Annotated in this window: 59 protein-coding genes (1 of these 59 cut by a window edge); 33 read left to right on the forward strand and 26 right to left on the reverse strand. The window is 72.8% G+C overall.

From position 1 onward, the window contains the following. Window positions 1-52: 52 nt before the first annotated feature. From VF825_RS02080 to VF825_RS02090, 3 genes are read right to left on the reverse strand one after another with little or no spacing between them, the layout of a single operon-like run. Window positions 53-721 (reverse strand): zf-HC2 domain-containing protein, encoded by a 669-nt coding sequence (locus tag VF825_RS02080; protein WP_331109631.1) that lies wholly within the window; start codon window positions 719-721, stop codon window positions 53-55. Further along, the gene (locus VF825_RS02085) at window positions 718-1230 is read right to left on the reverse strand and encodes a sigma-70 family RNA polymerase sigma factor (protein ID WP_331109633.1); all 513 of its coding nucleotides are present in this window, start codon (window positions 1228-1230) and stop codon (window positions 718-720) included. The genes VF825_RS02080 and VF825_RS02085 overlap by 4 nt, the downstream gene beginning before the upstream one ends. Before the next feature lie 50 nt (window positions 1231-1280). Further along, window positions 1281-2279, reverse strand: a complete 999-nt coding sequence (locus tag VF825_RS02090; RefSeq protein WP_331109635.1) for a zinc-dependent alcohol dehydrogenase family protein — start codon at window positions 2277-2279, stop codon at window positions 1281-1283. 157 nt (window positions 2280-2436) lie between these two features. Here VF825_RS02090 and VF825_RS02095 point away from each other — a divergent pair, with 157 nt between their 5' ends. Together VF825_RS02095 and VF825_RS02100 are read left to right on the forward strand one after the other, a co-directional pair. Continuing rightward, a complete protein-coding gene (locus VF825_RS02095) occupies window positions 2437-4815 on the forward strand; it encodes a phosphoketolase family protein (protein WP_331109637.1) in 2379 nt (792 codons plus the stop codon). Continuing rightward, window positions 4812-5900: an acetate/propionate family kinase gene (locus tag VF825_RS02100; RefSeq protein WP_331109639.1), complete on the forward strand. Its 1089-nt coding sequence runs from the start codon at window positions 4812-4814 to the stop codon at window positions 5898-5900. Before VF825_RS02095 ends, VF825_RS02100 begins: the two co-directional genes overlap by 4 nt. Before the next feature lie 4 nt (window positions 5901-5904). Here the strand turns inward: VF825_RS02100 and VF825_RS02105 are convergent, their stop codons facing one another. Together VF825_RS02105 and trxA are read right to left on the reverse strand one after the other, a co-directional pair. Then, window positions 5905-6525: a class I SAM-dependent methyltransferase gene (locus VF825_RS02105; RefSeq protein ID WP_331109641.1), complete on the reverse strand. Its 621-nt coding sequence runs from the start codon at window positions 6523-6525 to the stop codon at window positions 5905-5907. A gap of 13 nt (window positions 6526-6538) precedes the next feature. Continuing rightward, on the reverse strand, window positions 6539-6916 hold the full coding sequence (gene trxA, locus VF825_RS02110; RefSeq protein ID WP_331109643.1) for a thioredoxin: 378 nt from the start codon (window positions 6914-6916) through the stop codon (window positions 6539-6541). A 111-nt stretch (window positions 6917-7027) separates the two neighbouring features. Here trxA and VF825_RS02115 point away from each other — a divergent pair, with 111 nt between their 5' ends. The 6 genes from VF825_RS02115 (at window position 7028) to VF825_RS02140 (ending at window position 14679) form a co-directional block, all read left to right on the forward strand. Next, a complete protein-coding gene (locus tag VF825_RS02115) occupies window positions 7028-7570 on the forward strand; it encodes a hypothetical protein (protein WP_331109645.1) in 543 nt (180 codons plus the stop codon). 117 nt (window positions 7571-7687) lie between these two features. Next, window positions 7688-9085 (forward strand): amino acid permease, encoded by a 1398-nt coding sequence (locus VF825_RS02120; RefSeq protein WP_331109647.1) that lies wholly within the window; start codon window positions 7688-7690, stop codon window positions 9083-9085. 17 nt (window positions 9086-9102) lie between these two features. After that, a complete protein-coding gene (locus VF825_RS02125; RefSeq protein WP_331109648.1) occupies window positions 9103-10569 on the forward strand; it encodes an NAD-dependent malic enzyme in 1467 nt (488 codons plus the stop codon). Between the two features lie 232 nt (window positions 10570-10801). Further along, complete coding sequence (locus VF825_RS02130) at window positions 10802-12127, forward strand: hypothetical protein (protein WP_331109650.1); 1326 nt, start codon at window positions 10802-10804, stop codon at window positions 12125-12127. A gap of 251 nt (window positions 12128-12378) precedes the next feature. Then, window positions 12379-14043, forward strand: a complete 1665-nt coding sequence (locus VF825_RS02135) for a DEAD/DEAH box helicase (RefSeq protein ID WP_331109652.1) — start codon at window positions 12379-12381, stop codon at window positions 14041-14043. A 66-nt stretch (window positions 14044-14109) separates the two neighbouring features. Beyond that, the gene (locus VF825_RS02140; RefSeq protein WP_331109654.1) at window positions 14110-14679 is read left to right on the forward strand and encodes a YqgE/AlgH family protein; all 570 of its coding nucleotides are present in this window, start codon (window positions 14110-14112) and stop codon (window positions 14677-14679) included. Between the two features lie 20 nt (window positions 14680-14699). On the opposite strand, the gene VF825_RS02145 is transcribed toward VF825_RS02140, so the two are convergent. Both VF825_RS02145 and VF825_RS02150 read right to left on the reverse strand, forming a co-directional pair. Continuing rightward, window positions 14700-15182, reverse strand: a complete 483-nt coding sequence (locus tag VF825_RS02145; protein ID WP_331109656.1) for an FMN-binding protein — start codon at window positions 15180-15182, stop codon at window positions 14700-14702. Next, window positions 15179-16642: a ferredoxin reductase family protein gene (locus VF825_RS02150; protein WP_331109658.1), complete on the reverse strand. Its 1464-nt coding sequence runs from the start codon at window positions 16640-16642 to the stop codon at window positions 15179-15181. Before VF825_RS02150 ends, VF825_RS02145 begins: the two co-directional genes overlap by 4 nt. A 99-nt stretch (window positions 16643-16741) precedes the next feature. Here VF825_RS02150 and VF825_RS02155 point away from each other — a divergent pair, with 99 nt between their 5' ends. The 3 genes from VF825_RS02155 (at window position 16742) to VF825_RS02165 (ending at window position 19570) form a co-directional block, all read left to right on the forward strand. After that, window positions 16742-17047, forward strand: a complete 306-nt coding sequence (locus VF825_RS02155; RefSeq protein WP_331109660.1) for a DUF3039 domain-containing protein — start codon at window positions 16742-16744, stop codon at window positions 17045-17047. An 87-nt stretch (window positions 17048-17134) separates the two neighbouring features. Beyond that, window positions 17135-18883 (forward strand): DEAD/DEAH box helicase, encoded by a 1749-nt coding sequence (locus VF825_RS02160; RefSeq protein ID WP_331109662.1) that lies wholly within the window; start codon window positions 17135-17137, stop codon window positions 18881-18883. Window positions 18884-18904: 21 nt separating this feature from the next. Next, window positions 18905-19570 carry an IclR family transcriptional regulator gene (locus tag VF825_RS02165; protein ID WP_331109664.1) on the forward strand — a complete coding sequence of 222 codons (666 nt, stop codon included), beginning with the start codon at window positions 18905-18907 and terminating at the stop codon, window positions 19568-19570. Here the strand turns inward: VF825_RS02165 and VF825_RS02170 are convergent. Beyond that, window positions 19544-20038, reverse strand: a complete 495-nt coding sequence (locus VF825_RS02170) for an Lrp/AsnC family transcriptional regulator (protein ID WP_331109666.1) — start codon at window positions 20036-20038, stop codon at window positions 19544-19546. The genes VF825_RS02165 and VF825_RS02170 overlap by 27 nt on opposite strands. 108 nt (window positions 20039-20146) lie before the next feature. On the opposite strand from VF825_RS02170, the gene hppD reads away from it, so the two are divergent. Continuing rightward, window positions 20147-21352: a 4-hydroxyphenylpyruvate dioxygenase gene (gene hppD, locus VF825_RS02175; RefSeq protein ID WP_331109668.1), complete on the forward strand. Its 1206-nt coding sequence runs from the start codon at window positions 20147-20149 to the stop codon at window positions 21350-21352. 102 nt (window positions 21353-21454) lie between these two features. Beyond that, complete coding sequence (locus VF825_RS02180) at window positions 21455-21802, forward strand: hypothetical protein (RefSeq protein ID WP_331109670.1); 348 nt, start codon at window positions 21455-21457, stop codon at window positions 21800-21802. A 66-nt stretch (window positions 21803-21868) separates the two neighbouring features. Here VF825_RS02180 and VF825_RS02185 read toward each other — a convergent pair whose 3' ends face one another. Beyond that, the gene (locus VF825_RS02185; RefSeq protein WP_331109672.1) at window positions 21869-23386 is read right to left on the reverse strand and encodes an APC family permease; all 1518 of its coding nucleotides are present in this window, start codon (window positions 23384-23386) and stop codon (window positions 21869-21871) included. A 96-nt stretch (window positions 23387-23482) separates the two neighbouring features. Between VF825_RS02185 and VF825_RS02190 the strand changes: the two genes are divergently transcribed. Next, a complete protein-coding gene (locus tag VF825_RS02190) occupies window positions 23483-24286 on the forward strand; it encodes an RDD family protein (RefSeq protein ID WP_331109674.1) in 804 nt (267 codons plus the stop codon). A gap of 6 nt (window positions 24287-24292) precedes the next feature. Beyond that, the gene (locus VF825_RS02195) at window positions 24293-25078 is read left to right on the forward strand and encodes a class I SAM-dependent methyltransferase (protein ID WP_331109676.1); all 786 of its coding nucleotides are present in this window, start codon (window positions 24293-24295) and stop codon (window positions 25076-25078) included. A 30-nt stretch (window positions 25079-25108) separates the two neighbouring features. Here VF825_RS02195 and fahA read toward each other — a convergent pair whose 3' ends face one another. Beyond that, window positions 25109-26335, reverse strand: a complete 1227-nt coding sequence (fahA, locus tag VF825_RS02200; RefSeq protein ID WP_331109678.1) for a fumarylacetoacetase — start codon at window positions 26333-26335, stop codon at window positions 25109-25111. Continuing rightward, on the reverse strand, window positions 26332-27225 hold the full coding sequence (locus VF825_RS02205; protein WP_331109680.1) for a hypothetical protein: 894 nt from the start codon (window positions 27223-27225) through the stop codon (window positions 26332-26334). Before VF825_RS02205 ends, fahA begins: the two co-directional genes overlap by 4 nt. Before the next feature lie 88 nt (window positions 27226-27313). On the opposite strand from VF825_RS02205, the gene VF825_RS02210 reads away from it, so the two are divergent. The 3 genes from VF825_RS02210 to VF825_RS02220 all read left to right on the forward strand — a co-directional run bounded on the left by VF825_RS02210 (window position 27314) and on the right by VF825_RS02220 (window position 32028). Beyond that, window positions 27314-28606 carry a homogentisate 1,2-dioxygenase gene (locus VF825_RS02210; RefSeq protein ID WP_331109682.1) on the forward strand — a complete coding sequence of 431 codons (1293 nt, stop codon included), beginning with the start codon at window positions 27314-27316 and terminating at the stop codon, window positions 28604-28606. 164 nt (window positions 28607-28770) lie between these two features. Then, window positions 28771-30681, forward strand: coding sequence for a bifunctional metallophosphatase/5'-nucleotidase (locus VF825_RS02215; protein WP_331109684.1), 1911 nt, complete (start codon window positions 28771-28773; stop codon window positions 30679-30681). 117 nt (window positions 30682-30798) lie between these two features. Further along, window positions 30799-32028, forward strand: a complete 1230-nt coding sequence (locus VF825_RS02220; RefSeq protein ID WP_331109686.1) for an acetyl-CoA hydrolase/transferase family protein — start codon at window positions 30799-30801, stop codon at window positions 32026-32028. Between the two features lie 13 nt (window positions 32029-32041). On the opposite strand, the gene VF825_RS02225 is transcribed toward VF825_RS02220, so the two are convergent. The 3 genes from VF825_RS02225 to VF825_RS02235 form a co-directional block, all read right to left on the reverse strand. After that, window positions 32042-32389, reverse strand: coding sequence for a YrdB family protein (locus tag VF825_RS02225; RefSeq protein ID WP_331109688.1), 348 nt, complete (start codon window positions 32387-32389; stop codon window positions 32042-32044). After that, a complete protein-coding gene (locus VF825_RS02230; RefSeq protein WP_331109690.1) occupies window positions 32386-33009 on the reverse strand; it encodes an isochorismatase family protein in 624 nt (207 codons plus the stop codon). Before VF825_RS02230 ends, VF825_RS02225 begins: the two co-directional genes overlap by 4 nt. A 110-nt stretch (window positions 33010-33119) precedes the next feature. Further along, a complete protein-coding gene (locus tag VF825_RS02235) occupies window positions 33120-34409 on the reverse strand; it encodes a nicotinate phosphoribosyltransferase (protein ID WP_331109692.1) in 1290 nt (429 codons plus the stop codon). A gap of 24 nt (window positions 34410-34433) precedes the next feature. On the opposite strand from VF825_RS02235, the gene clpS reads away from it, so the two are divergent. Continuing rightward, window positions 34434-34724 carry an ATP-dependent Clp protease adapter ClpS gene (gene clpS / locus VF825_RS02240; protein ID WP_141787540.1) on the forward strand — a complete coding sequence of 97 codons (291 nt, stop codon included), beginning with the start codon at window positions 34434-34436 and terminating at the stop codon, window positions 34722-34724. Further along, the gene (locus VF825_RS02245; RefSeq protein WP_331109695.1) at window positions 34725-35309 is read left to right on the forward strand and encodes a DUF2017 domain-containing protein; all 585 of its coding nucleotides are present in this window, start codon (window positions 34725-34727) and stop codon (window positions 35307-35309) included. Here the strand turns inward: VF825_RS02245 and VF825_RS02250 are convergent. Continuing rightward, window positions 35266-36051, reverse strand: coding sequence for a helix-turn-helix domain-containing protein (locus tag VF825_RS02250; protein WP_331109697.1), 786 nt, complete (start codon window positions 36049-36051; stop codon window positions 35266-35268). The two genes, VF825_RS02245 and VF825_RS02250, sit on opposite strands and share 44 nt — an antisense overlap. A gap of 154 nt (window positions 36052-36205) precedes the next feature. On the opposite strand from VF825_RS02250, the gene VF825_RS02255 reads away from it, so the two are divergent. Continuing rightward, complete coding sequence (locus VF825_RS02255; protein WP_331109699.1) at window positions 36206-37024, forward strand: class I SAM-dependent methyltransferase; 819 nt, start codon at window positions 36206-36208, stop codon at window positions 37022-37024. Window positions 37025-37063: 39 nt separating this feature from the next. On the opposite strand, the gene VF825_RS02260 is transcribed toward VF825_RS02255, so the two are convergent. After that, entirely contained in the window at window positions 37064-37870 is an 807-nt protein-coding gene (locus tag VF825_RS02260) for a type IV toxin-antitoxin system AbiEi family antitoxin domain-containing protein (protein ID WP_331109701.1), read from the reverse strand. 216 nt (window positions 37871-38086) lie between these two features. Here VF825_RS02260 and murI point away from each other — a divergent pair, with 216 nt between their 5' ends. The 6 genes from murI to VF825_RS02290 are packed head-to-tail and all read left to right on the forward strand — an operon-like array spanning window position 38087 to window position 43072. Next, window positions 38087-38890 (forward strand): glutamate racemase, encoded by an 804-nt coding sequence (murI, locus tag VF825_RS02265; protein WP_331109703.1) that lies wholly within the window; start codon window positions 38087-38089, stop codon window positions 38888-38890. Then, window positions 38890-39657, forward strand: a complete 768-nt coding sequence (locus tag VF825_RS02270) for an MBL fold metallo-hydrolase (protein ID WP_331109705.1) — start codon at window positions 38890-38892, stop codon at window positions 39655-39657. Before murI ends, VF825_RS02270 begins: the two co-directional genes overlap by 1 nt. 24 nt (window positions 39658-39681) lie before the next feature. Continuing rightward, complete coding sequence (gene rph / locus VF825_RS02275) at window positions 39682-40416, forward strand: ribonuclease PH (protein WP_331109707.1); 735 nt, start codon at window positions 39682-39684, stop codon at window positions 40414-40416. After that, complete coding sequence (gene rdgB / locus VF825_RS02280; RefSeq protein WP_331109710.1) at window positions 40413-41039, forward strand: RdgB/HAM1 family non-canonical purine NTP pyrophosphatase; 627 nt, start codon at window positions 40413-40415, stop codon at window positions 41037-41039. The genes rph and rdgB overlap by 4 nt, the downstream gene beginning before the upstream one ends. Window positions 41040-41095: 56 nt before the next feature. Then, window positions 41096-42625 carry a molybdopterin-dependent oxidoreductase gene (locus VF825_RS02285; protein ID WP_331109712.1) on the forward strand — a complete coding sequence of 510 codons (1530 nt, stop codon included), beginning with the start codon at window positions 41096-41098 and terminating at the stop codon, window positions 42623-42625. A gap of 60 nt (window positions 42626-42685) precedes the next feature. Then, window positions 42686-43072 (forward strand): nuclear transport factor 2 family protein, encoded by a 387-nt coding sequence (locus VF825_RS02290; RefSeq protein WP_331109714.1) that lies wholly within the window; start codon window positions 42686-42688, stop codon window positions 43070-43072. Window positions 43073-43202: 130 nt separating this feature from the next. Here VF825_RS02290 and VF825_RS02295 read toward each other — a convergent pair whose 3' ends face one another. The 3 genes from VF825_RS02295 to arfB (VF825_RS02305) are packed head-to-tail and all read right to left on the reverse strand — an operon-like array spanning window position 43203 to window position 44861. Then, a complete protein-coding gene (locus tag VF825_RS02295) occupies window positions 43203-43820 on the reverse strand; it encodes an HdeD family acid-resistance protein (RefSeq protein WP_331109717.1) in 618 nt (205 codons plus the stop codon). A gap of 41 nt (window positions 43821-43861) precedes the next feature. Next, window positions 43862-44335 (reverse strand): alternative ribosome rescue aminoacyl-tRNA hydrolase ArfB, encoded by a 474-nt coding sequence (gene arfB / locus VF825_RS02300; RefSeq protein WP_331109719.1) that lies wholly within the window; start codon window positions 44333-44335, stop codon window positions 43862-43864. Window positions 44336-44393: 58 nt separating this feature from the next. Next, window positions 44394-44861, reverse strand: a complete 468-nt coding sequence (arfB, locus tag VF825_RS02305) for an alternative ribosome rescue aminoacyl-tRNA hydrolase ArfB (protein ID WP_331109721.1) — start codon at window positions 44859-44861, stop codon at window positions 44394-44396. Window positions 44862-44998: 137 nt separating this feature from the next. On the opposite strand from arfB (VF825_RS02305), the gene VF825_RS02310 reads away from it, so the two are divergent. Then, the gene (locus VF825_RS02310) at window positions 44999-45679 is read left to right on the forward strand and encodes an HAD family hydrolase (RefSeq protein ID WP_331109723.1); all 681 of its coding nucleotides are present in this window, start codon (window positions 44999-45001) and stop codon (window positions 45677-45679) included. A 319-nt stretch (window positions 45680-45998) separates the two neighbouring features. Continuing rightward, window positions 45999-46949, forward strand: coding sequence for a TIGR03557 family F420-dependent LLM class oxidoreductase (locus tag VF825_RS02315; RefSeq protein ID WP_331109725.1), 951 nt, complete (start codon window positions 45999-46001; stop codon window positions 46947-46949). A 34-nt stretch (window positions 46950-46983) separates the two neighbouring features. Here the strand turns inward: VF825_RS02315 and VF825_RS02320 are convergent, their stop codons facing one another. The 3 genes from VF825_RS02320 to VF825_RS02330 all read right to left on the reverse strand — a co-directional run bounded on the left by VF825_RS02320 (window position 46984) and on the right by VF825_RS02330 (window position 48853). Beyond that, complete coding sequence (locus VF825_RS02320; RefSeq protein WP_331109727.1) at window positions 46984-47772, reverse strand: sigma-70 family RNA polymerase sigma factor; 789 nt, start codon at window positions 47770-47772, stop codon at window positions 46984-46986. Window positions 47773-47865: 93 nt separating this feature from the next. Continuing rightward, window positions 47866-48411: a PRC-barrel domain-containing protein gene (locus VF825_RS02325; RefSeq protein ID WP_331109729.1), complete on the reverse strand. Its 546-nt coding sequence runs from the start codon at window positions 48409-48411 to the stop codon at window positions 47866-47868. Window positions 48412-48484: 73 nt separating this feature from the next. After that, window positions 48485-48853, reverse strand: coding sequence for a hypothetical protein (locus tag VF825_RS02330; protein WP_331109731.1), 369 nt, complete (start codon window positions 48851-48853; stop codon window positions 48485-48487). A gap of 142 nt (window positions 48854-48995) precedes the next feature. Here VF825_RS02330 and VF825_RS02335 point away from each other — a divergent pair, with 142 nt between their 5' ends. From VF825_RS02335 to VF825_RS02345, 3 genes are all read left to right on the forward strand, one after another. Next, window positions 48996-49265: a DUF7218 family protein gene (locus VF825_RS02335; RefSeq protein ID WP_331109733.1), complete on the forward strand. Its 270-nt coding sequence runs from the start codon at window positions 48996-48998 to the stop codon at window positions 49263-49265. 61 nt (window positions 49266-49326) lie between these two features. Further along, the gene (locus VF825_RS02340; RefSeq protein ID WP_331109735.1) at window positions 49327-49500 is read left to right on the forward strand and encodes a CsbD family protein; all 174 of its coding nucleotides are present in this window, start codon (window positions 49327-49329) and stop codon (window positions 49498-49500) included. A 198-nt stretch (window positions 49501-49698) separates the two neighbouring features. Further along, window positions 49699-50943 carry a cytochrome P450 gene (locus tag VF825_RS02345; protein ID WP_331109737.1) on the forward strand — a complete coding sequence of 415 codons (1245 nt, stop codon included), beginning with the start codon at window positions 49699-49701 and terminating at the stop codon, window positions 50941-50943. Window positions 50944-51009: 66 nt separating this feature from the next. Here the strand turns inward: VF825_RS02345 and selB are convergent, their stop codons facing one another. Together selB and selA are read right to left on the reverse strand one after the other, a co-directional pair. Then, window positions 51010-52785, reverse strand: coding sequence for a selenocysteine-specific translation elongation factor (selB, locus tag VF825_RS02350; RefSeq protein WP_331109739.1), 1776 nt, complete (start codon window positions 52783-52785; stop codon window positions 51010-51012). Next, window positions 52785-54068: an L-seryl-tRNA(Sec) selenium transferase gene (selA, locus tag VF825_RS02355; RefSeq protein WP_331109741.1), complete on the reverse strand. Its 1284-nt coding sequence runs from the start codon at window positions 54066-54068 to the stop codon at window positions 52785-52787. Before selA ends, selB begins: the two co-directional genes overlap by 1 nt. A gap of 266 nt (window positions 54069-54334) precedes the next feature. Between selA and VF825_RS02360 the strand changes: the two genes are divergently transcribed. Beyond that, window positions 54335-54784 (forward strand): HIT family protein, encoded by a 450-nt coding sequence (locus VF825_RS02360; RefSeq protein ID WP_331109743.1) that lies wholly within the window; start codon window positions 54335-54337, stop codon window positions 54782-54784. A gap of 44 nt (window positions 54785-54828) precedes the next feature. Here the strand turns inward: VF825_RS02360 and VF825_RS02365 are convergent, their stop codons facing one another. Both VF825_RS02365 and VF825_RS02370 read right to left on the reverse strand, forming a co-directional pair. Continuing rightward, window positions 54829-55011: a hypothetical protein gene (locus VF825_RS02365; protein WP_331109745.1), complete on the reverse strand. Its 183-nt coding sequence runs from the start codon at window positions 55009-55011 to the stop codon at window positions 54829-54831. Between the two features lie 47 nt (window positions 55012-55058). Continuing rightward, the gene (locus VF825_RS02370; RefSeq protein ID WP_331109747.1) for an IS3 family transposase occupies window positions 55059-55561 on the reverse strand (it continues 723 nt past the right edge of the window). Within the gene, window positions 55059-55561 belong to an annotated coding region that runs on past the window's edge; the region does not span the whole gene.

A 55561-nucleotide genomic window follows, 5' to 3' on the forward strand; every position in this document is an offset into this window, starting at 1 on the left:
CGGCGAGCGGGTACCCCGCCGGTCTCAGGGCGCCAGGATCAGGACGGCAGGGTCAGGACGCCAGGGTCAGGACCGGGGTGCCCGCGGCGGTGCGGACCTCCACCCGGGCGATGTCGGACGACCGGGTGGCGCTGGCCGCGGTGACCTGCGAGACCTTTCCGGGCACCGCCGCCCAGGTGGCCACCTGCTCCGCGTGCCCCGTGCGGTCGACCACGACCAGGGCGTAGGAGGCGTTGGTGTTGCCGTAGTAGCGGGTGTCGTAGGTGCAGGTCAGCTCGATCCGGGTGCCCCAGGGGACCCCGACGAGGCGCGCGCTCGCATGCAGCGGGGTCACCGTGACCTGGCTCATCGCGGTCCCGACCGGCGCCGGCGTGGTGGAGGGGGTCCCGACCTGCGCCACACCGCCGGCGACGGCCACGGCCAGCAGTGCGGCAGCCGCCGCGGCTCCGGCACCGCCCAGCACCCAGCGCCGGCGGAGCCGGTCCCGGCGCACCTCCCGGGCCAGCCGGGGCAGCAGCGTCGCCGGGACCTCGGGCGGCGTGCTCTCGACCTCCTCGCGGGGCACCCGGGCGAGCAGGCCCGGCATACCGGCGAGCTCGCGCACCGCGCGGGCGCAGTCGTCGCACGAGGCCAGGTGGGACTCGTAGTCGCGGCGGTCCTCCGGGGACAGGGCCCCGAGCACGTAGGCGGCGTCGTACTCGGCGTAGGCGTCGGTGCTCACGAGGTCACCCCCATCTCCTGCAGGGCCAGGCGCAGGGCGCGCAGAGCGTAGTGCGTGCGGGACTTCACGGTGCCCTCGGGCACCTCGAGGATGCGTGCCGCCTCGGCCACCGACCGGCCACGGTAGTAGCACTCGAGGAGCACGGCACGGTGCTCCGGCGAGAGCCGCGCCAGGGCGTCGGCGACCAGCCACGACTGCAGCAGCTGGTCGGTGCGGTCGGAGGTGGGCACCTCGGGCGGCTCGTCGACTGCGAGCTCGTGGCGGTTGCGGGCCGAGCGCCACTCGTCCACGACGATGTGCCGCGCGACGGTGAAGAGCCAGGCGCGGGCCGAGCCGCCGGACTGGTCGAGCACCTGCGGCGAGCGCCACGCCCGCAGCAGGGTCTCCTGGACGATGTCCTCGGCCCGGGCGCGGTCCCCGCCGGTCAGGCGCAGGCAGAAACCCCACAGGGCGCCCGCGTGCTCCGCATGCAGGGCCTGCATCAGCTGGTCCGGGGTCTCGCTCACCACACCTCCCACCGCCACCACGAGAGGGATGCCCCCATGGTTCACCCGGGAGGTCAGGGGTGCAGCACCGCCGCGCCGTCGAACGCCCCCGAGGCCAGGTCACGCAGGGCGCCGTCGGCCCACGCCAGCGGGTAGGAGTGGGTCGTGGCCCGCACCCCCAGGCGGGCGGCCAGGGTCAGCAGCTCCTCGCCGTCGGCGCGGGTGTTGGCGGTGACGCTGCGCAGTCGCCGCTCCTCGAACAGCTCGCGGTCGTAGTTGAGCGAGGGGATGTCCGACATCCAGATGCCGGCCACCGCGGCGGTGCCCCCGCGGTCGAGGGCCCGCAGCGCCACCGGCACCAGCTCGCCGCTGGGGGCGAAGAGGATCGCACCGTCGAGCTTCTCCGGCGGCTCGTCGGTCGGGCCGCCCACGGAGTCGGCGCCCAGCGCCAGCGCCAGGCGACGGTTGCGGTCGCCGCGGGTCAGCACGTGCACCCGGATGCCCTGTTTGAGCGCGATCTGCGCGGTGAGGTGGGCGCTGCCACCGAAGCCGTAGACCCCGAGCGCGCCCCCGGGCCGGACCGCGGCGGCCTTGAGCGCCCGGAAGCCGATGATCCCGGCGCAGAGCAACGGCGCGGCCTGGTCGTCGCTGATGCCGTCCGGCAGCGCGTAGGCGAACCGTTCGTCGACAAGGCACTGCTCGGCGTAGCCACCGTCGACGTCCCACCCGGTGAACGTCGGCGACAGGCACAGGTTCTCCTCGCCACGCCGGCAGAAGCGGCAGGTCCCGTCGGTGCCCCCGAGCCAGGCGACCCCGACCCGGTCGCCCAGGGCGAAGCGGCCGCTCCCGGGCCCGAGCTGGTCGACGACCCCCACCACCTCGTGCCCCGGGATGACGCCGTGCCGCCGCGGGGTCAGGTCGCCCTCGGCCAGGTGCAGGTCGGTGCGGCACACCCCGCAGCACAGGACCCGCACCCTGACCTGTCCCGGCGCCGGCACGGGCGCCTCGCGCTCGACCTCCCGCAGTGGCCCGGTCGCGATGGGGCCCGGCTGGTCCACGATCCACGCCTTCACGTCACGAAGCGTCGCGGGCCCTGCCGGGTCAGGTCGGGCCGAAGGTCCCCTTGGGCGCACCGAAGGCCCCGGTGCGCGCGAACCGGTTGCGCCGTGGCGACGGGTCGGCGAGCGTGGTCGGACGTACGCCGTGCACCACCGACGAGGGGAACCACCCGTGGCGCTCGACCCGGACCTGCAAGCCGTAGACCTGTGGTGGCGCGCCGCGAACTACTGCGCCGTCGGCCAGATCTACCTGCTGGACAACCCGCTGCTGCGCGAGCCGTTGCGCCCCGAGCACGTCAAACCCCGGCTGCTGGGGCACTGGGGCACCAGCCCCGGGCTGAACCTGGTCTACGCCCACCTCAACCGGCTCATCCGCGAGCGCGACCTCGACGCGATCTTCGTCGCCGGCCCCGGGCACGGTGGGCCCGCGGTGGTGGCCAACACGTGGCTGGAGGGCACCTACAGCGAGGTCTACCCGCGGGTCGGGCAGGACGAGGAGGGGCTGCGCCGGCTGTTCCGCCAGTTCAGCTTCCCCGGCGGCATCCCCAGCCACGTGGCACCGGAGACCCCGGGCTCGATCCACGAGGGCGGTGAGCTCGGCTACTCCCTGGCCCACGCGTTCGGTGCCGCGTTCGACAACCCCGGCCTGCTGGTCGCCTGCGTCGTCGGCGACGGTGAGGCCGAGACCGGCGCGCTGGCGGCGAGCTGGCACTCCACTGCGTTCCTCAACCCACTGACCGACGGGTCGGTCCTGCCCGTGCTGCACCTCAACGGCTACAAGATCGCCGGGCCGACGGTGCTCGCCCGCATCCCCGAGGACCAGCTGCGCCGCCTGCTCGAGGGCGCCGGCTGGGAGCCGCGGTTCGTCACCGGCGACGACCCCGAGCAGGTCCACGTGGCCCTCGCCGAGGCGCTGGAGGAGTGCGTCGACATCATCGCCGCCATCGGTGACCGGGCCCGCTCGGCCGGTCCCGACGAGCCGGTCGAGCGGCCCACCTGGCCGATGGTGGTGCTGCGCACGCCCAAGGGGTGGACCGGCCCGCGCGAGGTGGACGGGGTGCGGGTTGAGGGCACTTTCCGCGCGCACCAGGTGCCCCTGTCCGCGGTGCGCACCAACCCCGAGCACCTGGCGATGCTGGAGGAGTGGCTGCGCTCCTACCGGCCCGAGGAGCTGTTCGACGAGGACGGCGCCCCGGTCGACGCGCTCTGGCGGGCGGCTCCCCGCGGGCAGCGCCGGATGAGCGACAACCCGCACGCCAACGGTGGCCTGCTGATGCGGCCGCTGGACCTGCCGGACGCGGCCGACCATGCCGTCGAGGTGGCCCACCCCGGGCGCGGCGCCACCGCCGCCACGCAGGTGCTCGGCGGGTGGCTGCGGGACGTCATGGCGGCCAATGCCGACCGGTTCCGGGTCATGGGCCCGGACGAGACCGCCTCCAACCGGCTCCAGGACCTCTTCGAGGTCACCGACCGCACGTGGATGGCCCAGCGGTATGCCGGGGACGACCACCTCGCGCCGGACGGGCGGGTCATGGAGGTGCTGTCCGAGCACCTGTGCCAGGGCTGGCTGGAGGGCTACCTGCTCACCGGGCGGCACGGCCTGTTCAACTGCTACGAGGCGTTCGTGCACATCGTGGACTCGATGTTCAACCAGCACGCCAAGTGGCTCAAGGTCACCCGTGACCTGCCCTGGCGCATGCCGATCCCGTCGTTGAACTACCTGCTCTCCTCGCACGTCTGGCGCCAGGACCACAACGGCTTCTCCCACCAGGACCCCGGGTTCATCGACCACGTGGTCAACAAGAAGGCCGAGATCGTCCGCGTCTACCTGCCCCCGGACGCCAACAGCCTGCTGGCCGTGGCCGAGCACTGCCTGGCCGGCACCGACAAGGTCAACGTCATCGTCGCCGGCAAGAACCCCGCGCTGGACTACCTGACCCTGGAGCAGGCCCGGGCCCACTGCGCGCGCGGGCTCGGGGTGTGGGAGTGGGCCGGCACCTCGGCCGGCGAGGTGCCCGACGTCGTCATGGCCTGCGCCGGGGACGTGCCCACCCTGGAGACCCTCGCCGCGGTGGCGCTGCTGCGCGAGCACCTGCCCGACCTGCGGGTGCGGGTGGTCAACGTGGTCGACCTGATGCGCCTGCAGCCGACCGCTGAGCACCCCCACGGCTTGCCCGACCGCGACTTCGACGAGCTGTTCACCACCGACCGGCCCGTGGTCTTCGCCTTCCACGGCTACCCCTGGCTGATCCACCGGCTGACCTACCGGCGCACCAACCACGCCAACCTCCACGTGCGCGGCTACAAGGAGAACGGCACCACCACCACGCCCTTCGACATGGTCATGCTCAACGACCTCGACCGCTTCCACCTGGTCATGGACGTCATCGACCGGGTGCCCGGGCTGGGGGTGCGGGCGGCGGGGCTGCGCCAGGAGATGGTCGACCGGCGCTTCGCGGCCCGGCAGTGGACGCGCGACCACGGCGAGGACGACCCGGCGGTCAGCGGGTGGGAGTGGCCCTGGCCGGCGCCGGAGGGGGCCGCCCGGTGAGGGTGCTGACCGTCAACGCCGGGTCCAGCAGCCTCAAGCTCTCCCTGCTCGCCGGGGACGACGCGCTCGCCACCGAGGAGCTCGAGGTCAGTGGCGACGGCCTGGACGAGGACCGCCTGGCCGCGGCATTGGGCGGGATGGACGGCATCGACGCCGTCGGCCACCGGGTCGTGCACGGCGGCCACCACCTGACCGGCCCGGTGCGGATCGACGAGGGGGTCCGCGAGCAGCTCGGCCGGCTCGTCGACCTCGCCCCGCTGCACCAGCCGAAGTCGCTGCGCGCCCTGGATGCGGTCGGCCGGGCGCTGCCCGGGGTGCCGGCGGTGGCCTGCTTCGACACCGCGTTCTTCGCCGGCCTGCCCGCGGCGGCGGCCACCTACGCCCTGCCCCGGGAGTGGCGGGAGCGCTACGGGCTGCGACGGTTCGGCTTCCACGGCCTCTCCCACGCCTGGGCGAGCGCCCGGGCGCGGGAGATCGTCGGCGGCAGCGCAGGGCTGCGGGTGGTGGTGGCCCACCTCGGGTCCGGCTGCTCCCTGTCGGCGGTGGTCGACGGCCGGGCGATGGACACCACCATGGGCTTCACCCCGCTCGAGGGGCTGGTCATGGGCACCCGCTCCGGCACGGTCGACCCGGGGCTGCTGCTCTGGCTCGAGGAGCACGAGGGGATGCCCCCGCAGGAGGTGGCCGACGCCCTGGAGCACCGGTCCGGGCTGCTCGGCCTGTGCGGCACCGCGGACATGCGCGAGGTGCTGCGCCGGGTGGGGAAGCGCGACGCCGACGCCGGGCTGGCCCTGGACACGTGGGTGCACCGCGTGGTCACCGGGGTCGGGGCGATGGCCGCGTCCGCCGGCGGCCTGGACGTCCTGGTGTTCACCGGCGGGGTGGGGGAGCGGGCCGCGCCGGTGCGCCGGCTGGTCGCCGCCCGTCTCGGGTTCCTCGGCGTGCTGGTCGACGACGAGGCCAACGACCGCGCCGACGGTGGCGCCGACGCGGACATCGGCGCCGGGGCCGCCCGGGTCCTGCTGGTCCGGGCCCGGGAGGACCTGGAGATCGCCCGGCAGGTGCGCGAGGTCCTGGGCGGCTGACCGCTCAGGCCGGACGGGTCAGCCGAGCCAGGGCGTCGAGGGCGACCCGTGGCCCGTCCTCGGTCTCGACCCGGCGCTCGACGCGGTCGGCGCGCACGACCTCGAGCCCGAGGCCGGCGAGGTCGTCCACCACGTCGGCGGCGGTGAAGAGCACGGCCGGGTCCTGGGGGCCGCCCCAGCCGTGCTCGAGGTTGCTGCTGTCGTGGCCGACGACGAGCAGCGTGCCTCCCGGGGCGAGGGCGGCCGCGGCACGCCGGGTCGCCTCCCGGCGCAGGGGCGGGACCAGCTGGAGGTAGGCGACGACGACGAGGTCGAAGGCGTCCGGCGGCCAGGTCACGGCGGTCGCGTCGGCGCAGACCCACTCGAGCGCCATCGGGGTGCCGCCGGCCTCGAGGCGGTCCTGGGCGGCGCGGCCCTTGGCCAGCCCCTGCTCGGCGAAGTCGGAGGCCGTGACCCGCCAGCCGAGGCCGGCCAGCCACAGCGCGTTGCGGCCCTCGCCGCAGGCCAGGTCCAGTGCGCGGCCGGGCGGCAGCCCGGCCAGCTCCGACTCGACCCACTGGTTGGGGCCGGCGGACCAGACGAGCTCCGACCCGGCATACCGGGTGTTCCAGGCGTCGGCGTCCATGCGCCTCAGCCTGTCACTTCGCGGCGCGCGCGGCCTCCTCCTGGGCGACCTGGGCACGCACGTCCTCCATGTCGAGCCCGCGGACCGCGGTGATGACCTGCTCGAGGGCCTGCGCCGGCAGCGCGCCGGGCTGGGCGAACACGAGGATGCCGTCACGGAACGCCATCAGCGTCGGGATCGAGCTGATCCCGGCGGCGGAGGACAGCGCCTGCTCGGCCTCGGTGTCGACCTTGGCGAACGTGATGTCCGGGTGGGTCTCGGAGGCCTTCTCGAACACGGGCGCGAACATGCGGCAAGGGCCGCACCACTCGGCCCAGAAGTCGACGAGCACGATGCCGTCCTGGAGCACGGTCGGCTCGAACGTCTGCGCGGTGAGGGCGGTGGTCGCCATGGGATCGATCCTTCGTCGGGAGCGGGTGATGTGGGGTACAACGGCGGCGGGGCCGGCGTGCTTCCCCGCGACGGTGCAGGTGGGGGCGCCGCGGCGTGCGACAGTGTGCCCATGAGCGAGGAGTCGGTGATCGGCCAGCTGGCCGACGTCGCCCATGAGGCGGCCCGTGCCGTGGACGGGGCCGTCCCGGCCGAGGGGGGCGTGACCGACCGTGAGCTCGGCCGGGCCGGGCGTCGCGCCAGGTGGGCCGGGCCGGTCTTCGCCGGCCTCGCCGCGGCGATGGTGCCGTGGACGGTCTACCTGGCGGTCACCCTGCCCAGCAAGCAGACCGCCGAGCACTACGACCTGGCCTGGGTCGGCTTCGACGTCGCCCTCCTGGCCATGCTCGCGTGGACGGCGTGGACAGCCTTCCGGCGCTCACCCGTGCTCACCGTGTCGGCCTCGATGACCGCGATGATGCTCCTGGTCGACGCCTGGTTCGACGTGGTGACCGCGCCGAGCGCCAAGGAGCTGGCCCTGTCCCTGCCGATGGCCCTCATCGTCGAGCTGCCGCTGGCCGCAGTGTGCATCTGGCTCGCGCACAACGGGCAGCGGATCGCGGAGCGCCTCGTGGTCCTCCGGCTGCGGCGGCGCCGCCGGGCGCGGACACGCTGACCCTCCGGGGTGGAGGTGCGCCGGGATGTTGTGAGGGGGCTGTGCCGGCGCTGTGACCAGCGCCCTTGACAGTGAGGCGATTTGCCGCCTTTGTCCTTGGGCGTCCATGGTGCTCCGATGACCACCTCAGCCGAGAGAACCACCGAGGCTCCGCAGTCGGGCACCCTCGACGCGGGCCTCAAGCCCCGCCACATCACGATGATCTCCATCGCGGGGGTGATCGGAGCAGGACTGTTCGTCGGGTCCTCGACCGCCATCGCGGCCGCCGGACCTGCGGTCCTCGTCGCCTACGCCCTGGCCGGGACGCTGGTCGTCCTCGTCATGCGGATGCTCGGCGAGATGGCCACCGCCCAGCCCGACACCGGGTCCTTCTCCACGTATGCCGACCGCGCCCTCGGGCGCTGGGCCGGGTTCTCCATCGGCTGGCTCTACTGGTGGTTCTGGGTGCTGGTCATCCCGATCGAGGCCACGGCCGGCGCCAAGATCCTCAACGGCTGGATCCCCAGCGTCTCGACGTGGGTCTTCGCCCTGCTCATCACGGGGCTGCTCATGGTCACCAACCTGTTCTCGGTGAAGAACTACGGCGAGTTCGAGTTCTGGTTCGCCCTGGTCAAGGTCGTCGCCATCGTGGCGTTCATCGTGCTCGGCGTGCTCGCCATCGCCGGCGTGCTGCCCGGCTCCCACGCCTCCGGCGTCAGCCACCTGTTCAGCAACGGCGGCTTCATGCCCAACGGCTTCGGTGCAGTGCTCGCCGCGATGCTGACCACGATGTTCACCTTCATGGGCACCGAGATCGTCACCATCGCCGCCGCCGAGTCGCCCAACCCCGAGGCCGGGATCCGCAAGGCCGTCAACTCGGTGATCTCGCGGATCAGCCTCTTCTATCTCGGCTCGATCCTCGTCGTCGTCTCCCTGGTCGCCTGGAACGCCAAGGGCCTGGCGGACAAGGGCTCCTACCAGTTCGCCCTCGAGCAGATGGGCATCACCTGGGCCGCGCCGGTCATGGACGTGGTCATCCTGACCGCTGTCGCCTCCTGCCTGAACTCCGCGCTCTACACCGCCTCCCGCATGGCCTTCTCGCTCTCGCAGCGAGGCGACGCCCCGCGCGGCTGGTCCACCACGACGAGCCGGGGCGTGCCGGCCAAGGCCATCATCGCCAGCTCGGTGGTCGGCTTCCTCGGGGTCGCCGGCAACTACCTGCTCCCGGAGAAGATCTTCGGCTACCTGCTGGCCAGCTCCGGTGCCATCGCCCTGTTCGTCTACCTCGTCATCGCCTGCTCGCAGCTGGTGATGCGCCGCCGCCTGGATGCCGAGGGGCACCGGCCGGCCGTGCGGATGTGGCTGTTCCCGACGCTGACGTGGGCGACCATCGTCTTCATCGTCGGCGTGCTCGTGCTCATGGTGATCCGCCCGGAGCACCGGCTCGAGCTCGAGCTGAGCGTCGTCCTGGCGGCGGCGATTGTCGCCATCGGTGTCGCCCGGCGCAAGGGCCTGGTTCGGCATACCAGCGAGTAGTTGGAAAGATGAGGCGCATGCCAGCTGCGCCTTCGGTCTCCAACTCCATCACCGTCCGCCTCGAGCTCCCGGCGCGTGCCACCGCCGTCAGTGAGCTCACCACCGCGATCGAGCGCAGCGGCGGCCTGGTCACGGGACTCGATGTCACCGCGTCCGGGCCGTCGCGGCTGCGCGTCGACGTGACCGCGGCGGCCCGCGACAGCGCCCACGCCGACGAGATCGTCGAGGCGATGCGCGCCGTCGAGGGCGTGCAGATCGGCAAGGTCAGCGACCGGACGTTCCTGGTCCACCTCGGCGGCAAGCTCAAGATCGAGTCCAAGGTCCCGATCCGCAACCGTGACGACCTGTCGCTGATCTACACCCCCGGCGTCGCCCGGATCTGCACCGCCATCGCCGAGAACCCCGACGACGCCCGGCGCCTGACGATCAAGCGCAACACCGTCGCCGTGGTCACCGACGGGTCGGCCGTGCTCGGGCTGGGCAACCTCGGCCCGCTGGCCGCCCTGCCGGTCATGGAGGGCAAGGCGGCGCTGTTCAAGCGGTTCGCCGACATCGACGCCTTCCCGATCTGCCTGGACACCCAGGACACCGACGAGATCGTGGCCGCGGTCAAGGCGATCGCCCCGGTGTTCGCCGGGATCAACCTGGAGGACATCTCGGCGCCGCGCTGCTTCGAGGTCGAGGCCCGGCTGCGCGAGGAGCTGGACATCCCGGTCTTCCACGACGACCAGCACGGCACCGCGATCGTGGCACTGGCCGCCCTGCGCAACGCCCTGCGCTGCGTCGGGAAGGCCCTGCCGGACGTGCGCATCGTCATGAGCGGCGCCGGGGCGGCGGGCACCGCCATCCTCAAGCTGCTGCTCAAGGCCGGCGCGCGTGACGTCGTCGTCGCCGACTTCCACGGGGTCGTGCACGCCGGCCGCGAGGACATCGTCAACAACGGCCACGACAACCTGCGCTGGATCGCCGCGCACACCAACCAGCGCGGGCTGACCGGCACGCTGCGCGAGGCCCTGGTCGGGGCTGACGTGTTCATCGGCGTCTCGGCGCCGCACATCCTCACCGGGGAGGACATCGAGACGATGGCCTCCGACTCCATCGTCTTCGCCATGGCCAACCCCGAGCCCGAGGTCGACCCCGCCGAGGCCGCCCGCCACGCCGCGGTCGTGGCCACCGGGCGCTCGGACTTCGCCAACCAGATCAACAACGTCCTGGCCTTCCCCGGGGTGTTCCGCGGGCTGCTCGACGCGGCGTCCACCTCGGTCACCGACGACGTGCTGCTCGCCGCCGCCGACGCCCTCGCCGGCGTGGTCACCGACGAGCAGCTCAACCCCGCCTACATCGTGCCCAGCGTCTTCCACCCCGACGTCACCAAGGTCGTGGCCGCCGCGGTCGAGGCCGCCGCCCTCCGGGCCAAGGAGGCGGCCGTCATCGGGGATGCCGGGGTCGAGGCCGACCCCGAGGTCGTGCCGGTCGAGGCGTGAGCCACCGCTCCGGCCGGAGGGGGCGCCCTCTCCGGCCGGACCGGCGTCGTCCTGGGTGACGACGCCCCCCTGCGGGGTCTGGATGAGCGGATCTACGTCGTGGGCCGTAGGGTTCTGGTCGCGGTTCGTGGTTGCGTAGTTGTTGGCCCGCAACGGGTTTCCCCGGTCTGACTCGACCACTCGCACCACAACGAACCTCCCGACCGTGACCAGACGACACCGCCGAGACGCCATGACCGCACCGACCGTGATCCGCATCCGACTCCCGCGCCGTGCCGGCCTGACCCTCCTGAGCGCTGCCGTGGTCGCCGCGTGCGTGGTCGGTGCCCTGACCGGGCCCCCGGCGGGGGCGTTCGACGGCGTGCAGGGCACCGCCCAGAAGCCGGCCACCGGCCCCGACGACCTCGCCCGGTCCGAGGCGTGGTTCGGCCCCGACGGCACCCTGGGTGACGGCTCGGGCGTGGGGGACCGGGCCGGCTCCCGCCAGGTCGCCAAGGTGGCCCTGGTCGCGGCCCGGATCCAGGACGCCCCGGTCGAGGACTTCGCCGTGCCACGCACCGTGCTCGACTCCTACCGCCGGGCGGCGTCCTCGCTCGCGGTGTCCGACCCCTCGTGCCACCTGCAGTGGTGGGTCCTCGCCGGGATCGGCCGGATCGAGTCCGGGCACGCGGCGGGCGGCCGGGTCGACGCCAGCGGCACGACCCGGGGTCCGATCCTGGGGCCGGTCCTCGACGGTTCGCTGCCCGGCACCGCGGTCATCCGCGACACCGACCGGGGCACGCTCGACGGTGACACCCACTTCGACCGGGCGGTGGGGCCGATGCAGTTCGTGCCCGCCACCTGGGCGAGCTACGCCTCGGACGGCAACCACGACGGGGTCGCCAGCCCCAACAACGTCTACGACGCCTCCCTCGCCGCCGGGCGCTACCTGTGCTCGGGGTCGCTGGACCTGGCCACCGATGCCGGCCTGGCCCGCGCGATCCTGCGCTACAACGACTCGGTCGACTACCTGCGGTCCGTGCTCTCCTGGGGCCTGGCCTACCGCGACGGCACGCAGTCGGTCCTGGACAGCACCTCGACGGTCCCTGCGGGGTCCCCGCACCAGCCGTGGACCACGGTGACGGCACCGGGGATGCCGACCGCGCTGACCAGCCACCCGACCTCCAGCACCACCACGGCCCGGCCGACGACGTCGACCACCTCCAGCCCGGGCACGAGCACCACCTCGACGTCGTCGAGCTCGACCGGCACGCCCACATCCGCGACCAGCTCCTCCAGCTCGACCGGGTCGCCCACGTCCTCGCCGTCCTCGACCACCAGCACCACGAGCGGGCCCACCTCCACGTCGTCGACCTCGACCAGCACGACGTGCACCAGCGCCCCCTCGACGTCCAGCACGTCGACGACGAGCACGACGTCGACCTCGTCGACGACCAGCAGCACGGACGGCCCGACCTCGTCCTGCCCGCCGACGACGACCCCGTCCGGCAGCACCAGCGGGACGACCTCGCCCACGAGCGAGCCGACCCGCCGGACGGCCACCGGGGGCGGCGGGTAGGAGGCCACCGGGCCCTGCGTGGTCAGGGGCACCCCGTCGCGCTGGTAGACTTGGGACATCCCCTGCAAGGACTGGCGCAGATCGCGCCGACCGACACGTGCACCTGGCACGCGGTTGAGGCAGGGACACGCCGGATAGCAACCGTTACCTCCGGCCCGCCGGGCGCCTGGTGCGCCTGAGGCTCGTTCTCATCGTTACCGCAGCAGGTAGCTCGAGGCGTGCCTACCTCGAGTACCGAAGTGGATTCGTCGATGACCAATCACTCCGGGCGCTCCTCCGCGCCCAAGAAGGCCCGCTGGACCACCGCCAAGAAGGCGGAGGTCAAGAAGGGCCCCAAGAAGCCGCACCGCGGCCAGACCCCCCGCTCGTATGACGACCGCGCGCCCCAGGCGCGCCAGGACCGTCCCGCGCGTCGTGAGTTCGACCGGGACGACCGTCCGCAGCGCTTCGACCGGGACGACCGCCCGCAGCGTCGTTTCGACCGGGACGAGCGTCCGGCGCGTCGTGAGTTCAGCCGCGACGACCGTCCGCAGCGCTTCGACCGGGACGACCGTCCGCAGCGTCGCTTCGACCGGGACGAGCGCCCGGCCCGCCGCGAGGAGGTCGTCGAGGCGCCCGTGACCGTCGCGGACGACAACGGTTTCGCCGCGCTCGGCCTGCCGACGCCGATCGTCGCCCGCCTCGCCCGGGACGGCATCACTGCGCCGTTCCCGATCCAGGCCGCGACCATCCCGGACGCGCTGGCCGGCAAGGACGTGCTCGGCCGTGGCCAGACCGGCTCCGGCAAGACCCTGTCCTTCGGCCTGCCCATGCTGACCCGCCTCGCGGCGGGGGAGCGCGCCAAGCCCAACAAGCCCAAGGCGCTCGTGCTGGTGCCGACCCGTGAGCTGGCCATGCAGGTCAGCGACGCGCTCCAGCCGCTGGTGCACGTCCTCGGCCTGAGCCACAAGCTCGTCGCCGGCGGCATGCCCTACCCGCCGCAGCTGATGGCGCTCGAGAAGGGCGTCGACCTGCTCATCGCCACGCCGGGCCGGCTCAACGACCTCATCGAGCGCGGCGCCGTCCAGCTCGACGAGATCGCGATCGCCGTCCTCGACGAGGCCGACCACATGGCCGAGATGGGCTTCCTGCCCGAGATCACCGCGATCCTCGACCTCATCCCCGCCGGCGGCCAGCGCCTGCTCTTCTCCGCCACGCTGGACCGCGGCATCGACACCGTGGTCGAGCGCTACCTGACCGACCCGGTGACCCACTCCACCGACGACGCGACCGCGAGCGTCGCGACGATGGAGCACCACATCCTGCTCATCGAGCCGATGCACAAGAAGGTCATCACCGCCGAGGTCGCCAACCGCGAGGGCCGCACCGTCGTGTTCGTGCGGACCAAGCTCGGCGCCGACCGCGTCGCCGAGCAGCTGCGTGAGCAGGGCGTGTTCGCCGCGGCCCTGCACGGTGGCCTCAACCAGGGCGCCCGCAACCGCGTCCTGGGTGCCTTCCGTGACGGCAAGCTGCCGGTCCTGGTCGCCACCGACGTGGCCGCCCGTGGCATCCACGTGGACGACGTCAGCGTGGTGCTGCAGGTCGACCCGCCGGCCGACCACAAGGACTACCTGCACCGCTCGGGCCGCACCGCCCGCGCCGGTGACAAGGGGACCGTCGTCACCCTGGCCCTGCCGCACCAGCGTCGCGGCATGGAGCGCCTCGCCCGCGAGGCGGGCCTGGAGACCGTGCCGACGCGCGCCCTCCCCGGCGACGACGTGCTCGCGGCCACCGGTGCCCGGACCCCCAGCGGCGTCCCGGTGCCGGAGCACGAGTTCCGCCGCCTCCTCGAGGGCGAGAAGCGTCAGCACCGCCGCCCCGGCGGCCCCGGCCGCCCGCGCGGCCAGCGCAGCGGCTTTCGCGCCCCGCGCTACTGACGCCCGCGAAGGGGTGACCGGTCACACGACGATCGGCCCTCCTGCCCCGGCAGGCTGACCGGCAGAATGCCCGGTGTGGAATCCACATTCCTCACCGGGCATCTGCTTGTCGCGACCCCGCAGACCGGCGGCGAGGTGTTTCGCCGCAGCGTCGTGCTGCTCCTGCACCACGACGAGGAGGGCGCGCAGGGCGTGGTGATCAACCGCCCGCTCGACGCGACGGTCGACGCGGTGCTGCCCGGCTGGGAGGAGGTCGCCACCCCGCCCGCGCGCGTCTTCCAGGGCGGCCCCGTGGCCCTCGACTCCGCCCTCGGCCTGGTCTCGGTGCCCGGTGGGGGAGAGGCTCCGATGGGGGTCAAGCTGCTCTTCGGCGGCCTCGGCCTGGTGGACCTCGACATCCCGCCCCTGGTGGTCGCGCCCGAGATCGCGGGCCTGCGGATCTTCGCCGGGTATGCCGGGTGGTCGCCCGGGCAGCTCGAGGACGAGATCCGCGCAGGCGGCTGGTACGTCGTGGACGCCGAGGCCCGCGACGGCTTCAGCGCCGAGCCGGAGTCGCTGTGGCCCGACGTGCTGCGGCGCCAGCGCGGCAACCTGGCCCTGGTCGCCAGCTTCCCGGACGACCCCACGATGAACTGAGGCCGGCCTGCCGCGCCCGCTCAGGCGTGCGCGGCGTCGAGCGCGGCCTGCAGGCTCTGCTTGTACCCCTCGCTGGTGAACGTCGCCCCGCTGACCGAGTCGATCCGCGCGGACTGGGCGCTGATCGCCTCCTGGCGCAGCACCGGCGCCGCACGGCCGCTGATCCCCACCGACGTCGAGCTGCTGTCGGTGAGCTTGAGGGCCACGACGTCCTTCAGGCGCGTGCCCACGAGCACCGCCTTGACCTGCACGGTGCCGTAGGGGGTCGAGACCAGCGCTCCCGTGACCGACCGGCGGGTCGACGTCGAGCCGGAGGCGGGCGACTTGCCCGATGAGCCGGCTGCTCGGGGCGCGCCGGCCTTGGCGGGCGCCGGCGGCGGCGCCGCGGCAGCGACGTGGACTCCCGCCACCGGCGAGGTGCCCTGCTGGGCGCCGGCCTCCCAGCTCGTGATCAACGCGGCCGCGCCGGCAACGGCCACGGCGGCTCCCGTCAGCAGCCTCACCAGGAGAACCTCTCGTCGTGGATGTGGGCCCGGGGCACGCGCGCCCGGCGCAGGCTGGTGTGGACGAGGTCCATCCACACCGGCGGCCCGCACAGGTAGACGTCGTGCTCCCTCAGGTGGGGGACCAGCTCGGCCAGGGCGGAGGCGTCGTCGTCCCCGCGCCCGACGTGCTCGGGCAGCCACGACCCGCGCACCGGGGGGCCGGTGAGCAGGTGCAGCCGGTGGCCGCCGTGGCGGCTGACCGCGTCCAGCTCGTCCCGCAGCGCGAGCTGGGAGGCGTGGTCGGCCCGGTAGATCACCGTGACGTCACCGGGGGCGGTGGCGGGGTCGCGCGCCAGCTCCTCGGCCAGGGCGCGGATCGGCGTGACGCCGATGCCCGCGGCCAGCAGCAGCACCTTGCGACGGGTCCGGCGGCGCGTGGTGAACGCGCCGTACGGGCCCTCGACCAGCACCCGCGTGCCGGGGCGCAGGTCGGCCAGCAGGCTGGAGTGGTCGCCGAGCTCCCGCACGGTCAGCCGCAGGCTCCGGCCGTCGGGCTGGGCCGACAGCGACCACGGGTGGGCGGCTGCCCACAGGCCGCGGGTCAGGAAGCGCCACTGGAAGAACTGCCCGGCCCGGGCCTCCAGCGCGCGGAGGTCCCGGCCCGCGACGTGGACCGACCAGGTGTCGGGGGTCTCCTGGACGACGCGCTCGACGTAGAGCCGGTGCCGGGCAGAGCGGAAGACCGGCACGGCGAACCGCCACCAGATGATGCTGGCGGCCACGAGGACGTAGAGGCCGAGCCAGACGAAGCGCACCAGCCCGCTGCTGGTGATGTCGGAGCCCACCGAGAGCTGGTGGGGGATGGCCAGCGCGACCGCGGCGTAGGCCCCCAGGTGCACCAGGTGCCAGCGCTCGTAGCCGACGCGGCGCATGGCCGCCCGCACCGAGGTCACCGCGATGAGGACCAGCAGGAAGAGCGCGATGGTTGCGGTGAGCATGTCCGGGACGCCGGAGAGCATCGCGAACGGCTCGCGCAGCCACCCCGACCACCACGGCATGCCGTCCCGCGCGGCGTAGCCGAGCACGAGCGACTCGGCGTGGACCAGCACCAGCGGCACAGTGACCCGGCCGAGGACGCGGTGGGCCTTGAGCGCCCGGTCCGAGCCGTAGACGCGGTCCACCCATGGCACCCGGGCGGCGAGCAGCATCTGCACCAGGAGGAGGTCGACAGCGACCAGGCCGGTCAGCTGGCCCACGGCAATGAGCCGGCTGCCCCACGTCCCGGTCACCAGGTGCTGGCCGCCACCGTCGCGCAGGAACACCGAGACGGTCGCCACCAGCAGGCCGGCGGCCATCAGCTCGAGCAGGTCGCTGGTGCGGGCGCGCCACTGCTGGTGCTGCCGTCCACGCAGGTGCAGCTGGCGGCGCCGCGCCCGACCGGGCGAGGGCAGCGGCTGGGTCTGCGGGGAGGTTGTCATGACCACAAGGGTGCGTGGTCACTCTCAGACCATCCTCGGAACCGCGCGGAGCCCCACCGTCCCGGCCACCCGGCATACCGGGCGCTTAGACTCGGGGACATGAGCGACAACCCGCTGAGCGACCCGTACGAGCCTCAGGCGCAGCCGTCGGGGCCGTCCACCTCGACCTCCGTGCTCGAGCGCGAGCAGGTCGAGGAGCAGGTCCAGGAGCCGGGTGACCACGAGCGCTTCTCCCACTACGTGCGCAAGGAGAAGATCCTCGAGAGCGCGCTGTCCGGGGAGCCGGTCGTCGCGCTGTGCGGCAAGGTCTGGGTGCCCGGACGCGACCCCCAGAAGTTCCCGGTCTGCCCCGTCTGCAAGGAGATCTACGAGGGCCTGCGCGCGCCGCAGGACGGCGAGGACTGAGCGCCCGATAACACATGGAGGGACCCCGTCCGTGGTGGCGGGGTCCCGGCATGTCGGGTCCCGGATTTCGTTACCCTCGGTCCCCTTATGAGTACTGCCGCGGCATCCCACCTCCCCCCAGCATTCCCGGAGCGCGCCGCGTGGGGCACGGCCTCCAAGCTGCGTGCCTGGCAGGCGGCGGCGCTCGAGCAGTACCTGCGTGAGGGCCCGCAGGACTTCCTCGCCGTCGCCACCCCCGGCGCCGGCAAGACGACGTTCGCGCTGCGCGTGGCCACCGAGCTGCTCGGCCGCGGGGTTGTCGACCGGGTCACGATCGTGGCGCCGACCGAGCACCTCAAGACGCAGTGGGCCGACGCGGCCGCACGGGTCGGCATCAACATCGACCCGAAGTTCACCAACGCCATGGGCCGGCACAACACCGAGTTCGACGGCGTCGCGCTGACCTACGCCGGCGTCGCGAGCAAGCCGCTGCTGCACCGTGCGCGCACCGAGGCGGCCCGCACCCTCGTGATCCTCGACGAGGTCCACCACGGCGGCGACAACCTGTCCTGGGGTGACGCCATCCGGGAGGCCTTCGAGCCGGCCGCCCGCCGGCTGTGCCTGACCGGTACCCCGTTCCGCTCCGACACGAGCCCGATCCCCTTCGTGCGCTACGAGGAGGACCGGGCCGGGGTGCGCCGCTCCGCCAGCGACTACGCCTATGGGTATGCCGAGGCGTTGCGTGACGGGGTCGTGCGCCCGGTGCTCTTCCTCGCCTACAGCGGCGCGATGCGCTGGCGCACCCGCGCCGGTGACGAGGTCGCCGCCCGCCTGGGTGAGCCGCTGACCAAGGACCTCACCGCGCAGGCGTGGCGCACCGCCCTGGACGCTAAGGGGGAGTGGATCCCCTCGGTGCTGTCGGCCGCGGACAAGCGGCTCTCCGAGGTGCGCCGGCACGTGCCCGACGCCGGGGCGCTGGTCATCGCCTCGGACCAGACCAATGCGCGGCACTACGCCAAGATCCTGCACGCCCTGACCGGCGAGAAGCCGACCGTCGTGCTCTCCGATGACGCCGGCGCCTCGAGCAGGATCGAGGAGTTCGCCCAGAGCGACTCCCGCTGGATGGTCGCGGTCCGCATGGTCTCCGAGGGCGTCGACGTGCCCCGCCTGTGCGTCGGCGTCTACGCCACGTCCACCTCGACCCCGCTGTTCTTCGCCCAAGCGGTCGGCCGGTTCGTGCGCGCCCGGCGCCGGGGCGAGGTGGCCTCGGTGTTCCTGCCGAACGTGCCCGTGATCATGGAGCACGCGGCCCGGCTGGAGGAGCAGCGCGACCACGCCCTGGACAAGGTGGTCAAGCCCGGCGAGGAGGAGAACCTCTGGGCGGCCGAGGACCAGCTCGTCGCCGAGGCCAACAGCACCAGGTCCACGGCCGACCTCGAGGGCACCTTCGAGGCGCTGGAGTCCGTGGCCGAGTTCGACCACGTGCTCTTCGACGCCCAGCAGTTCGGCCTCAACGCCGAGGCCGGCAGCGCCGAGGAGGAGGAGTACCTCGGCCTGCCGGGGCTGCTCGAGCCGGACCAGGTGGCCACCCTGCTGCGCGAACGGCAGGCCTCCCAGAAGGGCAGCAGCACGCGCGCCGCGGACGCGCCGATCGCCGCGCACCGCGCCCTGGCCGCCCAGCGCAAGGAGCTCAACTCCCTGGTGTCCGCCTACGCCCGCAAGACCGGTGCGCCGCACGGCGTGGTGCACAACGACCTGCGCCGCACCTGTGGCGGCCCAGCGCTGGAGCAGGCCAGCTCCGAGCAGGTCCAGGAGCGGATCGAGAAGATCCGCGCCTGGTTCGTCGGCCGTCGGTGAGCCGGCCGGTAGCGTGGTCCCGTGGCTGAGCTGCGCGCCGCCAAGGGCATGGGCGGAGAGACCTCACAGACCCTGGACCGCGGGCTTGGCGTGCTGCAGCTGCTGGGCTCCCGCGAGAACGCCGGGGGCCTGACGATCACCGAGATCGCCTCGGCGCTCGGCGTCGGCCGCCCAGTCGTCTACCGCCTGGTCGCGACCCTCGAGAGCCGTGACTTCGTCACCCGCCGCGAGGACGGCCGGATCCGGCTGGGCCTGGCCATCACCCGGCTGTCCTCCTCGGTCCTGCCGCTGCTGCGCGAGGCGGCGATGCCCATGCTGCGCACCCTGGCCGACTCGGTCGGGGCGACGGCGCACCTGACCGTCGTCGAGGGCGGGGAGGCCCTGGCCATCGCCGTGGTCGAGCCGTCCTGGACCGACTTCCACGTCGCCTACCGCGTGGGCAGCCGGCACCGGCTGGAGTCCGGTGCCGCCGGCCGGGCGATCCTGGGCGCGCGAGCCGGCGACCCGGCATACGTCGTCTCCGACGGCGAGCTGCAGGCCGGTGCCCACGGGGTGGCGGCGCCGCTGGTCGGTGTCGCGGGGCTGGAGGCCTCCGTCGGCGTCGTGGCGATGGTGCCGCTGGACGTGTCGGCGGTGGGGCCCCAGGTCCAGGCGGCGGCCTCAACCCTGGCGGCCGCGCTGCGCTGACCCCTCCGCGGCGGCCTGCACCAGCGGCAGGGTGCGGTAGGCGATCTGCCGCGCCAGCGCGATGACCGTCGAGGCCCGCAGCACGTGGCCGTCGTCGACCACCCTGTCGATCACGCGCTGCAGGTCGGCGTTGTCGCGGGCCACCACCCGGATCATCAGGTCGCCGGTGCCGGTGATGGTGTGGGCTTCGAGCACCTCGGGGATGGCCGACAGGTGTGCCACCACCGGGTCGTGCCCGCGGCCCTGGCGGATCTCCAGGGTGATGAACGCCGTCACCGGGTAGCCCACCGCCGCCGGGTCGACCTGCGGGGCGAACGTGCGCACCACCCCGCGCTGCTGCATCCGGTCCAGCCGGGCTTGCACCGTGCCGCGGGCCACGCCGATGGCCCGGGCCGCGCCGAGGACGCCGACCTGCGGGTCGTCGGTGAACGTGGTGAGGATGCGGGCGTCCAGGTCATCGATCGACATGGACAAACTGTATGCCGTGCAGCGGGTCAGGCCCGACAACCTGCGCAACCTGTCCACCGGTTCTGGTCATGGTTGCCCGGTCGGGGCGGCTGCGCCACAGTGCCGGTCATGACCGAGACCATCGCCCTGACGCCCGAAGAGCGCGACGCCAACCTCGACCTCGACCAGCTCAAGCAGCTCGTCGGCCTGGTGGAGTACGACGAGAGCAAGGACCCCTTCCCGGTGACCGGCTGGGACGCCATCGTCTTCGTCGTCGGCAACGCGACGCAGACCGCGCACTTCTACCAGTCGGCGTTCGGCATGGAGCTGGTCGGCTACTCCGGCCCCGAGACCGGCAACCGCGACCACAAGGCGTTCGTGCTCAAGAGCGGCTCGTGCCGTTTCGTCATCAAGGGCGGGGTGGCCCCGGACAGCCCGCTGCACGACCACCACCGCGCCCACGGTGACGGCGTCGTCGACATCTCCCTCGAGGTGCCGGACGTCGACAAGTGCATCGAGCACGCCCGCGCGATGGGCGCGACGGTGCTGGAGGAGCCGCACGACGTCAGCGACGAGCACGGCACGGTGCGGATCGCCTCGATCGCGACCTACGGCGACACCCGCCACACCCTGGTGCAGCGTTCGGGCTACACCGGCATCTACCTGCCCGGCTACGTCGAGCGCAGCTCCGGCTTCGTCAAGCGCGAGGGCGCCCCGAAGCGGATGTTCCAGGCCCTGGACCACATCGTCGGCAACGTCGAGCTCGGCAAGATGGACCAGTGGGTCACCTTCTACAACAAGGTGATGGGCTTCGTGAACATGGCCGAGTTCATCGGCGACGACATCGCCACCGACTACTCGGCGCTGATGTCCAAGGTCGTGGCCAACGGCAACCACCGGGTCAAGTTCCCGCTCAACGAGCCGGCGGTCGCCAAGAAGAAGAGCCAGATCGACGAGTACCTCGAGTTCTACCGCGGTCCCGGCGCGCAGCACCTGGCCCTGGCCACCAACGACATCCTGGCCACCGTCGACGCCATGACCGCCGAGGGCGTGGAGTTCCTCTCGACCCCTGACTCCTACTACGAGGACCCCGAGCTGCGCGAGCGCATCGGCAACGTGCGCGTGCCGATCGAGGAGCTGCAGAAGCGCGGCATCCTCGTCGACCGCGACGAGGACGGCTACCTGCTGCAGATCTTCACCCGCCCCGTCCAGGACCGCCCGACGGTGTTCTTCGAGCTGATCGAGCGTCACGGCTCCCTCGGCTTCGGCAAGGGCAACTTCAAGGCGCTGTTCGAGGCGATCGAGCGCGAGCAGGAGCGTCGCGGCAACCTCTGAGGCGCGCCCGGCTCCTCCGGTGGCCCCACGGCATACCCGCTGGTATGCCGTGGGGTCACCCGCGTGAGCGGATGTCCGCTTTGTCCCATAACCTCGGGCCTCATGGAGTCGACGAACCCGGCAGACGCAGCAGTCGAGACCGGGCAGGTGGAGTGGGTCCCGCGCAAGCGGGTGTTCGCGATTCTCGGGGCGGCGGGCGCGCTGGTGCTCATCGCCGGCCTGACCACGCTGACCTACCTCTGGCGCGGCCTGACCGGCCACGACCAGCAGCCATGGTGGGCCGTGGTGGTCATGATGCTCGGCGGCTACGTCATGTTCATCGGGCTCTGGCGGTGGCTGCGGGTCGAGCGCCACGGCTTCGCGATGCACCGGCGCATCTGGGCCCGGATGGGCGGCGGCGCCGCGCTGATGGTCGTCGGCCTCATGCTGCCGCTCTACGTCGCCGGCTGAGGCCGCACACGGCGACGGCACGGCACACCCGTCCGGTATGCCGTGCCGTCGCGTGGGTGGGCGGCCTCAGGCCGTCACGGCCTCGGCCTCCTCACCCGTGGCCAGCCGCGCCTTGCGCCGGCTGTAGGTGAGGTAGACGACCATGCCGACGACCATCCAGACCGCGAAGCGCAGCCAGGTCTCCATCGTCAGGTTGGTCATCAGGTACAGGCAGGCCAGCGCGGAGACGATCGGCAGCACCGGCGAGAGCGGCACGCGGAACGGCCGGTGCACGTCCGGGCGCTTGCGGCGCAGCACCGGCACCGCCAGCGAGACGATGATGAACGCGAACAGCGTGCCGATGCTGACCAGGTCGGCCAGCGCGGCCAGCGGGACGAAGCCGGCCAGCAGCGCCACGAAGATCGTCGTGGCGATGGTGATGCGGTAGGGCGTGCCCCACTTCGGGTGCACCTTGGCGACGGCCGGGGGCAGCAGCCGGTCGCGGCCCATGGCGAAGCCGATCCGGCCCATGGCCACGAGGTCGACCAGGATGACCGAGGTCAGGCCGCAGACGGCGGCGATGGAGACCAGGGTGGAGGCCCAGCCCTGGCCGACGGCGTCGAACGCGCTGGCGATCGGGGCGCCCTCGTCGATCTTCTTGTAGCTGACCATGCCGGTGACCACGAACGAGACGCCGATGTAGAGCACCGTGCACAGGGCCAGGGTGCCGAGCAGGCCGATGGTGAGGTCGCGCTTGGGGCGCTTGGTCTCCTCGCCGAGGTTGGCCACCGCCTCGAAGCCGGTGTAGGCGAAGAACACCACCGCGGCGGCGGTCAGCACGCCGGCCATGCCGTACGCGGAGGGGGAGATGCCGAAGACCGCCTGGCTCAGCGGCTGCTTGAGCCCGCTGACGCTCTGCTTGACCGGCTCGGCGTGCGGCACGAACGGGACCAGGTTGGACCTGGTGATGAAGAACGCGCCGGCGACGATGACGAACACGCACACCGCGACCTTGACCAGCACGAGGACGTTGGTGACGCGGGCCGACTCCCGGATGCCGACGGCGGCGATCACCCCGAGCACCAGGGTGATGAGGATCGCCCCGACGTTGACGACCGAGCCGTCCTCGGCGAACCACGCGCTGGGCAGGTGGAAGAGGTTGGCGAGGTAGCCCGACCAGCCGCGGGCCACCACGGAGGCGCCGAGGGCGAACTCCAGGATGAGGTCCCAGCCGATGATCCAGGCGAAGACCTCGCCGATGGTCGCGTAGGCGTAGGTGTAGGCGCTGCCGGCCGCCGGGACGCTGGAGGCCATCTCCGCGTAGCACAGGGCGGCCAGGAGGCTCACCACGCCGGCGATGATGAAGGAGATGGTGACGGCGGGCCCGGCGTGCTGCTTGGCCTCGACCCCGGTGAGGGTGAAGATGCCCGTGCCGATGACGATGCCGACACCGAACCCCATGAGGTCGAACGGACCGAGCTTGCGGCGGAGCTTGCCCGACGAGGGGGCGCCGCTGTGCTCCTCGCCCTCGTCGGCCGACTGGGCCAGGACGTCCTCGACCGGTTTGGTCCGCAGGATCGACTGCGTGGATGTGTCGTCACTCATGCCCGACGACGTTACCGGCTGGTAGGCACCGGGTGCGCGCCCGGACGTGGGGGAGTGTGAGCGTCCTCATGGGGTGGGCGTGGCAGGCTGTGCGCCATGACGCAGCCATCGGGGTGGTACGACGACCCCCAGGACCCCAGCAAGCTCCGGTACTGGGACGGAGTGATCTGGACCGACCACGTGACGCCGAAGCAGGCGCCCTCCCTCGAGCAGTCGACGATCGGCATGCCGCAGCAGGCCACCTGGGGTGAGTCGGGGGCGGCCGGCGACCGGCCGGCATACTCGAGGCCGGCTCCCATGCCGTCCTGGCCGCAGCAGGGCTACGTCACCCCGCAGGCCACCACGCCCGACGGCGTGCCGCTGTCCGGGTGGTGGAAGCGGGTGCTCGCCCGCATCCTCGACGGCTTCATCACCTTCTTCATCGCGCTGCCGCTGACCGGCTACTTCTACTACCGGTACTTCCAGGCGGCGCTGCACTACGCCGAGCAGCAGGTCCAGCAGACCCGCAGCGGGTCCACACCGCCGTCGCCGTTCGTGCTGCCGGCCGAGCTCTACCGGTGGCTCATCCCGATCGCCCTGATCACCGTGCTGGTGGCGGTGGTCTACGAGTACCTCTTCCTCACCCGCTCCGGCGCCACCGTGGGCAAGAAGGTGGTCGGCATCAGCGTGCGCCTGCGCGAGACGCCGGGCGCCCCGCCAGCCTCGGCCGTCTGGCGCCGGGTCGGCGTCATCAACGGGCTGCAGCTGCTCAGCTTCGTGCCGCTCCTGGGCAACCTGGCCGGGATCGGGGAGCTGCTCAACTACCTCTGGCCGCTGTGGGACCCGAACAAGCAGGCGCTGCACGACAAGGCCGCCAGGACCAACGTCGTGGTCGGTCCCCAGCCCAAGCGTCCCCGCTGACCGGTCATGCTGCGTGATCTGAAGCGGCGCGCCCGCGACGTCGCGGTGCGGGCGGTGGCCGCGGGCACCGCGCCCCTGCGCGAGGACGTGGCGAGCCTGCACTCGCAGCTCGCCGAGACCCAGCAGCGGCTGGAGCATCTGCGGCACCAGCTGCAGCACGTCGAGCGACGCAACCTGTCGCTGGCCGCCGACCGGATCGCCGTCGAGTCCTCTGCCGCATGGGCGATGGAGCACATGCCCCGCACGCCAACCTTTCCCGACAAGGCCGCGACCCTGCGCCACGCCATGGCCCAGGCTCCGGCCGAGGGCCTGGTGCTGGAGTTCGGCGTGTGGACCGGTTCGACGTTGCGGGCCCTGGTGGAGGGGTTCCCCGGCCACGAGGTCTTCGGGTTCGACTCCTTCGAGGGGCTGCCGGAGGACTGGCGAACGGGCTTCCCCGCGGGCATGTTCGGCGTCGACGGACTGCCTCGGGTGCCCGGCGCCGAGCTCGTCGTCGGCTGGTTCGACCAGACGCTGCCGGGGTTCCTGGCCGACCATCCGGGGCCGCTCGCGTTCGTGCACGTGGACTGTGACCTGTACTCCTCGACGACCACGGTGCTCGACGCGGTGGGCCCGCGCCTCGTGCCGGGCACGGTCATCGTCTTCGACGAGTACTTCAACTACCCGGGGTGGCAGGGCGGGGAGCACCGCGCCTGGCAGGAGTATGTCGAGCGGACGGGCACGCGGTTCGGCTGGCTCGGCTACACCCTGGAGGACGAGCAGGTGGCGGTGCAGGTCACGTCGGTCGGCTGACCACCGAGGAACCCCACCGAGGGGGTGTGTTCAGCCCTCCAGGGCCGGGCGGATGGTGCCGGTCACCTCGCCGAGGCCGACGCGGGCGCCGTCGGGTCCGGGGGCCCAGCCGGTGATGGTGACCGTGTCGCCGTCCTCGAGGAACGCCCGCGTGGTGCCGTCCTCGAGGGTCACCGGCTCCTGGCCGCTCCACGTCAGCTCCAGCAGGCAGCCGCGGGTCTCCTTCGCCGCGCCGCTGATCGTGCCGGAGCCGAACAGGTCGCCGTCGCGCAGGCTGGCGCCGTTGACGCTGAGGTGCGCCAGCATCTGGGTAGGTGACCAGTACATGTCGGCGTACTCCGGCCTGCTGACCACGGTGCCGTTGACCCGCACCTCGCAGTGGATGTCGAGGCCGAAGACGCTGGCGCCGTCGCCGCGCAGGTAGTCCAGCGGCTGCGGGTCCTGCCCGGGCAGCGGCAGGTGGGCGGACTCCAGCGCCGCCATCGGCACCACCCACGCCGAGATGCTCGTGCCGAAGGACTTTCCGAGGAACGGGCCGAGCGGGACGTACTCCCACGCCTGGATGTCCCGGGCGCTCCAGTCGTTGAGCAGGACCACGCCGAAGAGGTGCCCGGCGGCGTCGTCGATGTCGACCCGCTCGCCGAGGCCCGTCGCCCCGCCGACGACGAAGCCGAGCTCGGTCTCGATGTCGAGGCGCCGCGACGGGCCGAACGTCGGCGCCGGGTCGCTCGGGGCCTTGCGCTGCCCGCAGGGTCGCACGATGTCGGTGCCGCTGACCACGACGGTGCCGGAACGGCCGTGGTAGCCGATCGGCAGGTGCTTCCAGTTCGGCGTCAGCGGCTCGCTGTCCGGCCGGAAGATCCGCCCGACGTTGGAGGCATGGTGCTCGCTGGCGTAGAAGTCGACGTAGTCGGCCACCTCGAACGGCAGGTGCAGCCTGACCTCGGCGAGCGGCAGCAGGTGCGGCTCGACCGCGTCGCGGTACATCGGGTCGGTGAGCACCTCGACCAGCCAGGCGCGCGCCGCGGCCCAGGCGTGGTGTCCGCGCGAGAGGAAGTCGTTGAGGCTCGGCTGGTCCCAGCACACGCCGGACTCCATGCCGGCCCGCTCGGCCGCCGCGGCCGCGTCGAGGACGTGGTCGGCGACGCGCACGCCCACGCGCCGGCGCGGGTCGGTCGCCGTGGAGAACACGCCGTAGGGCAGCGTGGCCAGCCCGAAGGGGTGGTCGGCGGGCAGGTCGAGCCAGCTGTTCGTCATACCGTTGTCTCCTCGATCAGTCCCAGCGTGGACAGCTCACCGATGGGGTCCATCACCCCGCAGCAGCCGTATGCCGTGAAGAAGGCCCGCGTGATGCTCGCGTCGGCGATGCTCATGCGGCTGACCGCTTCGAGCACGGGCTCTGGATCCTGTTCTGCCAGAAGGGGTTCGAGCTCGTCGACCTCGGCACCGTTGAGGGCCCAGCGGACGGCGTGCAGCACGTTGAGGAAGCCGAACTGCTGCTCCCCGTCGTGGGTGCCGGTCACGGCATGGTGCAGACCGCCGGTGAGCTTGAAGCCGAGGTCGGCGTCGATGCAGGCCCGGACGAAGCCGGCCAGCTCATGCGGTGCCGGCACGTCCGTGGTGGCGGTGGCGCCGGTGCGGAACTTGGCCTGCACGCCCTCGCGACCACCCGCGTGGGCGGCCACGTCGCGCAGCGCCTTCGCCTGCTGCGTGCCCCGCGGGACCTCGACCGAGACGGGCAGCTGCCAGTCCAGGGCGAGCTCCCAGCCGGGGGACCAGCCGACCTCGACGCCGGCGACCTCGACGCGCCCGTCCTGGCTCAACCGGGACAGCGCCTCGCCGACCGCGGCCACCGCGACACCCGGCCGGCCGATGAGCGCGACGGTCAGGGCCGGGCCGGAGCGGCCGGACGGGCCGGGCAGCGGCAGGGTCAGCAGCTCCTCGGCGGCGGACGCGGGCACGAGCAGGGGGCCGACCAGGTCGGCCACGTCGGCGGTGCGGCGGGCCAGGTGGTCCCCGACTGCCCGGGGCAGCGGTGCCAGGCCCGGCGGGAACACCGCGGCGTCGTCGAACAGCCTTGTGAACAGGGCGCGTTCGGCCGGCTGGGACACTCGGGGGGAGCCCGGCCCGTCGGGTCTGGTTGACATGGTGGGCAGGCTACTGGACAGTGCTTGAAGAGGTACACCCGCGTCCGCTCACAGGACGCGCAGGGCATCCGGCGGGAGACGAAGAGCGATGGCGCACTACCAGCTGCGGGGCACCGTGCCCCCGAAGCGGCACACCCAGCACCGTACGCCGGAGGGCGGGCTCTACTACGAGGAGCTGATGGGCGAGGAGGGCTTCTCCTCCGACTCCTCGCTGCTCTACCACCGCGGGCTGCCCTCGGCGATCCAGGACGTGCGCGAGTGGGACCTCGGCGACCAGGCCACGACGCCCAACCAACCGCTGCTGCCGCGCCACCTCAAGCTCCACGACCTGTTCACGGGGCAGGACCCGCGGGGCGACCACCACGGTGTCGACGTCGTCACCGGCCGTCGCCTGGTCCTGGGCAACGGCGACGTGCGTATCTCCTACGTCGTCGCCGACACGCCGAGTCCGTTCTACCGCAACGGAATCGGCGACGAGTGCGTCTACGTCGAGCGTGGCGCGGCGCGCGTCGAGACCGTCTTCGGTGCGTTCGAGGTGGCCACCGGGGACTACCTGGTCATCCCGCGGGCGACCACCCACCGGTGGATCCCGCGCGTCGAGGGCGACGAGGGCTGGACCGAGCCGTTGCGGGCCTACTGCATCGAGGCCAACTCCCACATCACCCCGCCCAGGCGCTACCTGTCGCGCTTCGGCCAGCTGCTCGAGCACGCCCCGTACTGCGAGCGCGACCTGCGCACCCCCAAGGGCCCCCTGCTGGCCGAGGACATCGGCGCGGACCGGGAGGCGCCCACCGAGGTCTACATCAAGCACCGCGGCAACGGCCCCGGTGGTCTCGTCGGCACGGTCTACACCTACCCCTACCACCCGCTCGACGTCGTGGGCTGGGACGGCTGCCTGTACCCCTACGCCTTCAACGTCAGCGACTTCGAGCCGATCACCGGCCGGGTGCACCAGCCGCCGCCGGTGCACCAGGTCTTCGAAGGGCACAACTTCGTCATCTGCAACTTCGTGCCCCGCAAGGTCGACTACCACCCGCTGTCGATCCCGGTGCCCTACTACCACTCCAACGTCGACAGCGACGAGGTCATGTTCTACGTCGACGGCGACTACGAGGCGCGCAAGGGCTCCGGCATCGGCAAGGGCTCGATCTCGCTGCACCCGGGCGGCCACGCCCACGGCCCGCAGCCGGGGGCCTACGAGCGCTCGATCGGCGTGGAGTTCTTCGACGAGCTCGCCGTCATGGTCGACACGTTCCGGCCGCTGGAGCTGGGGGAGGCCGGACGCGCGGTCGACGACGGCGCGTACGCCTGGACCTGGACCGGAGGCCGGGCTGGCGGCTCGGCCACCAACGGCGACCAGGGCGTCGACGGCGCCGGCTGACCCCGCCAGCCCACTCGACCGTCCCAGTTGGGTATGACGGTTGCCAATTTGTTGTCCTTCGTCCCGCTATCGGTCGCTTTGCGCGGCTAGTCTGCGCCGGGGCTCAGGGGAGCCCACCCGCGGTGATCCCGCGGCAGACAGGCGCAGACGACGCTGGAGGCGGCGTGACGAACAACGAGGGCATCAACCAGGAAGCCGCGACCGGCGACACCACCCCGGCGCAGCGGTCCCGCCGTGAGCTGCTGGCCATGGCCGCGGTGGGTGCCGCGGGGGCCGGGGTCGCAGCGATCGCCGGCGGCGCACCGGCATACGCCGCAGGCACGGCCACTCCCCGCGGCCCCAAGACCCACCGGCTGACCGTGCTGGGCACCACCGACACCCACGGCAACGTGTTCAACTGGGACTACTTCAAGGACGCGGAGTACGACGACAAGCCGCACAACGACATCGGCCTGGCGAAGATCTCCACCCTAGTCACCGCGATGCGTGAGGAGCGGGGCCGGAACAACTGCCTGACCCTGGATGCCGGCGACACGATCCAGGGCACGCCGCTGAGCTACTACTACGCCAAGATCGACCCGATCACCAAGGGCGCCATCCACCCGATGGCCGCGGCGATGAACGTCATCGGCTACGACGCCGCCGCCCTGGGCAACCACGAGTTCAACTACGGCCTGGACACCCTGCGGGCGTTCCAGAAGCAGCTGCACTTCCCGCTGCTCGGGGCCAACGCGCTGGACTGGGACACCGGCGCGCCGACGTTCCCGCCGTTCGTCATCAAGACGATGCACCTCGACGGTGGCCACGAGGTCCGCGTCGGCATCCTCGGCCTGGTCACCCCGGGCGTGGCGATCTGGGACAAGGCCAACGTCGAGGGCAAGGTGAGGTTCCAGGGCATCGTCGAGCAGGCCAAGGTCTTCGTGCCCCGCCTGCGCCGGGCCGGCGCCGACGTCGTCATCGTGTCCTGCCACTCCGGTGCCACGACCTCCAGCTCCTACGGCGACGCGCTGCCCTGGCCCGAGAACGCCAGCTCGCTGCTCGCCGAGCAGGTCCCGGGCATCGACGCGATCCTCGTCGGGCACGCGCACCTGGAGATCCCCGAGCGCTTCGTGCAGAACACCGCCACCGGCCAGCAGGTGCTGCTCGTCGAGCCGCTGAAGTGGGGCATGCGCCTGGCCGTCATGGACCTCGACCTGGTCAAGGAGCGCGGCTGCTGGAAGGTCGCCGCCGCCCACTCCCACCTGCTCGACGCCAACACGGTGCCGGAGGACGCGCGTGTGACGCAGCTGCTGTCCCAGGACCACGAGACGGTGCGGTCCTACGTCAACTCCGTCATCGGCACCTCGACCCGGGCGATGTCCTGCGCCACGTCGCGGTTCGAGGACACGGCTGCGATCGACCTGATCAACTACGTCCAGGCCGACGCGGTGAGGAAGGCCCTCGCCGGGACCGCCGACGCCGCCCTGCCGGTGCTGTCCATCGCCGCGCCGTTCAACCCCGACGCGGCGATCCCCGCCGGCAACGTGACGGTGCGCGACGTGGCCGGGCTGTACGTCTACGACAACACGCTGCTGGGCATCAAGCTCACCGGCGCGCAGGTCAAGGACTACCTGGAGTGGTCGGCCACCTACTTCCAGCAGGTCAGCGGCACCGGGCCGTTCACCCCGGACCAGGTCACCAACGCCAAGACGGCGCTGGCGCCCAACGGCACGCCGGACTACAACTACGACATCATGGCCGGCCTCGAGGCCCCGCTGACCTACGACATCGACATCGCCAAGGCGCCGGGCTCGCGCATCGCCAACCTCGCCTACGCCGGCGCGCCGGTCGACCCGGCGGCGACGTTCGTCATCGCGATCAACAACTACCGCCAGTCCGGCGGTGGCAACTTCCCGGGTGTCACCTCGGCGCCGGTCGTCTACAACGCCCAGGCCGAGATCCGCCAGCTGATCATCGACTGGGTCACCGCGACCAGGACGATCGACCCGGCGACGTTCTCCACCTACGACTGGAAGCTCGTCAGCAACGGCGCGCCGGTCACCATCGAGGGTGCCTCCGAGGGCGGCCGCCACTAGGTCAGGCAGACACCCCGGTATGCCGTGGGGCCGGCTCGCGCACGCGGGCCGGCCCCACGCGTGTGACGCGAACCGGTTTCCCGGCGCCGGGCACCGCCGATGCGCGAGAGTGGGCGCGTGCGCACCGTGACCGCTGACCTCATCGCCTCGGCCGCAGCCCGTGCCGGCAGGGAGCCCCGTGTCGTGACCAGTGGCAACGCGGCCGTGCCGTGGCGCCTGCTCCAGATGCTCGATGAGTCCGTCGAGCGCTACCGGCTGCACCAGCTGAACGCGCCGCACGGCATACCGGCCCGTGAGGGGGTCGTCCACGAGACCTGCTTCGTCGGCGCGGGGATGCGTCGCAGCCCGCGCCTGTCCTACGTGCCGGCGCGGCTCTCGCAGGTGCCGCTGCTCTACGGCCAGACGCTGCGCCCCGACATCGTGCTGGTGCACACCTCCGCCCCGCACGGCGGCCGGGTCTCGCTGGGCATCTCGGTCAACGTGCTCCCGGCGGCCATCGAGGCGGCGAAGGCGCGCGGCGGCGTCGTCCTCGCCCAGGTGAACCGGGAGATGCCCTACACCTTCGGCGACGGGGAGCTCGACCTCGACCTGTTCGACGGGGTCCTGGAGACCGACGAGCTGCCCGGACCGCCTCACCCGCTGTCCACACCCGATGACGCGGCGTGCCGGATCGGCGAGCTGGTCGCGGCCCGCATCGGCGACGGCGCCACGCTGCAGATGGGCATCGGCGAGGTGCCCGATGCGGTGCTGCCCGGACTGGTCAGCCGGCGGGGCCTGCGGGTGTGGAGCGAGATGTTCAGCGACGGGGTCCTGGCACTGGACCGGGCCGGAGCGCTCGACGCCGACCAGCCGCTCATCGCCTCGTTCGCGATCGGCTCCCCGGAGCTCTACGCCTGGATGGACCGCAACCCGCGGGTGCGGCTGCTGCGCACCGAGGTGACCAACTCCCCGGCGCGGATCGCGGCGAACCCGGCCATGACGAGCATCAACACCGCGCTGCAGGTCGACCTGTTCGGCCAGGCCAACGCCTCCCGCATCAATGCGCGGATCCACTCCGGCTTCGGTGGGCAGACCGACTTCGTCGTGGGTGCGCTGCACTCACCTGGGGGCCAGGCGTTGATGGCGTTGCGCTCGTGGCACCGCAAGGCCGATGTCTCCACGATCGTCGCGATGGTCGAGGAACCGGTGACGTCGTTCCAGCACACCGCGGTGGTCACCGAGCAGGGCACGGCCCAGATCTTCGGCGTCGACGAGCGCACCCAGGCCGCTCACCTCATCGACCACGCCGCCAACCCCTCGGTCCGCGACGAGCTGCGCGAGGAGGCCGTCGCGCTCGGGCTGGCCTGAGGCGGCCTTCGGCTCAGGAGACGCGGCGGTCGTAGACCTTGCCGCCGGCGAAGAGGACCGCCAGGACGATGCCGAACACCAGGTAGCCGTAGACGAGCAGCCCGACGACCGTGACGCCGAAGATCAGGACCTCGACGATGGTGCGCGCCGGCTGGCCGAGGTGACGGGGCGCGCGCGGCGCGATGAACGTGCCCCAGATCACCGCGGCCGCCAGGGGCAGCGCGATGCCGGCCACGATCGAGAGCACCAGGCTGTCGAACATCGCCGCGCCGATGAAGGCCAGGGCGGCCAGGAGCACGAGCTCGCTGAGGAAGCGCACGCCGGCCAGCAGGCCGATGCCGGGGATCTGCTCCCGGGTCACGAGACCTCCTCGGTCGTGCCGAGCACCGGCGCCCCGACCAGGTCCACCCCGGCCGCGCGCAGCTGCTCCAGCGCCGCGGCGGTGGTCGCGGGGGCCACACCCGCGGTGAGGTCGAGCAGCACGCGGGTGTCGAAGCCCTCGTCGACGGCGTCGAGCGCGGTGGCGCGTACGCAGTGGTCGGTGGCGATGCCGGCGATGTCGACCGACTCGATCGCCCGGTCGCGCAGCCAGTCGCCCAGACCAGCCCGGTGGTCGGCGGACTCCACGGTGGTGCCCTCGAACCCGCTGTAGGCCGCCGCGTGCTGGCCCTTGCGGAAGATTGCCTCGACGTGCTCGAACGCCTGCTCCGCACCCGGGTGGAACAGCGCGCCGTCGCTGCCGACGCGGCAGTGCGCCGGCCAGCTCTCGACGAAGTCGGGGTGGTCGGAGAAGTGGGCGCCGGGGTCCTCGTGCCAGTCGGCTGTCGCGACGATCGCGCCGTAGTCGTCGGCATGGGCGACGACGTGCTCGCTGATGCGGCGGGCCACGTCGGCGCCGCCGGACACGGGCAGCGAGCCGCCCTCGCAGAAGTCGTTCTGCACGTCGACCAGGATCAACGCGCGCGACAGGTCCGCACTCATGCGGAAACGCTAACCCGGCAACCGGACGTGACGTGTCAGGTAGCGGGCAACGACACGCAGGGCGACCGATGACGACGCTGCACGGCCCGCTGACGGCGGGGACGTCGGGCTCAGCCCTCGTAGACGGTGGGGATCGCGGGCTCGCCGCGGGACAGCTGGCGTGCCTTGGCAGGAAGCTCGGCCCGGGACTGCTCGTGACGGGCCCGCGCCTGCTCGAGGGAGGTCGCGCCCACGACCTCGCCGTCACGGACCAGCTCGACCAGCAGCGGGCGGTCGTCGCCGTCGTTCGCCGGCATCTCGCCCACGCCGATGACCTCCGCCTCGGCGATCCCGGCCGCATTGCGCCGGCGCAGCGCCCACTTGCGACCGGCCACCGTGGCCTTGTCCTTGCTCTTCTTGGCGACCCCGACCATCTCGCCGCTCGCGTCCTCGCGGGCGACCAGCTTGTAGACCAGGCCGGCGGTCGGCGCCCCCGACCCGGTCACCAGGGAGGTGCCCACGCCGTAGGCGTCGACCGGTGCGGCGGCCAGGGCGGCGATGGCGTGCTCGTCCAGGTCCGAGGTGACCACGATGCGCGTGCCGGTGGCCCCCAGGCCGTCGAGCTGCCGGCGCACCTCCCGCGCCTGGGCGAGCAGGTCCCCGGAGTCCAGGCGGACAGCCCCCAGCTCGGGCCCGGCGACCTCGACGGCAGTGCGCACCGCTGTGGCCACGTCGTAGGTGTCCACCAGCAGCGTGGTGCCCTTGCCCAGGCTGGCGACCTGTGCCTCGAACGCCTCGCGCTCGCTGTCGTGCAGCAGGGTGAACGCGTGGGCGCTGGTGCCGGTGGTCGGGACCCCGAACTCCCGGCCCGCCTCGAGGTTGCTCGTGGCGGCGAACCCGGTGACGTAGGCGGCGCGCGCGGCAGCCACCGCGGCGTCCTCGTGCGTGCGGCGCGACCCCATCTCGATGCATGGCCGTCCCTCGGCGGCGCCGGTCATCCTCGAGGAGGCCGCGGCGACGGCGCTGTCGTGGTTGAGCACCGAGAGCACGAGCGTCTCCAGCAGCACGGCCTCGGCGAACGTGCCCTCGACCACGAGCAGCGGCGAGCCGGGGAAGTAGCACTCGCCCTCGGCGTAGCCGTGGATGCTGCCCGAGAACCGGTATGCCGCGAGGTAGGCCAGCGTGTCCTCGTCCACCACGCCGGCGCTGCGCAGGCGCTCGATCTCGGCCACCCCGAAGCGGAATGCGGCCAGGTCCTGCAGCAGCCGGCCGGTGCCGGCGACCACGCCGTAGCGCCGGCCTTCCGGCAGGCGCCGGGCGAAAACCTCGAAGACGCAACGCCGTCCGGCTGCGCCACTGCGAAGGGCGGCCTGCAGCATGGTCAGCTCGTAGTGGTCGGTGAGCAGGGCGGTACTCGTCACGACGAGCAGCCTAGAGTGGGGGTCGTGTCCATCGCCCCCGTGGAGCAGGAGCTCACCGACCTCGCCGAGGAGTCCGACCTCGACCGCCCGTGGATCACCCTCGTGTGGAACGACCCGGTGAACCTGATGTCCTACGTCACCTACGTCTTCCAGAGCTACTTCGGCTACTCCCGCGAGAAGGCCGAGAAGCTCATGCTCGACGTGCACCAGAAGGGCAGGGCCGTCGTGTCGACGGGGCCGCGGGAGAAGATGGAGCACGACACCGAGGCCCTGCAGGGCTACGGGCTGTGGGCGACCTTCCAGAAGGACGAGTGAGTGGCGACCGCGTTCAAGCGCAAGGGTGATCGCTTCGTCGCCCGCCTCGACGACATCGAGCGCGAGGTCGTCGTCGGCCTCATGCAGCAGGTGCTCGAGCTGGTCGAGCCCGAGGCGGTGGAGGCCACCGGCGACGCGTTCGAGGACCTGGTCGCCACCATCGGCGTGCCACGGCTGGACGAGGCGGGGCCGGTCGAGGAGCCGGAGGACCCGGCCCTGGCCCGGCTGCTGCCCAGCGGCAACAAGCAGGACGAGGCGGTGGCATCGGAGTTCCGCCGGCTCACCGAGCACGGGTTGCGGGAGCGCAAGGCGGCCAACCTCGAGGCGGCCATCGACGCGCTGACGGGGATGACCGGGGACAAGGTCACCCTCGAGCGGGCGCAGGCGCAGGCCGTGGTGGTGGCGCTGACCGACGTGCGGCTGGTGCTGGGGGAGCGCCTCGGCCTGCGGACCGACGAGGACGCCGACGCCCTGGTGGAGCGGCTGGAGCAGGCCGGGGAGCACGACATCGAGACGATGCTCGCGGCCTACTACGACTTCCTCACCTGGCTGCAGGAGTCGCTGACGCTGGTGCTGATGGGCTGACGCCCCCGAGTGCGCCGGATGGTGCGCCCTCCAGCGCACCCTCTACCTCGTCCTGCCTGGCGATCCTCTCCGGGCGCGGCACCCCGGCGAACGGGGACAGGGTGAACCACCGCGGCACGGCCCGGCGCAGCGCCTCGGGGCCGTCGACCTCCAGCCCGCCCGAGCGCACCGCGTCCGACCACGGGACCTCGCCGCGCCAGACGTCGACCAGCCGGCGCAGGCTGGCGGTGACCCTGACGGTCACGTCGAACCCGGGATCGACGTCGCACACATCGGTCTCGGCGGCGGTGATGACCAGCCACCAGTCCCGGGCGCCCCTGGCGGCGTCGGGGAAGCGGAACTGCACGACCGTGCGACCGGCAGGCACGGCGTCGGGGTCGACGTGCCGGTGCATGTCCCACAGCAGCAGCTTGGGGTCGAGGTCCGCATCGCCGACCTCGGGCACCCACCGCACCCCCCACACACCGAGCGCCTCGACGACCGGGCGCAGCTCCTCACCGGCAGGCGTCAGCACGTAGCGCACCTCGGTGCCGTCGGCCCGCCGCGTCAGGACGCCGGCCCGCTCGAGCTCGTGCAGCCGCCGGGACAGCAGGGTCGGCGACATCCGCGGCAGGCCGCGTCGCAGCTGGTTGAAGCGGTCGCTGCCCATGAGGAGCTCGCGCACGAGCAGCAGCGTCCAGCGCTCGTCGAGCAGCTCCATGGCCTTCGCGACGGGGCAGAACTGGTGGTAGGACGACCCCACTCCGGCAGGCTAGGCCGCCCCCGGGCGGGGGACCAGCCCCAGGAGGGCAGCGGAGCGCGGTACAGATCTCGTACTAGGAGCGGGCCGCGCGCCTTCCTAGCGTCGTCGTCGTGGAACTGCCACGGGCAGGGGACGACTTCGCAAGGAGCAGGACATGACGACAACCACCGACGCGGTCCAGGCCGACCGCGAGCTGAAGGCCCGCCACCGGACCATGTGGGCCCTGGGTGACTACCCGGCCGTGGCGACCGAGATCATCGCCGAGCTGGGCCCGGTCCTCGTGCGGGCCTGCGGCATCCGCCCCGGTGACCGGGTGCTGGACGTGGGCGCCGGGTCGGGCAACGCCGCCATCCCCGCCGCGCTCGGCGGTGCCCAGGTGGTGGCCAGCGACCTGACCCCCGAGCTCCTCGAGACCGGGCGGCGCGCCGCGGCCGGGCAGGGCGCGCAGCTGCAGTGGCGCGAGGCGGACGCGGAGGCGCTCCCGTTCGCCGACGGCGCGTTCGACGTGGTGATGTCCTGCGTCGGGGTGATGTTCGCCCCGCACCACCAGGCCGCCGCCGACGAGCTGGTCCGGGTGTGCCGCCCCGGCGGCACGATCGGGCTGCTCAGCTGGACCCCGGAGGGCTTCATCGGCCAGATGTTCGCCACGATGAAGCCGTATGCCCCGGCCCCGCCGCCGGGTGCGCAGCCGCCGCCGCTGTGGGGCAGCGAGGAGCACGTGCGGGCGCTGCTCGGCGACCGGGTCAGCGCCGTCGAGGTGCGCCGGCAGCGGCTGCGGGTGGACCACTTCGCCACGCCGGAGGAGTTCCGCGACTACTTCAAGGCCCGCTACGGCCCGACCATCGCGGCCTACCGGGCGATCGCCGGCGACCCCGACCGGGTGGCCGCCCTCGACCACGACCTGGCCGAGCTGGCCCGGCGCGAGCCGGTCACCGAGTGGGAGTACCTCCTGGTCACCGCCCGCCGCACCTGACCGCGCTTCGGGTGAAGACTTGACCACATCGGAGCGTGGTCAAGTCTTCACCCAGGCGGCTGCGTCGAGCTTGCATCGGGGCCCGCACCGCCTGAGACGTCCGGTCCAGCCCCGGTCACGGAGGACCGTGGCCACGTCGGCTGCGACGAGGCAGGGTCGTTGGGTCACGTCCTGCCAGCCGAACCGGAGCGTCACCCACCCGTCGAGCAGCGCCCCGTTGTCGCGGGAGCGGTCGCGGAAGGCGCCCTCGCCGACATGGCCCAGACGACCGTCGAGCTCGACGAGGACACGTTGCTGCTCGTAGGCGTTGTCGTCACGCCAGCGGCGTCCGGCTCGCATCGAGTTCCGCTGCCTCGCGGCCGCCGGCAGCCCGTGTGACCGCTCGACGCCGGTGACGTAGCGCAGCTCCAGGACGCTCTCGGCGCCATCGGCCACGTCGACCAGCGCCAGGCCGAGCAGGGCGCCCCACCGGTGCCGACCGCGGCGGGACAGGGCAGCCACAACGGCCCAGCGGCCGACCACGCGGCGGTGGGCGGGCAGCAGCACCTCGACACCGGGCGGGTCGCGGTCGGTGAGCCCGTTGACCCGTGCGGCGCTGGCGTGAGAGAGGGCCGCGCCGTCGCCACACGCCAGCAGTGCGGCGCTGGCTCGGGTGAGCCACTCGACCGGGCCCATGTGCGTGATGTAGACGCCGCGGAACACCATCCGCCACCGCCCTGACGCGACGAGCCACTCCACCTGGCGAGGCGTCATCCCCAGCGTGAGGCACTGCCGCCGGCTGACCGCATCGCCCTGCGACCGGGCCAGGCGTTCGGCCCGTTCGCGTGCGAGCTCCCGGTGCGACATACGACCCACGATCACGAATCCCGGCGGCCCGTGACAGCCCCGGCCTCGCGCCTGTGAATCGTGGGACTCCGGGAGCGACCCTTGTGGACAGGGCGAAGACTTCACCACGCCCCGATGTGGTGAATCTTTCGGTGAAACGGGAATGTGGCCGCCGGTGTGACGGAGGCGACGCCGGAAGGCGGCAAGTTGTCACGTCACCGCGTTTAACCTCGAAACGTGACAGATGCACCCATCGGGATCTTCGACAGCGGCTACGGCGGGCTGACCGTCGCGCGTGCCGTGCTCGACCAGCTCCCGCATGAGTCCGTCGTCTACCTCGGCGACACCGCCCGGCAGCCCTACGGCACCAAGCGCATCGCCGACGTGCGGGCCTACGCCCTGGAGTGCATGGACCGGCTGGTCGACCGCGGCGTGAAGATCCTCGTCATCGCCTGCAACACCGCGTCGGCGGCGATGCTGCACGACGCCCGCGAGCGCTACGACGTGCCCGTGGTCGAGGTGATCCGCCCCGCCGTGCGACGCGCCGTGGCCGCCACCCGCAACAACCGCGTCGGCATCATCTCCACGGCCGCCACCCACCAGAGCCACGCCTACGTCGACTCCTTCGCCGCCGCCCCGCAGATCCACGTGACCAGCCAGCCCTGCCCCAGGTTCGTGGAGTTCGTCGAGTCGGGCATCACCTCGGGCCCGGAGCTGCTGCAGGCCGCCCACGACTACCTCGAGCCGGTGGCCGCCCACGGCGTCGACACCCTGATCCTCGGCTGCACGCACTACCCGCTGCTGACCGGTGTCATCTCCTACGTCATGGGTGAGGACGTCACCCTCGTCTCCTCCGCCGAGGAGACCGCCAAGGACGTCTTCCGCACGCTCGCCGACCGCGGCGCCCTGCGCCCCGACGACCTGCCCGCGCCCTCGCACGAGTTCCTCACGACCGGAGACCCGCTGGAGTTCGAGCGGCTCGCCCGACGCTTCCTCGGCCCGGAGGTCGTCTCCGCCCACGCCGCGGAGGTGGCGTCCTGATGAAGCTGACCATCATCGGCTGCTCCGGCTCGTTCGCCGGCCCGACCTCGCCGGCCTCGAGCTACCTGGTCCAGTCCGAGCATGAGGGCCGCACCTGGAACCTCGTCCTCGACCTCGGCAACGGCGCGCTCGGCGTGCTGCAGCGGCACATCGACCCGCGCGACATCGACGCGGTCGTGCTCTCCCACCTGCACCCCGACCACTGCATCGACCTGTGCGGGCTCTACGTCGTGCAGCGCTACCACCCCGAGGGCGCGGCCAAGACCCCGCTGCCGGTCCACGGCCCCACCGGCACCGGCCCACGGATGACCGAGGCCTACGGCCTGGACGAGCCGGACGCGATGGCCGCCGAGTTCGACTACCGCGACCTGCAGGAGCGCACGCCGGTGCAGATCGGCCCGTTCACGGTCACGCCCTACCGCGTGAACCACCCGATCGAGGCCTACGGCCTGCGGGTCGAGGCCGACGGCGCGGTCCTGGCCTACACCGGCGACACCGACTCCTGCGACGCGCTGAAGCCGTTGATGGCCGGCGCCGACCTGGTCCTGGCCGACGCCGCCTTCGTCGACGGCCGCGACGACATCGAGGGCATCCACCTCTCCGGCAGCCGCGCCGCCCAGGCGGCGCTCGACGCCGGCGGGGTGCGGCGCCTCATGCTCACCCACATCCCGGCGTGGAACGACCCGGAGGTATGCCGTGCCCAGGCTGCCGGGGTGTGGCCCGGTGAGGTGGAGCTGGCGGTGCCGGACACGGCATACGAGCTGTGAGCCCCCTCGCCTAGCCTTGGGCGCATGACTCGACACGACGGCCGCGCCACCGACCAGCTGCGCGACATCCGGATCACCCGCAACTGGCTCGACCACGCCGAGGGGAGCGTCCTGGTCGAGTTCGGCCGCACGCGGGTGCTGTGCGCGGCGTCGTTCACCGAAGGTGTGCCGCGCTGGCGCAAGGGCAGCGGCGAGGGCTGGGTCACGGGGGAGTACGCCATGCTGCCGCGGGCGACCAACACCCGCTCCGACCGGGAGTCGGTGCGCGGCAAGATCGGCGGCCGCACCCACGAGATCAGCCGGCTGGTGGGTCGCAGCCTGCGCGCCGTGGTCGACACGAGGGCGTTGGGGGAGAACACCATCGTCCTCGACTGCGACGTGCTGCAGGCTGACGGCGGCACGCGCACCGCGGCGATCACCGGGGCCTACGTCGCGCTCGCCGACGCCATCGAGTGGGCCCGCAGCCAGGGCGCGGTCAAGGCCTCCGGGCAGCCGTTGAAGGGCTCCGTGGCCGCGATCAGCGTCGGCATCGTCGACGGCACGCCGGTGCTGGACCTGGACTACATCGAGGACTCCGGCGCCGACACCGACATGAACGTCGTCATGACCGGGGACGGGCGGATCATCGAGGTGCAGGGCACCGCCGAGGCGGAGCCGTTCGACCGCGCCCAGCTCGAGCAGCTGCTCGACCTCGCGGGCGCCGGGTGCGCCGAGCTGACCAAGCTGCAGCTGGCGGCCCTGGCCGAGGGCGCGGCGTGACCCGGCTGGTCCTGGCCACCCGCAACGCGCACAAGGTCCGCGAGCTCGGCCAGATCCTCGACGGGCTGGTCGACGAGCTCGGCCTGGAGGTCGTCGGCCTGGACGCCTACCCCGAGATCCCCGACGTCGTGGAGTCCGGCGTCACCTTCGCCGAGAACGCCACCCTCAAAGCGGTCGCCGTGGCCAAGGCCACCGGCCTGCCGGCGATCGCCGACGACTCCGGCCTGGCCGTCGACGTGCTCGGCGGCTCGCCCGGGGTGTTCAGCGCCCGCTGGGCCGGCCGTCACGGTGACGACCGGGCCAACCTCGAGCTGTTGCTGGCCCAGCTCGGTGACGTGCCTGACGAGGAGCGTGCCGCGGCGTTCGTCTGTGCGGCGGTGCTGGCGCTGCCCGACGGCGAGGTCGTCGTCGAGGAGGGCCGTATGCCGGGTCATCTCGCCCGGGAGCCGCGCGGCACCAACGGGTTCGGCTACGACCCGATCCTCGTCGTGGACGACGGGCGGACGGCCGCGGAGCTGAGCCCGGAGGAGAAGAACTCGATCTCCCACCGGGGCATCGCGTTCCGGGCGCTGGCGCCGCACGTGCGCCTGGCGCTGAAGCGCACCGCCGGCCCCAACCGTTAGCGAGGCGTCATCGGCCAATCCACGCCGGCGTCCGCGACGAATGACAGGCTGTGAGGGTGAAGCGAGCTCGTGCTGCCCTGGCCGGGGTGATCGCCGGTGCCGTCACCCTGGGCGTCGCCGAGCTGCTGGCCGGCCTCATGGTCGCTGCCGGCCTGTCCTCGGGGACACCGTCGCCGGTGGTGGCCGTGGGTGGCGCCTTTGTCGACCGCACGCCGGCCTGGCTGAAGAACGCCGCGGTGAGCTCGTTCGGCACCCACGACAAGGCGGCCCTGTTCGTCGGCATCGCCGTGGTCCTGACCGCGCTGTGCGCGGTGCTGGGTGCGGTCGGCGCCACCCGGCATACGGCCGGGCTGGTGGGGTTCGTCGTCCTGGGTGCCGTCGGCGCGGCGGCGGTGCTCTCCCGGCCGCACGCGTCGCCGCTGGACGTGCTGCCCACCTTCGTCGGGGTGCTGGCCGGGCTGTGGGCGCTGAACACGTTGTGGGACATGACCGCTCGTGCCGGGGAGGCCGGCGCCGGGGGCTTCGAACGGCGCCGGCTGCTCGTCGGCGGGGCGGCCCTGGCGGTCCTCGCCGCGACGGCTGGAGCGTTGGGCAGGGCGGTCGGGGGCGCCGGCAGCAGTGCTGCAGCAGCCCGGGCCAAGGTCAGCGTGCCGCCGGTGGCGAACCCGGTGACCGTTCCTGCGACGGCCGACCTGAAGCTGGCGGGCATCACGCCGTACGTGGTGCCCAACGGCGACTTCTACCGCATCGACACCGCGCTCGTCGTGCCGCAGGTGGACACCGCCGGGTGGACGCTGCGCGTGCACGGCCTCGTCGGCGAGGAGGTCTCGATCACGTGGGACGAGCTGCTCGCCAAGCCCATGCGGCAGGCCCTCGTGACGCTGACCTGCGTGTCCAACGAGGTCGGTGGTGACCTGGCCGGCAACGCGGTGTGGACCGGCTGGCCGATCCGGGAGCTGCTGGCGATGGCCCGGCCGGACCCGACCGCCGACATGGTGCTGTCCACGAGCGTCGACGGGTTCACCGCCGGGACCCCGCTGACGGCGCTGACCGACGAGCGCAACGCGCTGCTCGCGGTGGCGATGAACGGCGAGCCGCTGCCCGTGGAGCACGGCTTCCCGGTGCGGATGGTCGTGCCCGGGCTGTACGGCTACGTCTCGGCGACCAAGTGGGTCGTGGACCTGAAGGTGACGCGGTTCGCCGACGACGTGGGCTACTGGACCCCGCGGGGCTGGTCGGCCAAGGGGCCGGTCAAGACCCAGTCCCGCATCGACGTGCCGCGCTCGGGTGACCAGGTCCGGGCGGGCCGGGTGGCCGTCGCCGGGGTGGCGTGGGCTCAGCACCGCGGCATCGACAAGGTCGAGGTGCGCATCGACGACGGGCCGTGGCAGACGGCGCGGCTGGCCACCGAACCGACGATCGACTCGTGGCGGCAGTGGGTGCTGGAGTGGGACGCCCCGAAGGGCAACCACCGGATCACGGTGCGCGCCACGGATGCCACCGGTCAGGTGCAGACCCAGCAGGAGGCGCCACCCGAGCCCGACGGCGCGACCGGCTGGCACAGCATCACCGTCACTGTCACCTGACCGGCGGGACTACTCCTCGCGGACGATGACACCCCACGGGGACGGCGCCACGATCCGCAGATGGCACCGCACCCGCAGACGATCATCCCGCCGCGCACGTTCGACCTGGAGGGCTTCACCGCGGCGGTCAAGGCCAAGGACGCCGACCGGTGGTCGGACTACTTCGACGAGGACGCCGAGTGGCTGGAGTTCCGGCACGACCAGCCGCCGTCGCACCCGCACCGCATGCAGGGCAACATCGCCATCCATGCCGGCCTGCGCTCGGTCTGCGCCGGGGACTACGGGATGGACGTCGAGGACAGCGCGATGAGCGGGCCGAACGTGTGGTTCCGGCTCGTGCTCACCCGGCCCGACGGCAGCCGCGTGCTCGAGCACGTGCACCTCGCCCTCGCGGAGAACGGGCTGATCCACCGCCAGACCGACATCGAGGCCTGGGACCTGACCTGAGCCGGGCCCTGGGAGACGCGCCGCGACCCGGCCTCGCCTGGAGCGGCCGACCCGGCCGCTCGGCATACCGGCTCCCGCACACGGCTGGGCCGGTCGGGCAACCAGCCCGGCCGGCCCAGGAAGCCTCGTCTCACGCGGGACGAGGCTGGATCGGCGCGGCCGGACCCATGGCCGCACCGTGACGGCGCAGGCGGAACGCCAGCGCCAGCTCACCGATGCCGAGCACGACGAGCCACAACCCGGTCACCCACGCCAGCGCGGTGAGGGAGACCCCGGGCCAGGCCACGAGGACGATGCCGGCAAGGACACTGAGCACGCCGAGCGTGGCACGGGTGCCGCGGTACTCGGCGGTGTGGTCCGTGATGGCGACGAAGACCTCGATCATGCCGTGGATGATCCAGTAGATGCCGAGCACCAGCGCCAGCGTCAGCACGGTCAGGCCGAGGTGCCGCATCGCCCAGACACCGACGATCACCGAGAGCACGCCCAGCAGCGCGAGCATGGTCCGCGTGCCGCCGCTCTCCTCGGTGCGTGCCAGGCCTTCGACGAAGCGGATGATCCCGGCGACGACGAGCTGGATGCCGAACAGCAGCGCCAGGACGACGAGCGTCTTGCCGGGCCAGATCATCGCGAGCACACCGACGACGACCGTGATGGCGCCGAAGATGCCGACCAGGATCGCCGAACCGCGGCTGACCGACTCCAGCCGCGCCTGCGCGGTGTCCATCATGTTGCCCTGGTTGGACATTGACTGCTCCCTTCCCGCGGGCGGATGCCGCCCGACGCCTCTCACTCCTCGTCCGGCAGCACCGGGGCCCGCAGGGCCTTGGTGCGTGCATGTTCCTTCTTGCTCGCGATGCGCGCGTCGTCCGACTCGTGGCTGGGCGCCCCCGGCCAGCGGTCCGGTGGGGCGGGTTCGAGCGCCTCGCACAGCAGGTGCACCAGCCGCTCCCGGGCCGCCACCCGGTTCTCCCACTGGGACCGGTGCTCGTGGGCCTGGATGACCAGCACCCCGTGGTGCAGCCGCGGGCTGAGGTACTCCTCCACCTGACGGCGCTGGTCCGCGCTCAGCGAGCGGGACTCCGGCACGTCGAAGCGCAGCTCGACCTTGGCCGAGGTGGTGTCCACCCCCTGCCCACCAGGTCCGGTCGAGCGGGAGAAGTGCTCCTGCAGGTCCTCGTCGCGCACCCGCAGGCCCTCAGGCAGCCCCGGCGCGGGGTGGATGAACAGGTCCTCTCCGGGATGTCCGGTGTAGGTGCTCACGCAGCCAGTCTTCGCCGGCCCTGACCGGTCGGACAGGGACTTCGTCCCCTGTCCGGGCTCAGCCGTCCTGCACGCGCCCGCGCAGCGACTTGGTCTGGCCGCGGCGCCGCTTGCCCTCCAGCCGGCGCCGCTGCGCGCCCTTCGTGGGCCGGGTCGCGCGCCGCGACGCCGGGGGAGGGGCCAGCCCCTCCAGCAGGTATGCCGCGAGCCTCGCCCGGGCGGCCGCGCGGTTCTGGCGCTGCGCGCGGTGCTCCGAGGCGGTGACGACCAGCTCGGTGCCCACGAGTCTGGTGGCCAGGGCGCCGAGCAGCCGGGCGCGCTGGTCGTCGGTGAACGCGGTGGAGGAGGCGATGTCGAAGCGGAGCTCGACCCGGCTGTCGGTCGTGTTGACCCCCTGGCCACCGGGCCCGGAGGAACGGCTGAACCGCTCGCGCAGCTCGGCCGCCGGGATGGCCAGCGGCTGCCGGACGCCGGGGGCCGGGCCGAGCACCAGGTCCTCGCCGGGGTCCCCCCGATGCGTTCTCACGTCCGGCATTCTGCCTGCCCGGGGCGCGCCGGGGCATGTCCTAGGGTTGCCGGCCAGGGGGAGGGCGCGGAGGTGTCGGCGAGCAGTCGCCCGGCGGGCCGCGGGATGCAGGCAAGCGACGGCATACAAGGGGTGCGATGGTCGGCTGGGTGTTCTTCGACGTGGACCAGACGCTGTGTGACTTCGCGACGATGATGCGGCGCGCGCTGGAGTCTGCGCTGGGCGAGCTGCAGCGCAGGCTGCCGGCGGGCTCGACCGACGGGCTGACCGTCGAGGACCTGCGCACCGCCCGGGACGCAGTAGCGGCGACGGCCTCGGCGTCGACGCCGATGGAGCAGATCCGGCTGCAGTCGTTCCGGGTCGTGGTGGCGGGGTGCGTCCCCGGCGGCGATGAGGACCTGGCCCGGTCGGTGACCAGGCACTACCTGCGGCGCCGGTTCGCGGACCCCGTGCTCTACCCCGACGTCCGGCCGGCGCTGGACGCGCTGGCGCCACGTCACCGGCTGGGCGTGGTCAGCAACGGCAACAGCTATCCGCACACCCTCGGACTCGGGCACTTCCGTGAGGTGTTCCTGGCGCAGCACGTCGGGCTGCGCAAGCCCGACCCGGCGCTCTACGTCCACGTGGCGCGCGAGGTCCGGACGCGGCCGGAGGACCTGGTGATGGTGGGGGACTCGCTCGGGCACGACGTGCTCGCCGCGCGCGAGGCGGGCTGGCAGGCCGTGTGGGTCAACCGTCAGCGGCGTGAGGTGCCGCCGGAGGTCACGGCGTCGGTCGCCGACCTGCGCGACCTCGAGGTGCTGCTCGGCGGCGGGTGATGGCCCTGACGGGGTGAGCCCGGGCTCAGGCAGGCGGGGTGTCGGGTTGCAGGGGTGGCTCGACGGGAGGGATGGGGTCCGGTCCCGGCCCGGGAGGCTCAGGTGTCGGCGCAGGCGGTGTCGGTGGCTGCGGGCTCGGCGGCGTGGGCTGCGGCCCCGGCAGCGGCGGGTCGTTCGGCGGGATGGTGGCCTGAGGGCTCAGGGTCATGTCATCGCCTCCTCACCGGTCCCGTGCCCGCGGAGGGCCCGGGCCAAACGCCCGTTTCGGTGCTGTCCGGGAGGGGTACGCCGCGATCACGCGACCCCAGGAGGAGACACGATGCGACTCGGCTACTTCCTCTCCAGCGAGGAGCACCCGGCACCCGAGCTGGTGCGGCAGGCCAGGATGGCCCAGGACGCGGGGTTCGAGGCGTTGTGGATCTCGGACCACTTCCACCCGTGGAACGACGAGCAGGGGCAGAGCCCGTTCGTGTGGTCGGTGATCGGGGCGGTCTCGCAGGTGTGCGACCTGCCGCTGACGACGGCCGTGACCTGTCCGACCGTGCGCACCCACCCAGCGGTCATCGCCCAGGCGGCGGCCACCAGCGCGACGTTGATGCCCGGCCGCTTCCACCTCGGCGTGGGCTCGGGTGAGGCGCTCAACGAGCACGTCACCGGCGCGGGCTGGCCGAGCGCACAGGTGCGGCTGGAGATGCTCGAGGAGGCGGTGGACATCATCCGCCGGCTGTTCTCCGGGGAGCGTGTCTACCACCGTGGGCGGCACTACGTCGTGGACGAGGCGCGCCTCTACAGCCGCCCCGACAAGGCCCCGCCGATCTACGTGTCCGGCTTCGGGCCACGGGCGATCGAGCTGGCCGCGCGCATCGGGGACGGCTTCATCAGCACCAACCCCCAGCCGGACGACCTGGACCACTACCGGGTCCATGGCGGACGGGGACCGGCCGAGGCAGGGGTGAAGGTCTGCTGGGCACCCGACGAGGAGTCAGCCGTGGACACCGCCCACCGGCTCTGGGCCAACTCCGGCGTGCCGGGAGAGCTGGCGCAGGTGCTGCCCAGCCCCAAGCACTTCGAGCAGGCATCGAGCCTGGTCACCCGGGAGTCCACCGCGTCCTCGGTGGCCTGCGGGCCCGATCCCAAGCGCCATGCCGAGGTGGTCCGCCAGTTCGCCGACGCCGGCTACGACACGCTCTACGTCTCGCAGATGGGGCCGCAGCAGGAGGAGTTCTTCCGGTTCTGGGCCGAGGAGGTGCGCCCCCTGCTGCCGGGCTGAGCCCCTCTGCCGCTGAGGTGCCTGCGACCTGCGGTCAGGCTGCCTCGAGCTGGTCACGCAACCGGTCGAGCACCCGATGCAGCCGCCGGGACACCTGCATCTGGCTGACCCCGAGCCGGCGGCCGATCTCCGCCTGGCTGAGCTCGTCCTCGAAGCGCAACCGCAGCAGCCGCAGGTCGGACGGGTCGAGCGTGCGCAGCGCGGCGGCCAGGGAGAGCCGGTCGTCCACCGCCACGCTGGGGTCGCCGTGGGGGTCGGCCAGCTCGTCGGCGAGCGCCCGGCGGTGCTCGTCGCGTTTCGCGTCCAGCGACGTCGGGGAGTAGCAGCCGGGCAGCTCCCGCGCCTCGGCCACCGACCGCGCGTCGGTGCCGAGCACGTCGGCGAGCTGCATCGTGCTCGGCGGCTGCCCGAGGTCCTGCTCCAGGGCGGCGACGGCGGTCCGGATGTCGGCATGCAGCTCCTGGAGCCGTCGCGGTGGCCGCACCGCCCAGCCGGCGTCCCGGAAGTGTCGGCGGATCTCCCCACGGATGGTCGGCTTGGCGAAGGCCAGGAAGCTGCCGCCCGCGTCGGCGTGGAAGCGGTGCGCCGCCTTGACCAGCCCGAGCATGGCGACCTGCCGCAGGTCCTCGGCCTCGAGGCCGCGACCGCGGTAGTGCGCCGCGATCGCGCAGGCCACGTCGAGGTTGCAGCAGACGACCTCGTCCCGGATCCGGCGGCAGACGCGCGGGTCGTGCTCGTGAGCGAGCTGGTCGAGCAGGCGCCGGGTCCTGGACTCACGAGTCCGGAACGAGGTGGGGGAGCAGGCGGTCAGCAACGGGGTCATGGTGCATCCCGGGGAATGAAGGGGGCGGGCCGTTGCTGGACCTCACGTGCACCATACCCACGGCACCGCAGGAGGCGGCGCGCAGTGGGCGGCTCATTCGTCGCGTTCGTCCCTGGCGTCCCGGCCGTCAGCCTGGTCCCGCAGCTCGATCAGCTCGTCGTAGCGCTTCGGACCGTCAGGGACCTGCGGCTGCCCGAGGGCGTCGCTCCCGTCCCGGGCACCCGTGCGCGCTGACACGGTGTCGGGGTCGGCGATGCCGTCGGCCGGGTCGGGCCGCGTGTAGGCGGCCCCCGCCACGTGGCTGGCCCCGTCGCGGCCGACCTGCCCGGCCATCCAGGTCGTCGCGTAGTACTGGTGCAGGCTCAGCGCGTCGTCGAGGGAGGGTGGCCAGCCGTGGAGGGTCGGGGCCTGCACCACGGTGTCCTTGCCGTAGGGCAGCACGAGGTTGCCGGACTCCACCCGCGCCTCGGACACGGGCGCGAGGGCGTCGTGCCGGCCCAGCAGCCCGGTGCGGATGCGCAGCCAGGTGCCCTCCTGGCTGTGCTCCTCCGAGAGCACCTCCTCGATGCGGCCGATCTTCTCCCCGTCCTGGGCCCGGGCGGTCATACCCACCAGGGCGGCCAGCTCGTGTTCCTGCATGCAGGTCACCTCTCTCCGCGGATCGTGGTCCGGCTCCCCCGTGCCCGGAGCGGGTGCGGTTCAACCCGCAGCGTCAGTCCCGTTCCCACGGGGGCTCCTCGCCCATCTTGGAGTAGTAGCGCGCGAGGTGCCCCTTGACGCGGGCGATGTCGCGCTCGGGCAGGTCGACACCACCGCGCGAGCCCTGCATCACCGCGGCCGCCGCCATGACCCCGCGGGGCACCGCCTTCAACCTGCCGTCGACCACGTCGGCCACGAGCAGCTTGTATGCCGTGTAGTTCTCCTTCGCGTCCGCGTCGTACCAGACGTGGGCGTCCCGGTAGCGGGCGTTGGGCTCCTCCTCGGCGCCGGCCCACTCCCGCACCCGCTTCTCCGCGGCGGCACCGTCCCACTCGCGGTCACGCTCGGCGAGCGGCAGGTCCTGGAACGTCGTCACAGCCATGGCTGTCCGTCCTTCCCGTCGGGGGCTGCACTGCCCTGCCTGTACCCGCTCGGCGCCGGAGCATGCGGAGACGTTTGGGGACCGCCCTGTCGGGTACGGAGCAGTCACGGCTGACCTGTACGAGAGGGAAGGCAGGTGGGACATGCCCCGCAAGGACCCCGGCCCCAGCGTCAAGGACAAGGGCCTGTACGAGTCGCTGCGCGACGACGGAGCCAGCAAGGAGAAGGCCGCCCGGATCGCGAACGCCGCGGCGAACAGCTCGCGGTCGTCGGTGGGCAGCAAGGGTGGCTCGCACGGCGACTACGAGGACTGGACCAAGGACGAGCTCCTGAAGCGAGCACGCGAGATCGGCATCGAAGGACGGTCCTCCATGAGCAAGGGCGAGCTGATCACGGCACTGCGCAACCACTGAACCCCTGCAGCGCCGCAAGGCGTGGGCAGGTGGCACATCCGGCTCGACCGAAGGAGAAGTGATGGGTAACGAGGACAAGCTCCGCAACAAGGGCGAGGAGATCGGCGGCGCCGCCAAGGAGAAGGTCGGCCAGGCGACCGGCGACCGTGACCTGCAGGCCGAGGGCAAGGCCGACCAGACCAAGGCGAACGTCAAGCAGGCAGGGGAGAAGGTCAAGGACGCCTTCAAGGACTGAGACACGCAGTCCGGACGAGGGTCGGAGCCAGGGGACATCGGCTCCGGCCCTCGTCGCTGCCGTGGGAGCGGCAGGGGATGGGGACACGGCCCAGCTGTGCGGGCGCCCGCCACGCTCGGTGGTGGTGTTTCCTGCCGGGCGTGTGGGGTAGGGAGGGGAGTGCCAGGCCAGGACCGCGAGCACGGAGGCAGGTGCGACATGACCCACACCGAAGGACGTCCGCCGGACGTCACGGCCCAGCTGCTCGCCCGCGGATACACCCTGTCCGCGTACCTGGCCGGGGATGAGTCACGCGACGCCACGGCCGTGCGGCTCATGGGTGCGCCCGCAGTGTGGCTGAGGGGGCGTCAGGGGGCCGAGGCGTTCTACGACACCACACGGTTCCGACGAGCCGGGGCCCTGCCCAAGGTGGTGTCCGACGTGCTGTTCGGCACGGGTCCGGTGCACAGCCTCGACGACGAGGCGCACCGGCACCGCAAGACGCTCTTCCTGTCGGTGACCGAGCCCGGTGCCGTCGCGGGACTCTCCGAGACGGTCGGAGACGGCTGGGAGCGGGGGCTGACCCTCACGTTGGACCGGGGTGACCCGGTCGCCGTCTTCCCGGCCGCGGTGAAGGTCATCGGCCAGGCGGTGCAGCGGTGGGCCGGCCTCGACGTGGGCGCCGACCATGTGGCGCGCAGCGAGGACCTGGCGAGGGTCGTGGACGGTTTCGGCGGCGTCGGTCCGCGGCAGGCACGGGCGCGCCTTGCCCGGGCCCGCGCCGACCGCTGGGCGGGGGAGCAGATCGACCGAGCGCGGCGCGGCGAGGCGCCGGAGGGGTCCGTCCTGGACCAGGTGGCGACGTTCCGCGACCTCGACGGGTCGGTCCTGCCGCGTCACACCGCGGCTGTCGAGCTGCTCAACGTGCTGCGGCCCACGGTGGCGGTCTCGTGGTTCGTCGCCTTCGCGGCGTTCGCGTTGCAGCAGGACACCTACTGGCGGGGCCGGGTCGCCGCCGCGGGAGCCCCCGAGGTGGTGGCCTTCGCCCACGAGGTGCGTCGTCACTACCCGTTCGTCCCGGTGCTGGCCGCCCGCGCCCGCGAGGACACCGAGGTGTGCGGTATGGCGCTCCGAGCCGGGGACCGGGCGGTCCTGGATGTCTACGGCACCAACCACGACGCACGGGCGTGGTCGCACCCGGACGCCTTCGACCCCTCGCGCTTCGAGGACACCGAACCAGACGAGTTCGCCTTCGTGCCACAGGGCGGGGGCGATGCCCGCACCGGCCACCGCTGTCCTGGGGAAGGCATCGCCACGGGGATCCTCACCGCCGTCGTGCCGTCGCTCGCCCGGCGCGGCTACCGCATCGCACCGTCGAACGGGCTGGCGTGGTCGGCCCGCCGCATGCCGCCCCGGTTCCGCGGGGGCCTGCGCATCCTCCCGGTGGCGGCCGGCGGGCGGTGACGCTCGAGCCCCGGCGGACCGATCCGCCGGGGCTCCTGGTCCGCCGTCCGGAGCAGCTCGGGCGGCTCACCGCCGGACACGGCGGTGCGATGAGTCCACGCGCTCCGTCCAGCCGCGGCTGTCGCAGTGCTCGAGCAGGGGCACCGCGACCCGACGGGTCGTGCCGAGCGCCACGCGTGCTTCGCTGAGGGTGAACGGCTGCGGGAGTGCCGCGAGGGCCCGCATCGCCCGCGCCGGGGCGTCGGGCAGCAGGACCACGTCCTCACCGAGGCGCAGCAGCCGTCCGGCACGCTCGGCGGCGGCCAGCTGCCGGGGCCCCAGGCCCAGCTCCTCCAGGTCAGGGCGCTCCGGGGCCGCGAAGGGGTCCGCGCGCAGGCGCTGCTCCAGGTCCTGCAGCCCGGGCTCGGCCGGGCCCAGTGACGGCACGACCCCGGGGCGGGTGAGCCGGCCCCCACGCAGCTGCAGGCCGGCGGCCTCCGCCAGCGGCGGCACCAGGGTGACGTCGGGAAGTGCCACCTCCCGCCGGGCGGCCTCGGTGGGCACCGCGGGGTCGAGGGGGTGGGCGCGGGCCCACTCATCGACGACCGTCCCGAGTCTGTGCGCCCAGGCCAGCCACGCGCCGTCGTCGACCAGCCACCCGCCGCGGCGGTGCACCCCCGGGGGCAGCGATGCCTGACCCACGGCCGCTCCCAGGCCCAGACCGGTCAGGTCCGACTCCGGCAGGGCGCCACGGCGACGGACCTCAGCGGCAAGATCGGGGCGCGTTGCCGACTCGCCGAGCTCCAGGGCGCGCTCGCGCGCAGCGCCGCGCCGACGCAGGAGCGGCGGGTCGACGTCCAGCACCACCACGGCGGCGGCCACGGCGTGCCGGCCGGGGTCACGCAGGATCGCCCGGTCCCCGGCCACCAGCGGCAGGGGCCGGGCCAGGGACAGCCGGACGGTGTCGCCGCCCAGGGCCCGGAGCCGGACCGGCACCGATGCCGTCCCGAGGTGCAGGACCAGGTGCGCGGGCAGGGCGGGCGGGTCGATGCCGGTCAGCCGGGCGTCCACGACGTCGGTCAGCGGCCATGCCTCGGGCGTGAGCAGGGCGTCGCCGCGACCGACGTCCTCGCGAGCGACAGCGCGCAGGTTGACGGCCACGCGGGCCACCGCCTCGACCCGCTCCTGCGACCGCCCCAAGCTCTGAAGCCCGCGCACCCGCAGCCGGCGGCCACCGAGCTCGAGCTCGTCACCGACCGCGAGCGAGCCGGCCCCCAACGTCCCCGTGACGACTGTGCCGCTGCCCCGGACGGTGAAGCTGCGGTCGACCCACAGCCGCACCCGGCCGGAGTGCTCCGGCGCCGGGAGCCGGTCGACGAGCCGTTGCAGCGCGGCGTGCAGGTCGGGCAGCCCTTCGCCGGTGACGCCCGAGACGGCCACCGCCTCGGCCTGGCCCACGCTGGTGGCGCGCAACCGGTCCTGGGCCTCGGCGGTGGCGGGCGCGGGGTCGGCCAGGTCGCTGCGCGTCACGACGAGCAGACCGTGCTGCAGGCCCAGTGCGTCGATGGCGGCGAGGTGCTCGGTGGACTGCCGCCGCCACCCCTCGTCGGCCGCGACGACGAACATCACCGCCGGCGCGGGTCCGAGGCCGGCGAGCATGTTGCCGATGAAGCGCTCGTGACCGGGGACGTCGACGAACGCGAGCATCGCCCCGCTCGGCAGCCGGGTCCACGCGTAGCCGAGGTCGATGGTCATCCCGCGGCGGCGCTCCTCGGCCCACCGGTCGGGCTCCATGCCGGTCAGCGCACGCACCAGGGTGGACTTGCCGTGGTCTACGTGGCCGGCGGTGGCGACGACGTGCACTAGCGCTGGACCGCCTCGATCGCCTTGCGCAGCAACACGTCTGCGCTCTGCGGCACACAGCGGAGGTCGACGAGACAGCGGTCCCGCTCGACCCGGCACACCACTGCCGGATCGCCCACGCGCAGCGGCTCGGCGAGGGCCGCGGGCAGGGCGACCGCCCACCCCGGCAGCGCCACCCCGGGGGCCCCGCCCCCGCCCACCGCGCCGTCGGAGGGGACCACCTCGCCGCCGACCGCGTCGCAGAGTGCCTCGGCGCGCCGCCGCAGGGCTGCCGGGTCCGCATGCACGTATCGCGCGGTCGGGGTGAGGGGGCCCCGCACCGTGGCCTCGAGCGCGGCGAGCGTGAGCTTGTCGACGCGCAGCGCCCGGGCCAGCGGGTGCCGGCGCAGCCGCTCGACGAGGTCGCCACGGCCCAGGACGAGCCCGGCCTGCGGGCCGCCGAGCAGCTTGTCCCCGCTGCAGGTCACCAGGTCGGCGCCCGCCGCCAGGGTAGAGGCTGCGTCCGGCTCCCCGGGCAGCATCGGGTCGGGGGACAGCAGGCCGGAGCCGATGTCGACCACGACCGGCACGCCCAGGCCACGGAGGCTGCCCACGTCAACGGAGGAGGTGAAGCCCTCGACCCGGAAGTTGCTGGGGTGCACCTTGAGGATGCAGCCGGTGTCGGGCCCAACGGCCTCGGCGTAGTCGCGCAGGGCCGTGCGATTGGTGGTGCCGACCTCCCGCAGCCTGGCACCTGTCGACGCGATGAGGTCCGGCAGGCGGAACCCGTCGCCGATCTCGACCATCTCGCCCCGGCTGACGACGACCTCACGGCCGGCCGCCAGGGCGGTGGTGGCCAGGACCAGCGCAGCGGCCCCGTTGTTGACGACCAGCACGTCCTCGGCGGCGGGGACCGCCAGGCGCACGGCAGCGAGGGTGCCCCGCCCGCGGCGCGCGCGCCGCCCGGTGGCGACGTCGTACTCCACGTCGACGTAGCCGGCGGCGGCCCCGACGGCCGCCAGGGCTGCCTCCGACAGGGGCGCCCGCCCGAGGTTGGTGTGCAGCACCACCCCCGTGGCGTTGAGCACCTGCCGCAGGCTCGTCGCGTGTGCCGGAAGGGCCGCCACGGCAGCGTCGGCCACCTGCTCCGGGTCGATCTCGCCGGCGCGGGCCCGCCCCTGGGCGAGCCGGACCGCGTCCCTCACGGTGTCGCCGCCCAGCTGCTCGGCGGCGGCCGCCAGCCGCGGGTCGGCCAGCACGACGTCGGTGCGCGGCACCCGTCGGCGGGGGTCGGTCGACGTCACGTCGTCGATCCTACGGTCGGCGCGAGGCGTCGGCACGGGGTCTGTGGGGGCGGAGGTGTTCGCGAAACAACCAAGCAGCAGGTCAGCGCACATCTGCAAATGGAGCACGCAGCTGACTGCACACGGGCAACGAAAATCTTGCACAATCATGGCGGAGGCCGCGGGTTCGATTCCGCCGTGCGTAGTGCGGAGGTAGCAACAGAAGATTCGGCTTCTGGTCGCCTGAGGTGGATGCGAGGATGTGCCAGTCCAGCGAAGGGGGGATCGTGGCCGAGGACTGCCTGGTCTGTCAGGAACACCGGCTCGAAGTTCCGCTGCCGGGTGACCATCTGGTGGAGGCCGAGGACGTGGTGGCCTTTCACCTTCCACCCTGGCCTCCTGCGGACGACGTCTATCTCGGCTACCTCATGCTGACGCCGCGCCGTCACGTGGCCGGGTTCGCTGATCTGGGCGAGGGAGAATCCGCGGCCGTCGGCCGGTACATCTCGCGCCTCAGCCGAGCGCTCAGAACCCTCGGTGCGGAACGTGTCTACCTGGCTGTCGTGGGCCATGGCGTGCCTCACCTCCACATCCACCTGATCCCGCGATGGCCAGGCACCCCTGCAGACGTTTCCTGGTTACACGTCGACGACTGGGAAGGCGCGCGTCGAGGGGACTTCGCCGCGGCCGAGGTGATGGCCGGGCAGATCCGCGCCGCGCTGCATGCCCGCACGTAACGGCCTGTCTGCAGCGAAGAAGCCTGCACACTCTTCGCGGCATGTCAGTGCTTTAGGAGGCTGCGGCAGGCGTTGGTGACGACGCGCACCCAGATGTCGGGGTCAGTGGCCCAGAAGTCATGAGGGACGTCAGCGACGCTGCTGAAGGCGCCCGACGGCACAAGTTGAGCCAACTGTTCCAGTGGCCATGAGGGCCGGATGTCGAGGCCCGCCGCGATGAAGATCATCGGTAGTCGGGCCTTACCCCCGGATCTTGGACACGCGGTGTGTTTGATTACGCGGCTTCGGCGAGGGTAGCCGCGAGCTGGTTCTCGTAGGCGTTCGGGGAGAGGTGGCCGCAGTAGGAGTGGCGTCTCTTGGTGTTGTAGCGGGTGGCCCAGCGGAAGATCTCCCGGCGGCAGGCGGCCTCGTCGGTGAAGGCCGCTGCCCCGGCGAGGGTCTCCCGCTTCAAGGTCGCGTTGAAGGACTCCGCGAGGGCGTTGTCCGCGCTCGACCCGACCCCGCCCAGGGACTGGGCCACTCCGAGCTGCTTGCAGAGCCTGGCGAGGTCCTTGGACGTGTACTGGGCTCCGTGGTCCGCGTGGAAGATCGCCCCTCGGAGCGAGCCTCGGTCGGCCAGCGTGGCCTTGAGAGCGTCGGTGACCAGGTCGGTGCGCATGTGGTCGGCGATCGCCCAGCCGGCGAGCTTGCGCGAGCAGCAGTCGATGACCGTGGCCAGGTAGAGGTTGCTCCCGTCGGTCAGCGGGAGGTAGGTGATGTCGCCGACGTACTTCGTGT

The sequence above is a fragment of the Oryzihumus sp. genome (assembly GCF_036391795.1).
Classification (GTDB): domain Bacteria; phylum Actinomycetota; class Actinomycetes; order Actinomycetales; family Dermatophilaceae; genus Oryzihumus.

Coding starts and splice junctions, on each gene's coding strand:
- VF825_RS02105 (WP_331109641.1), bottom strand. CDS start 6,525: ATGGACGCCGACGCCTGGAACACCCGGTATGCCGGGTCGGAGCTCGTC.
- trxA (WP_331109643.1), bottom strand. CDS start 6,916: ATGGCGACCACCGCCCTCACCGCGCAGACGTTCGAGCCGACCGTGCTC.
- VF825_RS02115 (WP_331109645.1), top strand. CDS start 7,028: ATGAGCGAGGAGTCGGTGATCGGCCAGCTGGCCGACGTCGCCCATGAG.
- VF825_RS02120 (WP_331109647.1), top strand. CDS start 7,688: ATGACCACCTCAGCCGAGAGAACCACCGAGGCTCCGCAGTCGGGCACC.
- VF825_RS02125 (WP_331109648.1), top strand. CDS start 9,103: ATGCCAGCTGCGCCTTCGGTCTCCAACTCCATCACCGTCCGCCTCGAG.
- VF825_RS02130 (WP_331109650.1), top strand. CDS start 10,802: ATGACCGCACCGACCGTGATCCGCATCCGACTCCCGCGCCGTGCCGGC.
- VF825_RS02135 (WP_331109652.1), top strand. CDS start 12,379: ATGACCAATCACTCCGGGCGCTCCTCCGCGCCCAAGAAGGCCCGCTGG.
- VF825_RS02140 (WP_331109654.1), top strand. CDS start 14,110: ATGCCCGGTGTGGAATCCACATTCCTCACCGGGCATCTGCTTGTCGCG.
- VF825_RS02150 (WP_331109658.1), bottom strand. CDS start 16,642: ATGACAACCTCCCCGCAGACCCAGCCGCTGCCCTCGCCCGGTCGGGCG.
- VF825_RS02155 (WP_331109660.1), top strand. CDS start 16,742: ATGAGCGACAACCCGCTGAGCGACCCGTACGAGCCTCAGGCGCAGCCG.
- VF825_RS02160 (WP_331109662.1), top strand. CDS start 17,135: ATGAGTACTGCCGCGGCATCCCACCTCCCCCCAGCATTCCCGGAGCGC.
- VF825_RS02170 (WP_331109666.1), bottom strand. CDS start 20,038: ATGTCGATCGATGACCTGGACGCCCGCATCCTCACCACGTTCACCGAC.
- hppD (WP_331109668.1), top strand. CDS start 20,147: ATGACCGAGACCATCGCCCTGACGCCCGAAGAGCGCGACGCCAACCTC.
- VF825_RS02180 (WP_331109670.1), top strand. CDS start 21,455: ATGGAGTCGACGAACCCGGCAGACGCAGCAGTCGAGACCGGGCAGGTG.
- VF825_RS02185 (WP_331109672.1), bottom strand. CDS start 23,386: ATGAGTGACGACACATCCACGCAGTCGATCCTGCGGACCAAACCGGTC.
- VF825_RS02190 (WP_331109674.1), top strand. CDS start 23,483: ATGACGCAGCCATCGGGGTGGTACGACGACCCCCAGGACCCCAGCAAG.
- VF825_RS02195 (WP_331109676.1), top strand. CDS start 24,293: ATGCTGCGTGATCTGAAGCGGCGCGCCCGCGACGTCGCGGTGCGGGCG.
- fahA (WP_331109678.1), bottom strand. CDS start 26,335: ATGACGAACAGCTGGCTCGACCTGCCCGCCGACCACCCCTTCGGGCTG.
- VF825_RS02205 (WP_331109680.1), bottom strand. CDS start 27,225: ATGTCAACCAGACCCGACGGGCCGGGCTCCCCCCGAGTGTCCCAGCCG.
- VF825_RS02210 (WP_331109682.1), top strand. CDS start 27,314: ATGGCGCACTACCAGCTGCGGGGCACCGTGCCCCCGAAGCGGCACACC.
- VF825_RS02230 (WP_331109690.1), bottom strand. CDS start 33,009: ATGAGTGCGGACCTGTCGCGCGCGTTGATCCTGGTCGACGTGCAGAAC.
- VF825_RS02255 (WP_331109699.1), top strand. CDS start 36,206: ATGACGACAACCACCGACGCGGTCCAGGCCGACCGCGAGCTGAAGGCC.
- VF825_RS02260 (WP_331109701.1), bottom strand. CDS start 37,870: ATGTCGCACCGGGAGCTCGCACGCGAACGGGCCGAACGCCTGGCCCGG.
- VF825_RS02270 (WP_331109705.1), top strand. CDS start 38,890: ATGAAGCTGACCATCATCGGCTGCTCCGGCTCGTTCGCCGGCCCGACC.
- rph (WP_331109707.1), top strand. CDS start 39,682: ATGACTCGACACGACGGCCGCGCCACCGACCAGCTGCGCGACATCCGG.
- VF825_RS02290 (WP_331109714.1), top strand. CDS start 42,686: ATGGCACCGCACCCGCAGACGATCATCCCGCCGCGCACGTTCGACCTG.
- VF825_RS02295 (WP_331109717.1), bottom strand. CDS start 43,820: ATGTCCAACCAGGGCAACATGATGGACACCGCGCAGGCGCGGCTGGAG.
- VF825_RS02310 (WP_331109723.1), top strand. CDS start 44,999: ATGGTCGGCTGGGTGTTCTTCGACGTGGACCAGACGCTGTGTGACTTC.
- VF825_RS02315 (WP_331109725.1), top strand. CDS start 45,999: ATGCGACTCGGCTACTTCCTCTCCAGCGAGGAGCACCCGGCACCCGAG.
- VF825_RS02320 (WP_331109727.1), bottom strand. CDS start 47,772: ATGACCCCGTTGCTGACCGCCTGCTCCCCCACCTCGTTCCGGACTCGT.
- VF825_RS02325 (WP_331109729.1), bottom strand. CDS start 48,411: ATGCAGGAACACGAGCTGGCCGCCCTGGTGGGTATGACCGCCCGGGCC.
- VF825_RS02330 (WP_331109731.1), bottom strand. CDS start 48,853: ATGGCTGTGACGACGTTCCAGGACCTGCCGCTCGCCGAGCGTGACCGC.
- VF825_RS02335 (WP_331109733.1), top strand. CDS start 48,996: ATGCCCCGCAAGGACCCCGGCCCCAGCGTCAAGGACAAGGGCCTGTAC.
- VF825_RS02340 (WP_331109735.1), top strand. CDS start 49,327: ATGGGTAACGAGGACAAGCTCCGCAACAAGGGCGAGGAGATCGGCGGC.
- VF825_RS02345 (WP_331109737.1), top strand. CDS start 49,699: ATGACCCACACCGAAGGACGTCCGCCGGACGTCACGGCCCAGCTGCTC.
- VF825_RS02365 (WP_331109745.1), bottom strand. CDS start 55,011: ATGATCTTCATCGCGGCGGGCCTCGACATCCGGCCCTCATGGCCACTG.